Below are 55,605 nucleotides of genomic sequence, written 5' to 3' on the forward strand. Positions count from 1 at the left end.
GGAACGTGGCGGTCGTCGGGGCTGGTGCCACCGTGCTCGGCGATCTTGGACTTGCCGGCGGTGTAGACCGTGCCGTTGGTGCCGGCGAAGAGGTCGGGCACGCGGGTGTCATCGGCATCCGCACCGAAGTACCTGACGGCGTCCGCGCCCGCGTACACCTGGCCGGTGTCCACGCCCGACGCGGTGAACGGCTTCGGGTTGCCATTGATGTCGGTGCCGGTTCCGCTGGCCTCCAGCAGCTTTCGCTTCGCGAAGGCGGTGGCCTCGGGCGAACGGTCGGCCAGCCACCAGAGGATGGCGGCGTCGTCGATGGAGTGCGCGATCAGCTTCGGCGTCTCGGGGTGGGTGGCCGCCCACTCCTTGTTCACCGCATCGATGATCGGCTTGTCGTCGACCCGGGTCAGCGCGTTCGGATCGATCGGCGACTGCCCGTGCTTGGCGGTCAGCACGATGGTGGTGGTGCCGGTCAGGCCCGCCCGGTCCAGGGCGGTGACGAAACGGCCGATCTGCTGGTCCACGAAATCCAGCGAAGCCGACAGCAGCGCACCGGGTTTCCCATCGGCAGAGTAGCCCTTGGACGCGGGCAGCTTCTGGGTGACCGATACCGCCTGGAAGTTCATGCCGAACACCGCGGGCACACCGACCTGCTGGGCGCCGGAGTGGTCCTTGCCGTTGATCTCGTTGACGACCGCGTCGGCCTTGTAGGTGTCGTAACGCCTGGTCTGGTCCGAGTCCTTGGTCCAGGCATCACCTTTCGGCGACTTGCTGTCGATCTCCGGGGTGAACAGGTCATCGATCGAGCGGCCGCCCTTGCCGTTCATGATCTGGTACGCCGGGTGCTTGTCCGACCAGGCGGTGCGCTGCCCGGCGTCGTGCACCACCGAGAAGACGGTGTTCACCTTCAGATAGTCGGACGGCGAAATCGGCTTGCAGGTAGCCGGATCCACCGGCAGCTTGGCCGGATCCAGCACCGAGTTCGGATCTCCGGTCATGGCCGCGATGCCGTCCGGCAGACCGGTCAGACCCTGGCCGCCGTCGAGCTCATCGGTGTTCTTGTCGATTTCCTCGGTCAGCGGGACCTGCGCACCCTTCTTCGCGGTGGCGCAGTCCTTGGTGCCGGCGGGGAGCAGGTCCCGGGCCCAGGTGTCGTCGTAGTAGACGCCGGTGGTCTTGGGGCTGCCGCCGGTGATCATCGCCATGGTGCCCGGGAAGGAGTCGGCCGGCGCCAGGACCTGCGCGCCGGTGTACTGCGCGCCGCGCGCGACCAGCTTGGCCAGCGCCGAATCCTGGTGCGCCGCCACATAACCGGCGAGATCCGACTGGTGCATGCCGTCGATCGACAGCAGCAGCACATGCTGATCGTGCGCCGCCGAATCCCCGCTGCTCCCGCACCCGGCGGCCGCCAGCCCGAGCATCCCGCAGGCCGCGACCGCCGCCAGCCGGTAGCCCAGTCCCCGCACCTGACTCATTTCCGTCTCCTCACCTCCGGCCACCCGGACGGGTGCGCCGAGATCCCGACAGAGTCGCGGGTGCGGGTAACGGCCGGGCGTCGCCGTGGTGATGGACGCGCGAACTTACCGCGTCAGGCGGAGCGGCAAGGTCTTGAGGCCGTTGTTCAGATTCGAACGGATCCGGCGGGATTCGCCGGTCTGCTCCATTGCCGGGAAGCGGGCCAGCAGCTCCTCGAAGAACACCCGGCCCTCCAGCCGGGCCAGGTGTACGCCCAGGCAGAAGTGCTGAGCCAGCCCGAAGGACAGGTGCGGGTTGGGATTTCGGCGGATGTCGAAGCGCTGTGCGTCGTCGAAGACGTCCTCGTCCCGATTGGCCGAGGTGTACCACATGGCCACCTTGTCCCCGGCCTTGATGGGGACCCCGCGGATCTCGGTGTCGGCGGTGGCGGTGCGCCGGAAGTAGTGCAGCGGGTTGGCGTATCGCAGGATCTCCTCCACCGCACCGGGAATCAGCGCCGGATCCGCGCGCAGTGCCGCGAGTTGCCCGGGATGCCGCAGCAGCAGTTCCAGACCCGAGGACAGCATGGTCTTGGTGGTGTCGTTGCCCGCGGTCACCAGCTGGGTGAAGAAGCTGCCGAACTCCAGGTCCGACATGGGTTTTCCACCGTAGGACCCGCCCAGGATCAGCGAGGTCAGATCCGCCTGCGGCGGCTCGGCCCGCCGCGCCATGGCGAACTGGATGGCGTAGATGGCCATATTGGTGAGCTCTGCCGTCACGTCGAAATCGCCGACCAGGTCCGGATCCTGCTGGCTGGTGGACTGTTCGGCCCAGCGCCGGATGCTCGGCCAGTCCGCGACCGGAATCCCGAACAGACCGCCCACCACCTGGCTGGGCAGCACGCCCGCCACGTCGTGCACGAATTCGACATCGCCGTCGACGCTTTCGAGCAGGTTCCGGGTCAGCTCCCGGACCCGGTCCTCCAGCTCGCCGATGACCCGCGCCTTGAAGTGCTCGGCCAGCGGCCTGCGGTAGTCGGTGTGCCGCGGCGGATCCATCATGAGCAGCATGTTGCGGGTCTGCTCGAGGCGTTCGGGCGGCTGATTCTCCAGGATCACGCCCTCCCGCTCGGCGGAGAACAGTTCCGGATTGCGGGCCACGTGCGCCACATCCGCGTGTTTGAGGATCGCCCAGTAGCCGGGTTCGCCCGGCATCTCCTGCCAGTGCACCGGGTCCGTGCGCCGCAGATCGGCGAAGATCTCGTGGATCGGCCCGGACACATAGAGCTCCGGATCGTAGATGTCCATGACCGTGCCCACGGCCCACCTCGGTATTCGCTTGCGGGTATGCGTCTTTCGCTTCGGACGCTAACGCCGCGCGCGAGCGGGCGACGCGGTTCCGCACCGCGATCCCATTCAGTGGACGCGCCACATGCGCCCCCGATGCCGGGTACCCGGACGGTGATGAACCACCATGGAGGACATGTCTGTTGCGATCGTGTTCGACATGGACGGTGTGCTCATCGACACCGAACCCATCTGGGAGGAGGTGCGGCGCGCGTACATCGAGGAGATGCGCGGGCGCTGGCTGCCCGACACCCAGGACCGGCTCATGGGAATGAGCACGGCCGAATGGTCGCGGTACCTGAGCGCGGATCTGCTCGACGGCCGCCGCACACCCGACGAGGTCGCCGAGGACGTCATCAACCGGATGGCCGCCCGCTACGGCGACCACCTGCCGCTCATGCCGGACGCGGTCGACACCGTGCGCCGGCTGGCCGGGATCTACACCCTCGGGCTGGCCAGCTCGTCGCCGCGCCGGCTGATCGACGTGGTGCTCGATCACATGGGCGTGACCGACCTGTTCGCCGCCACCGTGTCGACCGAGGAGGTGGCGCGCGGCAAGCCCGCGCCCGACGGCTACCTCGAGGCCGCCGCGCGGCTGGGCATCGACCCCGACGCGTGTGTGGCCATCGAGGATTCCAGCAACGGCCTGCGCGCCGCCCACGCCGCGGGCATGACGGTCATCGCCGTTCCGCATCCCAAGTACCCGCCCGCCATGGACGCCCTCGCGCTGGCGGCGTACGTCGCCGGCAGCTTGAAAGAGATCACCCCGGAGCTGATGACGGAATTCCGCTGACGACCTCGGCGTTCCGAACGAGCGGCAACCAGATGGCTGCCCCGGGTGACCCAATGGGAGGATCTTCCTTATGTCCGAGCAGACCGCCGCACCGCAGACCGCCACCACCGACCCGGCCGCCGAGCCGGTCAAGCTGTGGGCCGAGCGCACCGGCACCCGCGCCTACACCGGCCGCAACAACCGCGGTGGCGAGGTGCTCATCGCGTCCGCGGGCGTGCCGGGCGCGTTCACCCCGGGTGAGCTGCTGAAGATCGCGCTGGCGGGCTGCACCGGCCTGAGCGCCGACTTCACCCTCGCGCGCCGGCTGGGCGAGACGTTCGACGCCACCGTGCACGTCTCCGGCGACGCCGACCGCGAGAACGAGGTGTACCCGGAGCTCACCGAGGAGTTCGAGCTCGACCTCAGCGAACTCGACGCCGAAACCCGCGACCGCCTGCTGGTCGCCGCGCAGCGCGCCGTCGACAAGGTCTGCACGGTCGGCCGCACCCTCAAGGCGGGCACCACCGTCAACCTCACCTTCCGCGTCGACGAATGAGCGGTGAACCGGTCCGGCTCAGCGCCTGGGTCCACGGCCTGGTCCAGGGCGTCGGCTTCCGCTGGTGGACGCGCTCGCGCGCCCTGGAACTGGGCCTGACCGGCTATGCCCGCAATCACAGCGACGGCCGCGTGCACGTCGTGGCCGAAGGGCCCCGCGATCGCTGCGAAACCCTGCTCGACCTGCTACGTTCCGGTACGACACCGGGTCGGGTAAACCTGGTGGTGGAAGACTGGAGTGCCGCCGCGGGCGACATGACAGGATTCGAAGAACGCTAGCGAGCGGCGAGCCCACGGAGTCGACCAATGTCCACAGACCGTCCCGGTAGTCCGGAAAACCCGGACCGCCCCACCCCGGACCCCGCACACCCCGCCGAATCCCATACCGCCCCAGCCGATCCCGCCCACCCGGGCCACGAGCACTACCCGCTTCCCAGCGATCCGGACGACGAGACCGCGCCGCCCATCGGCCGCACCGACCCGACCGTCCGATTCACACCGGAGACCGCGCGAGGTTCGGACTCCGCACCTGGTTCGACCGGAGTACCCACACCAGGTCAACCACGCGGCCAGGAGCCAACTCTCGCGCTGCCCGCCGAATCCGGCGCAGGCGGTGCGGGCGGCAAGTCCGAACAATTCGGCGAGCCGGGCCCGGGTCGCCCGGGCGGCTACGAACCGACGCTCGCGCTGCCGAACGAATCCGGATCCGGTGAATCTCAGAGCGGCGCGGGCGGTTTCGGCGAGCCCGGTGCGGATCGATCGGCCGCGCATCAGCCGACGCTGCCGATGCCGGCCGATTTCGGGGCGGAGCACGGCGGCGAGCAGCACGCGCCGCATCATCTCGCGGGGGAATTCCATGGCGGGCCCGGAGCTTTCGGGCGGCCCGGGACCGGTGGCCCGACCGCCGCGCCGGGGCCGCTGCTGGGCAACGCCGGGTTTGTCCTGCCCGGGCCGGTGCTGGAGCCGGCGGAACCGGCTTTGCCCGCGACAGTGGACGAACCGGCCGCGCCGCGGCGACGTGGCAGCATCACCACGCAGGAGGCGGGGATCACCCAGCCGCGGCCGCCCACGGTCGCGGAGGCGCGGGCACGGGAGAAGGCCCGGAAGCGGGCCGAGGAGCAGGAGCGGGCCGAGGCGGAGGCCGCGGAAGCCAAGCAGCGCAAGAAGAAGCGACTACTCATCGGCGGTGCCGCCGTGGTCGGGATCGCGGCGCTGGTCGGCGGCGGGTACCTGGTGGCGGAGGCGTGGAACGGGCCCGAGGTGACCGCCTCTTGCACGGTGGTGGCCAACAAGGGTGAGAGCGTGCCCATCGGAGCGGGCCAGAGTGTCACCGCGACCCAGGACAATCAGGAGATCGTCGTTCCGGACAACTACTGTTCGGATGCGACGGACCACGGGGACAGCGGGATTCACCCGGGCTTCTTCTTCCTGGCGGGGCACTCGTATCGCTACTACTACGGCGGCACCGGCACCATCGGGCACGCGCCCAGCGGCGGTAGCACGACGGCGCCCAGCGGTGCGACGGTGAAGACGAAGAGCGGCAGCACGATTCAACGCGGCGGACTCGGCGCGAAGATCCACGGTGGAGGTTCCTAGTGCGGCGGGTACGCAGCGCTCCGCGGCCGGGCTGGCAGCGGATCATCGAGAGTCAGGGTCTGGTCTACGGCTCGCCGGGGCAATACCCGAACGGGCAACCCCGGCCCTACTGGGACGAGTCGGTGCACTACGAGTTCGACATGGACGAGATCCTGGCCATGGAGGCGCAGGTCGAGGTGCTGCACTCCATGTGCCTGCACGCCGTCGAACAGGTGGTGCTGACCGAGCGATTCGCCGATTTCGGTCTGCCGCAATGGAGTTGGGAACCCATCACCAAGTCCTGGCACCGCTCCGATCCGCACATCTACGGCCGCTTCGACATGCGCTACGACGGCCGCGGCCCGGCGAAACTGCTGGAGTACAACGCCGATACGCCCACCTCCCTGCTGGAGGCGGCAATCGTGCAGTGGCACTGGCTCACCGACACCCACCCGGACGACGACCAGTGGAATTCGCTGCACGAGAAGCTGGTCGAGCGCTGGGGTGAGATGCGCGAGACGCTGCCGGGCCCGCAGCTGCACTTCAGCTGGTCGGGCGCGGACTCCTCCGGCGAGGACAATGTCACCACCGCCTACATGCAGGAGACCGCCGCCGAGGCCGGATTCGACACCGTCGCCCTGCCCATCGAGGACGTCGGATTCGACACGGAGCTGCACCGTTTCGTGGATCTGGCCGAGGCTCCCATCGAGGCCATCTTCAAGCTCTACCCGTGGGAATGGGCCCTCGACGACGATTTCGGCCGCCGCGTGGTGGAGTCCCTGCCGGAAACCATGTGGATCGAACCGCTCTGGAAGTCCCTGCTGTCCAACAAGGCGATCCTGGCGGTGCTGTGGGAGATGTACCCCGGCCACCCCAACCTGCTGCCCGCCTACCTCGACGACCCGCACGAACTGACCGAGTACATCCGCAAGCCGAAGCTGGGCCGCGAGGGCGCGAACATGACCATCGTCGGGGCTGGCATGGAAACCGCCACCGGGGGCGTCTACGGCGCCGAGGGGTACGTCTATCAATTGCTGGACCCGCTCCCCGAATTCGACGGCATGCGACCGGTGCTGGGTGCTTGGATCGTGGGCGACACCTCCGCGGGACTGGGTATCCGCGAGACCGTCGGCCTGATCACCGACGACAGCTCCACCTTCGTCCCGCACCGCATTCCGCAGTAGCCACCACACACCGCAGTAGCCACCGCCCGATTCACCCCGACCCGGAGGATCCCGATGACCACCGCTCTCGCACTCGAAGCCGGGTACTGGCACTCCCTGGGACGCGGCGTCGGCGCGATCCTGTGCTACGCCCTGCTGGGCCTGGTACTGCTGCTCATCGGCTTCCAGGCCGTGGACTGGACCACCCCGGGCCCCCTGCGCGCCATGGTGGCGCGCGGGCTGCCGAACGCCGTGATCATCAGCTCCGCGGCCATGCTCAGCACGGCGTTCATCGTGGTGCTGGCCATCTACGCGCAGGCGGGCAAGCTCGCCGAGGGCCTGATCGCCACCACGATCTACGGACTGGTCGGCATCGTGGCCCAGGTGATCGCGATGCGCAGCCTGGAATTCGTGCTCGGCATCGATATCGGTGCGGTGCTGAAGAATCCGGAGTTCAGCACCGAGTCCGTGGTGGTGTCCGCCGCGCACATCGCCATCGGCCTGGTGGTGGCGGTCGCGATCCTCTGAGGCCCGGCTAGCTGTACTGCGGCAGCCGGTCGGCGGCACGCCCGGCCGCCGCCCGCAGCCACATGGCCAGCCAGATCATGCCGGCGCCCACGAACACATGGCCCACCCGGACGATCGGCGCGGGCAGCAGGAACGTCAGCGACAGCGCCGTCAGTCCGGCGGCATAGCACGTCGACCGCGACGGTTCGCGTGCTCTGCATGCTGCGCGACCCGGGCCGCGGCACAGGCCCGCAACCCGCCGCCGACCTGACCAAACGGGAATCGGAGATCCTGCGCCTACTGGCGACCGGCGCGTCCAACCGGGAGATCGCTCGTCGCCCTGTATGTCAGCGAGGGCACGGTGAAGAACCACGTCTCGAACATCCTGACGCGGCTGGGTGTCCGGGATCGGACCCAGGCCGCGATCTACCCGCTCGACCACGACCTGGCATAGCGGCGGTCAGCGCACCCGGCTGTACTTGATGAAGGCCACGCCGTCCTCGAAGACGCGGCTGGTGAGCACCCGGAACCGGGCGGGTTCGGGCAGGTGACCGGCGGTGCCGAAGAGCGGGCGGCCGTGGCCCAGCACCATCGGGTAGAGCTTCAGGAACACCTGGTCGATCTCGGGCAGCAGGGTCTGGGCGAGCTCGCCGCCGCCGCACAGCCAGATGCCGAGCCCCTTCTCACGCTTGAGCTCGCGCACCCGCTCGATCGGGTTCCCGGCGATCAACTCCACATCGGGGGCGGGATTCTCCGGCAGCGTGGTGGACACCACGAACTGCCGCAGATGGGCGTACGGGCTGGAAGTGCCGGTCCGGACGCCGAAATCGTGCGTCTTGCGGCCCATGATCACGGTGTCGAAGTTCTGGCAGGTTTTGTCGACGCCCAGCACCTGACGAACCTTGGTCGGCAGGGTCTCTGGATACTGCGCGATGATCGCGGGCCCATGGTCGCCCCCGACCGGGAAGAAGTCGACCGAGCCCGCATCGGTGGCGATGAATCCGTCGATGGTGGCCGCGACGTAGTAGGTCAGTTTGCGCATTGTTTCCTCCAGCCGGCACAACACATGCCGCTAGTGAAAAAGGTAGCGCCTCGACAGACGGGATAGGGAGGCTCGGCCACACTGGAATGACCTTGAAGCGAAGAATACCCGCTGGTCTCAGCCGCGCGGGCGGGGTTGGCAACGGGGGCAGGAGAAAGACGAACGGTTCATGAACTTCTCCCGGCGCATGATCGCACCACAGCGCCGGCACGGCTCATCCTCGCGCCCATAGGCATTGAGCGACCGCTCGAAGTACCCGGACTGGCCATTGACGTTCACGTAGAGGGCGTCGAAGGAGGTGCCCCCGGCCCGCAGCGCCTCGTCCATGACGTTCCGCGTCTCGCCGAGCAGCGTGTGCAGCGCGGGCCCGGTCAGCTTGGACGCCGAGCGCTCACCGTGGATCTCGGCCCGCCACAGCGCCTCGTCGGCATAGATATTGCCGACACCGGACACCACGGTCTGATCCAGCAGCAGCCGCTTGATCTCGGACTGCTTGCCGCGCAGGGTCTTCACCACGGCATCGGCGTCGAAGAGCGGATCCAGCGGATCGCGCGCGATGTGCGCGGCGGACTCGGGCACCCAGGTACCGTCCACCTCGACCAGATCCGAGAGCATCCAGCCGCCGAAGGTGCGCTGGTCCACGAACCGCAGTTCGTTCCCGTCGTCGAGGGCGGCGATGATGTGCGCGTGCTTCTCCAGCGGCGCGGTCGCGGGCCGCACCAGCATCTGCCCGGACATGCCCAGATGCACGACCAGAGACGTGTCGGGCTCATCGAAGGTGAGCCACAGGAATTTCCCCCGCCGCTGCGCGTTCTCGACACGCAGACCGGTCAGTCGGGCGGCGAGATCGTCCCCGCCCAGCATGTGCCGGCGCACCGAACGCGGATGCTTGACCGTCACCCGGTCCAGGACGCGGCCCACCACATGCTCGGTGAGCCCGCGCCGGACGACTTCGACCTCGGGAAGTTCGGGCATCTAGCTCTTCGAGCCGTCGGCCGAACCCTCGGGCGCGTTCTCGGCGTTCAACGCCTTGTAGGCCGCGCCCGCGGCCTTCTGTTCCGCTTCCTTCTTGGAGCGGCCCACCCCCTGGCCATAACCCTGACCACCGATCACCGCGGTGGCGGTGAACTCCTTGTCGTGGTCGGGCCCGGTGGAGGTGATCTCGTAACTGGGCACGCCGATGCCGCGCTCGGCCGTCAGCTCCTGCAGGCTGGTCTTCCAGTCGAGCCCGGCCCCCATGCGGGGACCACGCTCGAGCAGTTCGGCGAACAGCCGCAGCACGACGGTGCGTGCCACATCGATGCCGTGCTGCAGGTGCACCGCACCCAGCAGCGACTCCATGCCGTCGGCCAGGATGCTCGGCTTGTCGCGGCCACCGGTGAGCTCCTCGCCCTTACCGAGCAGGAGATGGCGGCCGAGACCGCCCTCACCGAGACAGCGGGCCACCTCGGCCAGCGCGTGCATGTTCACCACGCTCGCGCGCAGCTTCGCCAGCTCACCCTCGGACTTGTCCGGGTGCTCCAGATAGAGGCGCTCGGTAATGCTCAGGCCGAGCACCGAATCGCCCAGGAACTCCAGGCGCTCGTTGGTCGGCAAGCCACCGTTCTCGTAGGCGTACGACCGGTGCGTCAGCGCTAGGCGCAGAAGCTCCGGTTGTACGTCCACGCCGAGTGCCTCGAGCAGACTGGCATGGTCGGCTGCATCACCTACGGCGGGAATATCCGCCGCATCCTTGCTGGCGGTCACGGTCGGCTGAAGCGAATCAGATCGCGGAGGTGACCTGACGGCCCTTGTAGGTGCCGCAGCTCGGGCACGCGATGTGCGGCAGGGTCTTCTGGCCGCAGGCGCGGTTCGGGCAGGTGATCAGGGTCGGCGCGGCGGCCTTCCACTGGCTGCGACGCGCGTGGGTGTTGGCACGGGACATCCGGCGCTTCGGAACGGCCACGACTAGCTCTCCTCTGTCTTACTTGCGGCACCGTTGTGTCCCGCAAGGGTGGAATCGGTTGATGGGTCCGACACGGTCTCCGCGTCGGTGGACTCAGCGTTGCTGTGTTCTTTGTCAGAGAACTTGGCGAGTCCGGCCCAGCGAGGGTCAAGTATCTCATGACCGTGGCCGGAACCCGCAATCGCCATCTTGACGCCGCATTCGGGGCACAATCCGGCGCAGTCCGGCTCACACAGCGGCTGCAGCGGCAGCTCCAGGCCGGCGGCGTCGATGATCACCGGTTCCAGGTCGATGAAATCGTCGACCAGGCGCGGGATCTCGTCTTCCTCGGTGGTCTGCTCGGTGGCGCTGTCCGGGTAGGCGAACAGCTCGGTGAGCTGCAATTCGATCTCGTCGGTGAACGATTCGAGGCAGCGCGAGCATTCGCCCTCGATGGGAGCGGACACCGTGCCGGTGACGAGCACGCCCTCGGAGACCGACTGCAGCGTGAGATCCAGCTCGACCTGCGCACCGGCCGGGATGCCGACCAGATCGAGGCCGATCTTCTCGGCGGTCGTCAGCGTGCGCTGCAGCTCGCGCATGGAACCGGGGGCACGTCCGAGACTGCGTACGTCCAGCACGAAGCCCGCGTCGATCGTCTTGTGACGATGACGCGAACCATGACCGGAATCGGCGGACATCTCTGAACTCACTCACGCTAGGTGTGGGATGGGCAACCACCCAACAATACCGAAGTGCCCGCTCGCGACCCAAATGGGACGAAAGCGGGCGATCCAACCGGAAATTCAGCGGCGGAACTCGGAAGCGTAGTCGGGGACGGAGCTGCCCGGGCGGACCTGGTGGCGGCCGCGGCCGAGAATGCGCAGCGTGTTGTGCAGGGTTTCCTCGAAGTCGGCGAGCTTGCCGTCGACGTAGTCGTCGCATTCCTGCCGGAGGCGGTCGGAGTCGGCCTGGGCGGTGTCGATGAGCCGGGCAGATTCGGCATGGGCGGCGCGGACCACCTCGGTCTGCGAGACCAGACGGTCCTGCTCGGCCTTGCCCTCGGCGACCGAGCGGTCGTAGGAGGCCTGTCCGGCGACGGCCAGGCGGTCGGCCTCGGCGCGGGCCCGGCCGGTGAGGGTGTCGTATTCCTTCTGACCGTCGGCGACGGTGCGCTCGGCCTCCTCCTCCGCCGAGCCGACCAGGTGCTCGGCGTGGGCGCGGGCCTCGGCGACCATGCGATCGGCGTGCGCCTTGGCGTCGGCGAGGATGCGGTCGGCCTCGTCGCGCGCGGAGGTGACCGTGTGGTGCGCTTGCTCGTTGGCGGTCTTGACCGTGGTCTCGGCGCCGGTGCGGGCGTCGGTGACGATCTTGTCGCGGTGATCGAGCACGTCCTGGGCGTCGTCGAGTTCGCCGGGCAGGGCCTCGCGGACATCATCCAGAAGTTCCAGCACCTCACCGCGCGGCACGATGCAGTTGCGGGTCGGCGGGATGCCACGGGCCTCTTCGATGATGGCCACCAGTTCGTCGAGCGCTTCGAATACCCGGTACATGTGCTACCCCACTCTCCTGCCAGGACTCACGGCGAGACTCTCCGCTTCCGCCAGTCTGCCAATCTCAGCGCTGTCAACAAGGTCCGACACGGCGTGTCGCTGGTTTTCCGGAACATGGCCTGTTTCACAGACCACAAAAACAAGTGGAGGAATCCACTCCACTTGGTGTTACCGTGGAAGGGCGAGAACGTGTCGGCCACTGGCTGGCCCGGAAGAACTCCGGACCGCCCGGCCGACACCGATGTGTTCGGATGGGGAAGACGATGGCTGTCCACGAGATTCCGGAACGGGCGACGATGCCCGTGACCGGGCTGGTGAACACCTATACCTACGGCACGGAGGCCCTGGCCTACGGCACGGAGGCCCTCGCCCACGGCACCGAAGCCCTGCACGCGACGGGCTCGCGCTGGCTGGGCCGGCTCGGGGTATGGCTCCGCGGCGACGCGGTCTTCGCGCAGTTGATTCGCTTCGCTCTGGTGGGCGGCCTCAGCAATGTCGGCTACATCCTGCTGTTCCTCGCGCTCTACGGCGGCGGCCCGCAGCTGGCCAATCTGGCCGGCTCCATCGTGAGCACCGCGCTGGCAAACGAGATGCACCGGCGGCTCACCTTCCAGGCGGCCGACCGGGTGCGCTGGTACACAGCGCAATTGGAGGGCGGCGCGCTCGCGCTGGCCGGACTGGCCATCACCTCGGGTGGGCTGGCCATTCTCGAGGTCACCGAGCCGGGCATCGGCGGTCTCACCGAAGCCATTGCGGTGCTGGGCATCACCGCCGCAGTCGGCACCATGCGCTTCCTCACCCTCCGGCTCTGGGTGTTCTGAGCCCCCACCCGCTCGGTGTTCTCCGCGTGTGCGGGAACCCTTTTCGGCCTGTCGGCGTCCAAGACAGCATCGACGACGAAAGGGGTTCCGACATGGACCGTTGGCGCGGATGCCTTGGGGGACGGCGGGATACGGCCGGGCCGCGACCACAGCGGCCGACGGGGCGGGTCCGCGGGTCGTGCGTGCGGCACCGGCGCCCGCAGCCGCCCCGCCGGGAGGGCGAGTGACCACCCGGATCACGGCTGCCGCCGCGGCGATGGGTGCCACGGCCGAGACGATCGCCACCAGCGCCGAGGGGACGGCCGGGAGTGCCGGACGGCGGTGCGGGACAAGCGGATCCCGGCAGGCGCTGCTCGAGGGGTGCGGCGCACAACGGAGCCTCGAGCAGCAGCGGGGGCACGGGCAGCAGCGGAGCCTCGCGCAACAGCGCAGACGTGGACAGCACGGGCTCACGTCGGCCCTGGACCGGCGGGATCAGCATCGGCAGTTGATCCGAGCCGTGCTGCCGGACATGGCGGCGGGCACCGTGGTGAGTCACCAGTCGGCGGCCGTGCTCTACGGCACCACGCTGTGGCGCACTCCCCTGGACCGCGTGTGCGTCACCCGCAACCGGCGTGGCGGCGGCCGGACCAGGCCCTGTACGAAAGTCCATGGTTCGCCGGTGGATTCGGCGGCGGAGCTCGACGGGCTGCTGGTCACCACCCCGGCGCGGACGGTGGTGGACCTGGCCCTGACCCTGCCGTTCGACGCGGCCGTCGTGGCGGGCGACGCGCTGGCAGGCATGTTCGGGCTGGGAGCGGCCGAACTGGGTGAGGAGCTCGCCCGGGCCAAGGGCCGTTACGGGATCGGCCAGGCGAAGCAGGTGATCGCGATGCTCGACGGCCGCAGTCAGAGCATCGGCGAGTCCCTCAGCCGCACCATGATCCAGCAGCACGCGCTACCGCTGCCCCGATCGCAGGGCAATGTGCTGACCCCGGACGGCCGGTTCGTCGGCCGGGTCGACTTCTACTACGAATCCGCCGGTGTCCTCTGCGAATTCGACGGGCCCACCGAGTACGGCCGGCTGTTGCGGCCGGGTCAGGACCTCGCGGCCGCCGTGCAGCGCGAGCGGACCCGCGAAACCTATCTGCGCGCCCTCGGTTTCGACGTGGTCCGCTGGACCTGGGACGACCTGGTCAGGGGCCGGCCGGCCCGGCACCTGCGGTCCGCCCTGGCCACCCGCCGGCGCCGCCCGGACGGCCGGATCGAGCCGGCCCCGGCGCCCGAACCGCGCGGCCTGGCGATCCGCGCACTGTGACACCGCGATCCGCGCACTCTGAACCGGGCCGGATTCCGCAGCGGCGGAAGGGGTTGCGCCCCTGCGGTGGCGATCAGGCCCGGCGTTCGGCGATGCGAGCGAGCAGGCGCTTGTGGACGATCGGCGGGAGCAGGTCGGCGACGTCACCACCGTAGGCGGCGACCTCCTTGACCAGAGAGCTGGAGACGAAGCCGTAGGCCGGGTTGGTGGCGATGAAGTAGGTGTCGACACCGGTGAGCTTGCGGTTCATCTGGGCCATCTGGAGCTCGTAGCCGAAGTCGGTGGCATCGCGCAGGCCCTTGACGATGGCGGTGATGCCCTGCTGCTTGGCGAAGTCGACCAGCAGGCCGCGCCAGGATTCCACCCGCACATTGGGCAGGTGGGCGGTAACCTCGCGGATCAGGTCCATCCGCTCCTCGACGGTGAACATGCCCTGTTTGTTGGGGTTCACCACGACGGTCACGACAACCTCGTCGAATTGCCCGGCGGCGCGGGCGATCACGTCGAGATGTCCATTGGTCACGGGGTCGAACGACCCGGGGCACAGTGCTCCAGCCATGGCCGAACGTTACCCCATGTCGGCGAGGCTGCCGCGGCCCGGCCCAGCCTCCGCTGCCCGGTTATGCCTGGTCAGCTATGGTTCTGCAACCTAGCAATTGCTTGCTCTCCGTTCGCGTACTGTTCGGTTTGCTCGCGTTGATCGTTTCCTGACCCGATTGCGAAGCTGCATCGGCAATCTCGCTCGATGAAGGAAGTACACGCATATGGCAAGGGCATCGTTGGGTCGGAAGATCGCAGTCACCGTGGCTGCGACAGTGAGCGCGTTCAGCGGCCTGGTGGGCGCGTCCGCGTCGGCCGATCCGGGGAACGGCCAAGGGGCGGCGCCGGAACACATCTTCTACATCATGATGGAGAACCAGGGAGACGACGACATCCTCGGCAACACCGCCGACGCGCCGTTCATCAATCAGCTGGCCGGCAACAACGGCGTGTCCACCGGTTTCCACGGTGTGACCCACCCCAGTCTGCCGAACTATCTCTCCATGTTCTCGGGCGATTTCCAGGGCATCTGGGACGACTGCAAGGCCGGCGCCGACTCCACCTGCGCCCCCGAGGAATTCGTGCCGAACTCCGGCGACGGCACCTCCGGCGCCGCGCTGACCCCGGCGCAGATCGCCAGCGCGACCGCCAAGCCGCACCTGTTCGCCGGCAAGAACCTGGTCGACGAGCTCGAGGGCAAGGGCAAGTCCTGGAAGGCCTACATGGGCGGCATGCCGTCGGCCGGCTTCCAGGGCGAGTTCGCGCCGGGTGATGTCAACGGCACCACGGTCAAGCTGTACGCCCAGAAGCACAACCCGTTCATGTACTTCTCGGACGTCAACTCGCCCGGCAACGCCCGCCTGCAGAAGGTCGTGCCGTTCGAGAACAACTTCGACGCCGACCTGAAGAGCGGCAACGTGCCGGCCTTCACCTGGATCAGCCCCGACCAGTGCTCGGACATGCACGGCCTCTCCCACGCGGCCGCGACGCTGATCAACAAGCCGACCTGCGAGGAGCCGGCTTCCGGTGTGGCGCACGGCCCGATCCACCTGGGTGACGACTATCTGAAGGACACCGTCACCAAGATCACGAACTCGGATGTCTGGAAGAAGACCCGCTCCAGCATCGTGATCGCCTGGGACGAGAACGACTACTCCGGCTTCTCCGGCGGCCCGGGCAGCCCGGTCGGCGCCAACGGCACCGTGCTCGGTGGCGGCGACGCCCCGCTGCTGGTGATCAACTCCGACAAGGTGCACAAGGAGCAGGGCGAGCAGGGCAAGCCCAAGCCCCACCACAAGACGTCCACCGACCTCGCCGACCACTACTCGGTGCTGTCGGCCATCGAGCAGATGTGGGACCTGGGCTGCCTGGCCAACACCTGCCAGTACAAGGCTCCCGAATCGCTGCGAGACCTGTTCCAGAACTGACGTTCTCGGACATTCCTGACGATGCCCGCTGTGTCGCACACGGCGGGCATCGCCGTATCCGCCGCTCCCGCTTCCAATCTCGCGGCGGGCCGAGCCTCAGAGTTCGAGCGCGGCCGCCGCGCCGAAGGTGCGGACCAGGGCCGGGTCGTTGAACGCGGTGATGCGCCCGATCCTGGCCCCGATCAGCGTCAGGACGTGGATCCCGTAGGCCTCGTAGTGGTGGTCGTCGACGCGTTTGTGAACGATGAAGGCGGGCTGGCCATTCGCGCGGGTCGGCGTGAAACGCCACAGGCCCGGCCGCAGGATACGGCTGCGCAGGAACCCGAGGACTGCCTCGCGGCCGGTGAACCACGTTGGCGTGGGTGGCATTTCCATCTCCACGTCGGCACGCAGGAGTTCGAGCAGCGCGGCATGGTCGGCGCGGGTGAACGCGTCGACATAGCCGTCGAGCAGCCGCCGCTGGGCGAGTTCGTCCGGCTCGGCCAGGTCCGCCTCCACCGGCCCGGCCTGCGCCAATCGGCTCCGCGCCCGCCGCAGCGCACTGTCCACGGCGGTCGGCGTGGTGTCCAGCATGGCGGCGACCTCCGCGGTCCGGAAGGCCAGCACGTCGCGCAGCGTCAGCACCGCGCGCTGCCGGGCGGGCAACAGTTGCAGTGCCGCAATGAAGGCCAGCCGCACCCCCGTCCGCCCGGCCACGATGGCGGCCGGATCGTCGAGCCCGAACAACGAGTCCGGCGCGGGCTGCAACCACGCCACCCCGGGCTCCCGGGCCGCCATCGCCACCCGGTGATCGTCCTCCGGCGCACCCAGCCCCGACGGCAATGGCCGGCGCGAGCGCCCTTCCAGCGCGGTCAGGCAGGCCATGGTGGCGATCTTGTACAGCCAGTGCCGCAGCGACGACCGGCCCTCGAACCCGCCGAACCCCCGCCAGGCCCGCAGGTAGGTCTCCTGCACCAGGTCCTCGGCATCGTGCACCGACCCCAGCATGCGATAGCAGTGCGCGAGCAGCTCCGGCCGGAATCGCTGTGTGAGAGCTGTGAATTCGCGCTCGCTCGGCGGTGCGGTGACCGCGGGCTGTTCGGTGTCGGAGGGCATGGCCGCTACTCCCGGAGGTGCGCTGGTCGTCATGGTCGCGACCCCTCAGCCGATCTGCTTCAGCCCGGCGCCGCTCACCAAGTATTCCGCCGCACTGCCGGGATCATCGGCGAGTTCGACCACCGCCTTGCCGACCTGTTCGGGCGTGAGCACCGGCCCCATGTCGGCGAGATAGGTCTCCACGTCGATACCCTGCCGGGCGGCATACCCCTCGACCGCCTTCGCACCGAGCCCGGTGGCCGGTGTCAGCCTGGGCAGCAGGGCCACGAACCGAATGCCGAGCCCCGCGCGGTCCGATTCCTCGGCGGCGTACGTCCGGATGAATCGGATGGTGGACTTGGCTCCCGCGTATCCGCCGCTGAGCGGTGACCCCGCCAGCGCGGCCCCGCTCGACATCGCGATCACCGCGCTCCCCGGAGGCAGCGGCTCCCGCAGGGCGGCCCCGATCCAGACGAACGCCTGCTTGGTATCGGTCTCCCAGTTGCGGCTGAAGGTCTCCCAGGTCTGCTCGTGCACGGGGGCCAGGGGCGGAGTGGCCCCGGCATTGAGCACCAGCAATTCCGGCCGGTACCCGCGAATCACCTGCTGCGCCACGGCTTCTTCGGTCGCGTCGGCCGCCACCGGCACGAATCGGTCCCCGAGCTCCGCGCGAACGTCCTGCAAGGCCTGCTCGTCCCGCGCCACGCCGATCACCCGCGCGCCCGACGCGACGAGCGAGGCGGCGATCGCCCGCCCGAATCCCCGGCTCGCACCGGTGACCACGGCGGTCCGTATCGAATCCGACATCACGTACTCCCTACTCCGGTCTGTTCCTGTCGGTATTCAGACCGGCGGGAGCCGGGAAATCCGTCGGGTGTCAGCCCTCGAATTCAGCGAGATCGATGCGCGTCTCGCCGTAGGTGCGGGACTTCAGCGGTGCGTAGCCGTCGGGCCAGGACACCTCGGGCGAGCGAGTGGAGCGTTCGACGACGATGAGGGCGTCGTCGTGGAGCCAGCCGTTGGCGGCGAGGGCGCGCAGGTCGGCCTGCACGTCGGCGACGTCGAGGTCGTAGGGCGGGTCGGAGAAGACCAGGTCGTAGCGTTCCGACGGCGCACCGGACAGGACGCTGGTGACCGAGTTCTGGCGCAGCTCCGCGCCCGGCAGCCCGAGGTCGCCGATATTGCCGCGAATGATGGCGGCGGCCTTGCGGTCCGATTCGATGAGCAGCGCGTGCGAGGCGCCGCGGGACAGCGCTTCCAGGGCCAGCGCCCCCGAGCCCGCGTAGAGGTCGAGGACGTGCAGGCCGTCGAAATCCATGCGGGCGTGCAGGAGGCTGAACAGCGCCTCGCGCACCCGATCGGAGGTGGGGCGGGTACCCGCCGGGGGGACGCGCAGGCGTCGGCCCCCGGCGGTACCCGCCACGATGCGGGTCATTCGGCGGCGGCCTCGGTAACACTCACGTCGACGAGCAGGTCGCCGCCCTCCACCTGCTGCACCTTGGCGATCGCCACCCGGCGGACCACGCCGGCGCGCGGGGCGGTGATGGCGGCCTCCATCTTCATGGCCTCGATGGTGCCGATGGTGTCGCCCGCCGCGACCGAATCGCCTTCGGAGACGGCCAGGGTCACCACGCCGGCGAAGGGCGCCGCGATGTGGCCGGCATTGGTCTTGTCGGCCTTCTCGGCGGCGGGGATCTCGCTGGCGATGGAGCGGTCGCGCACCGTGATGGGGCGCAGCTGCCCGTTGAGGATGCACATGACCGTGCGCATGCCGCGCTCGTCGGGCTCGGAGATGGCCTCCAGGCCGATGAGCAGGGTGACGCCCTTGTCGAGCTGGACGTGATGTTCTTCGTCGTGGCGCAGGCCGTAGAAGAACTGGTTGGCCGACAGCCCGGTGGTGTCGCCGAACTTCTCGCGGTGGGCGACGAATTCGGCGGTGGGACCGGGGAACAGCAGGCGGTTGAGGGTGGCCCGGCGCTCGGCCGAGGTCCCGTTCAGCCCGGCCTCGTCGGCCGCGGCCAGCTGGGTTTCCGGCTTGGCGGGCCCGCGGCCGGCGAGGGCGCGGCTGCGGAAGGGCTCGGGCCAGCCGCCGGCCGGGGTGCCGAGTTCGCCGCGCAGGAAGCCGATGACCGAGTCCGGGATGTCGTAGCGGCCCGGGTCGGCGGCGAAGTCCTCGACGTCGACGCCGGTGCCGACCAGCGCCAGCGCCAGGTCGCCGACCACCTTGGAGGACGGGGTGACCTTGACCAGCCGGCCCAGCATCCGGTCGGCCGCGGCGTATTTGGCCTCGACCTGCTCGAACTGGTCGCCCAGGCCGAGCGCGATGGCCTGCTGGCGCAGGTTCGACAGCTGGCCGCCGGGAATCTCGTGGTGGTACACGCGGCCGGTCGGCCCCGGCAGCCCGGATTCGAAGGGCGCGTACACCTTTCGCAGCGCCTCCCAGTACGGCTCCAGATCGCACACGTTCTGCAGGTTCAGCCCGGTGTCGTGGGGCGAATTCGCCGCTGCCGCAACGATGGCCGAGAGCGCGGGCTGAGACGTGGTGCCCGCCATGGGCGCCGACGCGCCGTCGACGGCGTCCGCACCGGCCTGCCAGGCCGCCAGGTAGGTGGCCAGCTGGCCGCCCGGGGTGTCGTGGGTGTGCACGTGCACGGGCAGGTCGAACTCCCGGCGCAGCGCGGTGACCAGGGTGTGCGCGGCGGGCGCGCGCAGCAGTCCGGCCATGTCCTTGATGCCGATGACGTGCGCCCCGGCCTCGACGATCTGCTCGGCGAGCTTGAGGTAGTAGTCGAGGGTGTAGAGGTCCTCGCTCGGGTTCGACAGGTCGCCGGTGTAGCTGAGCGCGACTTCGGCCAGGGCCGTGCCGGTTTCGCGGACGGCGTCGATGGCCGGGCGCATCTGGTCGACATTGTTGAGCGCGTCGAAGATGCGGAAGATGTCGATGCCGGTGGCGGTGGCCTCGGAAACGAAAGCGCGCGTGACCTTTTCGGGGTACGGCGTGTAGCCGACGGTATTGCGGCCGCGCAGCAGCATCTGCAGGTTGATGTTCGGCACCGCCTCGCGCAGCGCCGCGAGCCGCTCCCACGGGTCCTCGTAGAGGAAGCGCAGTGCCACGTCGTAGGTTGCGCCGCCCCAGCATTCGATGGACAGCAGCTCGGGCGTCATGCGCGCCACGTGCCCGGCCACATCGAGCAGGCCGTTGGTGCGGACCCGGGTGGCCAGCAGCGACTGGTGCGCGTCGCGGAAGGTGGTGTCGGTGACGGCCACCCCCTCGCGGTTGCGCAGCCACTGCGCGAAGCCCTCCGGTCCCAGCTCGAGCAGCCGCTGCCGGGAGCCGGGCGGGGGCGGCACGGTCATGTCGAGGGCGGGCAGCTTGTCGTGCGGGTACACCTTGGTCGGCCGCGAGCCGTGCGGCTTGTTCACGGTGACGTCGGCCAGGTACTGCAGGATCTTGGTGCCGCGGTCGGCCGAGCTCTTGAGGGTGAGCAGCTGCGGCCGCTCATCGATGAACGAGGTGGTCACCCGGCCCGCGCGGAAGTCCGGATCGTCCAGCACCGCGAGCAGGAACGGGATGTTGGTCGTCACGCCGCGGATGCGGAATTCGGCGACCGCGCGCCGGGCGCGCGCCACCGCGGTGGCGAAATCGCGCCCGCGGCAGGTGAGCTTGACCAGCATGGAATCGAAGTAGGCCCCGACCTCCGCGCCGACATTCGCGCCGCCGTCCAGGCGCACGCCCGCGCCGCCGGGCGAGCGGTAGCCGGTGATGCGGCCGGTGTCGGGCCGGAAGCCGTTGGCCGGGTCCTCGGTGGTGATGCGGCACTGCAGCGCCGCGCCGCGGATCTGGATGCCGTCCTGGCTCAGGCCCAGATCCGCCAGGGTCTCCCCGGCGGCGATGCGCAGCTGCGACTGCACCAGGTCGACATCGGTGATCTCCTCGGTCACCGTGTGCTCCACCTGGATTCGCGGGTTCATCTCGATGAACACGTGATTGCCGCGCTCGTCGAGCAGGAATTCCACGGTGCCCGCGCAGGAGTAACCGATCTGGCGGGCGAAGGCCACCGCGTCGGCGCAAATGCGGTCGCGGAGTTCGGGATCCAGATTCGGGGCGGGGGCGAGCTCGATCACCTTCTGGTGGCGGCGCTGCAGCGAGCAGTCGCGCTCGAAGAGGTGGATGACATTGCCCTGCTGGTCGGCCAGGATCTGCACCTCGATGTGGCGGGGGTTGACCACCGCCTGCTCGAGGAACACGGTCGCGTCGCCGAAGGCGGATTCGGCCTCGCGCGCGGCGGCCTCGATGGATTCGCGCAGCTGGGCCGGATCGGTGACCCGCCGCATGCCGCGCCCGCCGCCGCCGGCCACGGCCTTGACGAACAGCGGGAACTCCATGGACTCCGCGGCGGTCATGAGCGCGTCCACATCGGCGGACGGTTCGCTCGAGCGCAGCACCGGCAGTCCGGCGGCCTTGGCGGCGGCGATGGCGCGCGCCTTGTTACCGGTCAGTTCGAGGACCTGCGCGGACGGGCCGATGAAGGTGATGCCCTCGCGGGCGCAGGCGGCGGCCAGGTCCGGGTTCTCCGACAGGAAGCCGTAGCCCGGGTAGATGGCGTCCGCACCGGCGCTCTTGGCGGCCTTGATGATCTCCTCGATCGACAGGTACGCCCGCACGGGGTGGCCGGGCTCACCGATCTGGTAGGCCTCGTCGGCCTTGAGCCGGTGCACGGAGTTGCGGTCCTCGTACGGGAAAACCGCGACGGTACCGATGCCGAGTTCGTAGGCCGCGCGGAAGGCGCGAATGGCGATCTCGCCGCGGTTGGCGACCAGGACTTTGGAGAACATGGGTAGAAGGTACCTGCCCGGGGATACGGATCGGGCATCGAAGTCCCGTTCGGTGCAATCTTCACAGGACGGACCTCCCGCTTGCGAATTTGTGTTAATCACCGCGATACATCCCTGCCGGTGAGGGTTGCGGCGCTCCGACCACGGAATTCGCCGTCATGCTAAGGATTGCGCCCCGCGGCCCGCCGCGGCGCGGGCGCGCGCCGAGACATCCCGGTGCCCGGATTGCCGCGCGATCGTGTCCGAGACCACACCGCCGGCCGCCAAAGCCGCGCGAGAAGACTTGCGCGCCGGTAACATCCGGCGCGAGGAGGGGACGGTGAGATCGTTCGCGTCGCGCGCGCCGCTGCTGTGCGGTGTCGCGGTCGTGCTCGCCGCCGCGACCGGCTGTACCACCAGCGTTTCCGGGCAACCGGTGCGGCAGCAGACCGATCCGGCCGGCCTCGAGGTCGGCAACTATCAGATCACGCCGCGTGTGGTGGGAAATGCCAAGACCGACAAGCAATCCCGCATCCGCGAGTCACAGCGGCTGTCGGACTACGTGGCACTGCCGTTCGAGGCCGACCGGGACTACGCCTACGAGTGCTCCAACGACGTCCGCCCGCACATCGTCACCAATCACAAGGGCCTGGGCGACATCCTCATCAACGACACCTTCGACGAGGTCGCCCACGATCTGCGCGGCGGCTGGGTCGATACCTGGTGCACCGGATCCGATTCCGACGACACGCACCGCAGGCTGAGCATCGCGGTGCTGGAGCTGCCGGACGCCGGGCGCGCCGCGTCCGCCGGCCCCGCGCTCGAACACGACGACTTCACCTACAACATCGACAACCGCGCCGTCACCCTGCCGAAATACCCTGACAGCAAGGCGCATTGGCGGCCGAACGTGGCCTCGATCGGCTCCTGGACCGTGCACGACCGCTACGTGGTGTTCATCAAGGTGGTCGACGAGCTGGCCGCCGCACCGGATCTGGCCGACCTGACCGCCCGTACCGAACGGATGCTGGACGTGGCGCTACCGCTGCTGGACCGGTTCCAGCCCACACCCGCGGACCGGTTCGAGCACCTGCCGCTCGATCCGGACGGCATTCTCGGCCGCACCCTGCCGACGAATCCCGAAGAGCCCATGCGGCCGGATCCGGACGGGGTGTACACGGGCCGCGGCGCGCTGCAGAGCCTGACCGACAACGACCTCGATTTCCTCACGGTCGGCGACATCGACCTGGTCGGCTACGGCGACGCGCTGGTGTTCCACAGCCGGACCGGGACGGCGGCCCGCGCGCTGTGGGACCGGTGGAATCCGTCCACGGACACCTCCGGCGATCGCCGGAGCATCGCTCCGCCGCCGGGTTTCCCCGGCGACATCGGCTGTTTCGCGGTGCTGGACCACGGAAATGTGGTCGCCAGCCAGTGCAACTTCCACGTGGACCGGTACACCGTGCAGGTCGGCGCCATGAACGTGCCGGAGCTGTATCAGAAGACCTCGGCCGAGTACGTGCTGGTGACGAGCAGGTGACGGCGTGAGGCGAATCCGCGAATTCCGCAGGCCGCGAACGGCTTTGGTGGTCGTGACGGTGGTGACGGCAGTCCTGGCGTTCGGCATCGCGGTGGCGTCGTCGACGGTTCCGGGTCGACCGATCCCCGGCATGACACCGGCCGACTTCTCGAAACTCATTGTCGGACCGTATCCTTCGGCCCCGATCGAGTACGCCCCGACGTACTCGGTCGCCACCGACGCGTACCAGATCGAGTCGCGCCGCATGATGACCTATCTGGTCGGACCGGACGAAATCGATCCCGATGTCACGTATCTGGGCGGAGCCCGGGTGCTGGACACTTCCGACGCGAACTTCGACGACACCGACGGGCCCTTCCCCAAGGCCTGGCAGGCGGTCGCTCAGCACAATCGCATGATCGCGGGCGCGTATATCTGGCGCAACAACAACAGCGTCCGGGCGCGCAAGCACATCACGCTGGCGGTCATGCGGTTTCCGACCGAGCAGGCCGCCCGGGCCGCGATCGACGGGTTCGCCGATGCGCTGGCCGCCCCTGGGCTGCACCCGATTCCGATCGACGGCGTCGACGCGCGGGCCTCGTCGATCACCGATGCCAAGGGCCAGGTCTTCGCGGTGCACGGCGTGTACGGGATCGTCGGCCACGCCGTGATCCCGCAGGCCGATCCGGCCGCGCTGGGGGTGCGACTGCGGGCCATGGTGCAGGCGCAGCTCGCCCGGATGGCCGATCTGACACCGACGCCGCTGGAGGACCTCCCCGATCTGCCGATCAACCCCGACAACATCCTGGGATTGACGCTGCCGAACAAGTACGACACCTCCGACGCCGACCAGTTCGGATGGAATTACGGCGGTGTCTACACCCCGGCGGGCGCCCTGCACTACGAACGCGACGGCGCCGCCGCCCGCACGGCATTCGCCGCGGCCGGAGTGGATCTGGTCGCCCGCAATGCCGCGACCGTCTACCGCACCCGGGACCTGGCGGCCGCCTTCGGTTTACAGGCCGCGCTGACCACCCTGGGCCGCGACGACGACGAATTCCCCAATCCGCCCGGCATCACCGACGCACACTGCATCCAGCTCGATGAACCCGAGCCGATTCGCCAGTACACCTACCTCTGCGCGGTCGTGTACGGCCGGTACGTCGCGGTGATCGGGGCGGAGGCGCGGTTCAGCGGCGGCGCACCGGCCTCGTTCCCGCAACGGGTGTCGGCGCAGTATTCGATGCTGGCCAAGAGCGGACGGTCATGACCACCGCGCGCGCCGGCACCCTGCCCGGCCGCCTGGCCCTGCTGGCATTGGCGGCCGTCCTCGCGGCGTCGTGCGGCTCGGACCATCGCGATCCCGCGACACCCGTCTCGAAGGCCGCGATCGTCGAGGCCTCCCAGCTGGATCCGGGCAACTACCCGGTCGTACCGCGCACGATCACCAGTCAGAAGCCCGACATCACGGTGGGCGATCTGCTGCAGGAGTCGATCCGGATGGCCGAGCACGTGCCGCTGGCGCTGGATATCGACAACCGCCTGGTGTTCAACAATTCCGCACGCGCGATCACGGCGGACTACCCGCCGATCAGCATCGACAATTTCAATGACAAAGCGCCGGGCCTGATCTCGGGCTGGGAGTCGGGCGGGCGGCATCGGTCCGACACCACGCTCGGGCTGAACGTGGACATCACGGTGCTGCGGTTCGCGAAGCCCGAGCAGGCCACGGCGGCCGGGAATTTCCTTGCCGGACTGGCCAGTCCGGATTATCCGGACAAGGGGCCGCTACAGATTCCCGGGTACCCCACCGCCAAGGCGGCGCTGACCTCGCTCGAATGGGTGAAGGCCACCTACGCGCGGGACGACTACCTCTACTGGCTCTACATCGAGGACGACCTCACGGTGCCCGACGGTCCGGGGACTCTGCTGGACACGGCGAAACTGGTGCTGGACAAGACGATCGAGGCCATGCGGGACTACCGGCCCACCCCGCTGGATCAGCTCGCCGGGCTGGCCGCCGATCCCGAGGATCTGCTCGGCCGCACCCTGCCGCCGGGCAAGGGCCAGATCTGGGCGACCGAGGGACTGTACAGTCCGCACGCCGCCCTGACCCTCGACGATCGGCCGGCGGCCACCCGGCGCGCCTTCGACGAGGCCGGGGTGGACCTGGTGGCACACGCTCTCTCCGGCGTCTACCGGGCCCGGGACGCGGCCGGCGCGCAGCGGCTCACCGGCGCCTTCGTGGACGAGCTGGGCGACCGGTACCAGCCCATCGACCCGCCGCCCGGCCTGGCGACCGCCCGGTGCCTGCAGCTGAAGGACGAGAAGAACGCCGCCGGAGCGAAATTCATGTGCTATCTGCCCTACGACCACTTTGTCGCCGAGGTGTTCGCCGACCAGTCCCAGGATCTGCGCCAACGACTTTCGGCACAGTACGAGCTACTGGCCTACGGGCACATCTGATGCCGGGCCGGGCGTGACGATCGTTGCTACATTCGTAAGGTCGGGATCCCGGCAGTGCTGAGGGAGGATGTCCATGCCGTTGCGGCCGGGCACGATCGTGGGCGGCCACCGGGTGATCCGAGTGCTCGGCAGTGGCGGCATGGGCACCGTGTATCTGGTGCAGGATCCGATGTTCCCGCGGCGGCTGGACGCGCTGAAGGTGCTCAGCGCCGATCTGTCCCACGACGAGCACTACCGGGCGCGGTTCGAGCGCGAGGCGAATCTCGCGGCGGAACTGGATCATCCGAATATCGTCACGGTCTACGCGCGCGGCGAGGAGGACGGCCGGCTGTGGATCGCCATGCAGTACGTGCCCGGCACCGACGCCGCCGTGGAATTGAAGAAGAACCCCGCCGGGATGGCGCCGCAGCGGGCACTGCGCATCATCACCGAGGTCGGCAAGGCCCTCGACCACGCGCACCGGCGCGGGCTGCTGCACCGGGATGTGAAGCCCGCGAACTTCCTGCTCGCGCCGGGTGAACCGGACGCCGAGCCCGGCGGCGAGGAGCGGGTGCTGCTCACCGATTTCGGTGTGGCCAAATCGATTACCGACGGCCGCGAGCTCACCGCCACCGACGGCCTGATGGCGACGCTGGCCTACGCGCCGCCCGAACGCCTGGTCGCCGGGCCGCTCGACCATCGCGGCGACATCTACAGCCTGGGCTGCGCGTTCGTGAAGCTGCTCACCGGCCGCACCCCGTTCCCGGTGACATCCCTGGCCCAGGCCACCCTGGGTCACCTCCAGGAGCCGCCGCCCGCGCTGAGCCGGCTGCGCCCGGATCTGCCGCCGGCGTTGGACGCGGTCATCGCCAAGGTGCTGGCCAAGGATCCGGACCACCGCTACGCCACCTGCCACGATTTCACCCATGACGCGGCGCTGGCACTGCAGGGCCGGACGCCGTCCGCCGCACCGGTCGTCCCCGAGCCGCGCCGACGGCGCCGGCTCGCTCCGGCCATCGCGGCAATCGTTGTGCTGCTCGGCATTTCGGGTGTCACCGCCTTCCTGGCCGCCAACCACGAGTCCGGCGGCTCGACCGGCGCGACCACCACCGTGCACACCGATGCGCTGGATCAGGTTCGCTCCGCCCACCCCACCTTCCAGAACAAGACCGCCGCCGCGTTCAACTTCGGCGACGGCAGCCTCTCCGCCGACCTGGACACCAGCGATCAGGCGAAGTTCCTGGTGGACATCGGCTTTCGCTACAGCACCGACTACCGCGCCCAGCCCGGCGAGGCGTCGCCGCGCCCACTGTCCCCCTCCGACGTCTCGGTCCCCGACGTCGATATCGTGATCGTCGTGCGTACCGACCGGCAGGCGGGCAACGGCGGCCTGCGCGGCCTGCCCAGCAGCTTCCTCTCCTCCAGCCTCTCCCACGCCAGGCTGGTGATCGTCGACGATCCCGCCACCGTCCAGTCCTTCCAGACCTGGACCGACCGCTCCCCCGACGTCCTGGTCCAGAAGGTCGTGCCCGCGATCGTGAAGGTGCTCTGACCGTGCCCGGTCGACGTCCTCCGCGTCGAGAGTTGTTGTGGCGCTTGATGGGCGGCCCGGCGCACTTGCGCCAGCGCGGTTGGCCGGACCCGCCGGTCCTGTTACGCTGCGGCCCGGACAGGAGGTCGAGGTGATCGGAAAGCAGTGGGGGGTCCGGTGCCTGCCGGTCGTGGCCGTGCTGGCGCTGGCGGGATGCGGATCGTCCCCGGCAACCCAAATCAGTCCCGCCGCAACGACTTCCGCGCATTCGAACCGGGATCTGTGCACGCGGATGATCGACTTCTTCCACAACACGCTCGGCGTTCCCGAGGTGCAGGTGGCCGAACTCAGCCAGGGCACGATCGACGCTTCGATCGACACCACCGGATCCTGCTACCTGAACCTGCAGCGCCGTGCCCCCTACGTGGCGTGGCTGACGGTCCGCAATATGCGCAAGCCGGACCACACCGACCCGATCGGCGCCCGCTACCAGCGCCTGGACGGTTTCGGTGAGGACGTCTGGCGCACCCCGGACGACAGCTACCTGACCCGGGTCGGCACCTGGGAAGGGATGCTGGCGATCGATGACAAGATCGCCGCGACGAGCTCGGTCCCACTGAAGATGACGGACCAGAAGGTCCAGGACACCATTCAATTCCTCATCGCGACCACCCGCGACATGCAATAGCGCCCGCCCCTCCGGAATCCGCCGTCCCTAGGCTGGCGTCATGACCGAGCAACCGCGACTGCGCTATCGACTGATCACCGGTCCCGACGACGCGACCTTCTGCGAGCGGATCAGCGCACTGCTGGACGAGGGGTATCGATTGCACGGATCACCGGCGGTGACATTCAACGGCACCGCGGTCATCGCCGCGCAGGCGGTGGTGTGGGGCGATGACTGACGGGCTCGAGCCCGTCGCCGATGCGGCGGGCGGCCGCGGACAATTCCGTGAGGTAGTGGCGGCGTTCGGTGCGGGTGACGTCCTCGCGCAGGGGGCCGATCTGTAATTCCATGACCGCGTGGCCGCCGCCGTCGAAAACCGGGGCACTCATGTAACTGAGCGGCAGTGTCGCGTCGCTGTCGAAGGTCTGCTGGTCGTAGGCACTGCCGCCGAAGGTCGCCAGCTGTGCCAGCACCTTGCCCTGCAGCTCCGTGTTTCCCGGATGTTCGGCGAGGTGGTCGGCGACCTCGGAGAGCACCCGGACTCCCGGGAGGCTGTCGCGTTCCAACCGCCAGGCACAGTAGCCTGCGGTGCGCAGGGTATCGAGGACGGCGCGATATTCGTCACGTCGCTCGGCCCCGCGGGTGTCGATCCAATCCCGTTGGCGCGCCGCTCCGGTGTGGGCGATGATCGCGGCCCCGGCCGGCGCGAGCAGCGGAATCCGTACGCCGGACTCCATTCCCACGGTGAGGCGGTCGCGGGTGACGGCGACGAACTTCAGATGGCCGCCGCTGAGCGCGGTCAGCGCCGCACCACAGTCGACGCGATCGGCCAGCCGCGCCAATTCCCGGTCCAGCCAGGCGCGATCGCGCTGCCCCAGCGCGGCGCGCGCCCCGACCGCGGCGAGCCGCTCGCCGAGTTCATAGCGCAGATCGGGCCGCCGGCGCACCCAGCCACCTTCGGCGAGCGCGGCCAGGATCGCTCCGGTGGTGGAGCGGTTCAGGTCCAGGCTGTCGGCGATCTCGGCGGAGGTGAGCGAGTCGTCCTGGGCGGCCAGCAGTTCCACGATGGAGATCACGCGCTGGGTGGGCGGTGAGCTCTCGGTCTTGCCAGTGGGCACGCGGGTCTCCTAGCCTGAGCCGCGGCACAAATAGCCGTACGGCTGAATACGAATAATTGCACCGAGGAGCAGGCATGGCAACCACCGGGGTGAAGGGTTGATCGCGGATTTCGCCGACCACTGGCTGCTGTACTGCTCCATCCCGCTCGTCGCCGCCCTCATCGGCTGGGTGACCAAGATCGTCGCCGTGCAGATGCTGATGTATCCGCTCGAATTCAAGGGCATCCCACCGTGGCTGGGCTGGCAGGGTGTCATTCCACGCTCCGCGCCGCGCATGGCGACCATCGCGGTGGATCTCATGTTCGGCAAGCTCATCGATCCGCAGGACATCATCGCCCGCATCGATGTCGCCGAGCTGACCACGCGGCTGCGCGAACCCCTCGACGCCGGTGTCGATTACATGGTCCGCGCCATGATGATGAAGCATCAGCCCCGGCTCTGGGTGAACATGCCCGACGCCGCCCAGCGTGCCATCATCGAACGCGCGCAACGGGATCTGCCGCAGCTGATCGAGGACATCGTCTACGACCTGCGCACCAATATCGACCAGGTGATGGATCTGCGCGGCATGGCCATCAGCGCGCTGGTGGACGACAAGTCGCTGCTGGTGGAGATGGTACGCCGGGTGGGCCGCAACGAGCTGCGCTTCATCGTGCGCTCGGGCCTGATCTTCGGCACGGTGCTGGGCTTCGTGCAGATGATCACCTGGGCGCTCACCCACTCCCCGCTGCTCATGCCCGCTTTCGGCGGTTTCACCGGATTGATCACCGACTGGCTGGCGCTGCAGATGATCTTCCGTCCGATCCGCCCGGTCGGTATCGGACCGTTCAAGTGGCAGGGCCTGTTCCACAAGCGCCGGGAGCAGGTCTGCACCGACTACGGCGATCTCATCGCCACCGAGATCCTCACCCCCGCACGCATTCTCGAGGCGGTCCTCAATGGCGAGCGTGCCGACCGGTTGGCCTCCCTACTGAGCCGGCACGTCAGCGAGTTCCTCGAACTACAGACCGGCCCGGCCCGGCCGCTCATGATGATGGTCGCCCGCGACAGCTACACCGCCCTGGAACGCGACGCGGTCACCTTCGTGCTCGATCACGTCAAGGCCGCCGCGCACTCCGGTTTCGATCAGCACGCCATCGAGGCCCTGGATGTGCGCAACCTCGTCATCGAGAAGACGAAGCAACTCACCGACGACGAGTACGAGGGCCTGCTGCGCCCGGCATTCAAACAGGACGAATGGAAGCTGGTGGCCATCGGCGCGGTGCTCGGGTTCCTGGTCGGCGAACTCCAGGTTCACCTGATTCTGGGGTGAGCCCGCTGATTTCGGCGTACATTCCGGACCTCGTTCCCCGGCGGCAGCGTCGGGTTGGTCGTACGATGGGGACTCGCGCGCAAAACCGCTCGTAGCATCGAATTCGCATGCTACGCAGGCCGTCCGCCATGGCGAAGTGCCACGCAGGGTCGGCGAAGTTGCGGCGAGTCTCCTCAAATTGCGATGTTTGCGAAGCCGAATCGGTACCATCCTGCACGTGCGCAAGATGTATGCGGGCGCCCGACTACGGCGGTTGCGCGAGGAACGGCGGATGACCCAGGCGGCCTTGGCCAAATCCCTGGACCTGTCCCCCAGCTACCTCAACCAGCTCGAACGTGATCAGCGACCGCTCACCATTCCCGTGCTGCTGAAACTGAATTCCACCTTCGACCTCGATGTGCAGTTCTTCGCCGCGGACTCCGACGCGCGACTGGTCTCGGACCTGCACGAGATCCTGGTGGAGGCCGCGGGCGGCAATGCCGCGCCGGTGGCCGAGGTCGAGGACCTGGCCACCCGCATGCCCGAGGTCGCGAAAATCGTTGTGGCCATGCACCGCCGACTACGTGCCGCGACCGACCAGTTGGATCTCTTGTCCTCCAAGGTGGCCACCCCTACCGGCGCACCCGGCGTCCCCATGCCCTACGAGGACGTGCGCGACTTCTTCTACGATCACCACAACCACATCGCCCAGCTGGATCTCGCGGCCGAGCGGTTGTTCGAGGAGAGCGGGCTCACCATCGGCTCCCTCGACCGGCAGCTGGCCCGGGTCGCGGAGGAACGCGCCGGGGTCACCGTCCTGGTCCGCGGCGACGGCGCCGATCCGAACATCCCCAAACGCCACTACGAGCCCGAGACCCGCACCCTCACCCTGGCCCGGCGGCTGCGGCCCGGGCAGCGCGCCTTCCAGATCGCCACCACCCTGGCCTTCCTGCTGCACGGCGGCCTGCTCGACGAGGTTCTCGACGAAAGTCCCGCGCTCACCGGCGAATCCCGCACCCTGGCCCGGATCGGGCTGGCCAACTACTTCGCCGGCGCGCTCGTCCTGCCGTACAGCAAGTTCCTGCGCTCGGCCGAGGAGCTGCACTACGACATCGACCTGCTGAGCCTGCGCTTCGAGGTCGGCTTCGAGACCGTCTGCCATCGGCTCAGCACCCTGCAGCGGCAGGGCCAGCGCGGGGTGCCGTTCTTCCTGATCCGCACCGATCGCGCGGGCAATATCTCGAAACGCCAGTCCGCCACCGCCTTCCACTTCTCCCGGGTGGGTGGCAGCTGCCCGCTGTGGGTGGTGCACGAGGCGTTCAATCATCCCGGCCGCATGCTGTCCCAGATCGCCGCCATGCCCGACGGGCGGCGCTACCTGTGGGTGGCCCGCACCACCGCGCCCACCCCGACCGGATTCGGCACGGCCGGAAAGGAATTCGCCATCGGGCTGGGCTGCGACATCGAATACGCCGACCGGCTGGTGTATTCGCGCAGCCTGGAGCTGGACGATCCGGCCGCGGCCGCGCCCATCGGCGCGGGCTGCAAGGTGTGCGAGCGCCCCGGCTGCGCCCAGCGCGCCTTCCCACAGATCGGGCGGCCGCTGGCGATCAGCGAGCACACCAGTTCGGATCTGCCGTATCCCCGTCTGCCCCGCTGAGATTCCCACACACCGCGCCGAGCGCCCGCCCGGCTACCGCCGAGTTCCCCGGTAGCACCGCGCCTTCCGATGCCCCCGGCGGGCAGGTGTCCGTCGCGCACCAACACGAAGACGTGCTGCCGCAACCGATGTCGTGCGCTCCGTGCTCACCTCCCCGGCACTCGTCACCGGCCGCACCGGCGACGACATCACCGAGATCATCGTCTGCGGAACCCAGGGATATCACCTGCTGAATTTGATCGACGGCGATTTCGAAGGACGGCTTTTCGTGCACATCCTCTTCGACGGCGACACCGGCAATCTCGCCATGGCGCGATACCAGCTGCGGGCAATTCTCGCCGAATTTGCCGAGGACGATCATGGACAGTGAACTCGTCCTCGAACTACAGCGCCTGGAACAGCAACGCGGCATGCTCGGCAGCTCCAAGGCGCTGGATCTCCAGGTCGCCGCGGCCGGCAATACCGAGGTGGTCAGAGCCAAGATGCGGACCATCGATCAGCTGGGCATCAAAGAGGACATCGAGGACATCCTCATCACGCTCAGCGGCCAGTACCACGTCATCCGGCCGATGACCGGCCGTAAATCCAAGGGCCTGTTCCCCTATCTCGCCCTGGACCGCGGCCGCGCCAACCTGGCCATGGCCCGCCACCGCCTCGAGGGCATCGAGGAGGACCTCGAAGTGTGAGAATCCACCCGGCAGCATCCCTGTTCGCCCGTACGGACGGCATCGCCGAATTCCGTACGGGCGAACGTGTCTGTACCCGTGCCGAGCCGTCGATCTTGAATCCCCATGACGGGTCACCGATTTGCAATCGATCGGGCGCGCACCCAGCGGCTACCCGGTAGTGTGAACGCCGTCGAACAATCGGTCATCCGGCCGTCTCCGGACCCCGTGTTCGCATTCGTTCAGCCGATGCCAGACGGCGCTGTCCCGCATCGTGGACCCCGGCTGCTCTTCCTCGCCTCGCGTCCGACCCGACCTGTGAAAGGACGAAAGGAACCGCCCCCATGATCACCCAGGCAGATCTGCCCGCAGGACTTCAACTGCGGACGGCCGGCGGCCCTCGAGGCAGCTGCGTCCAGGTCGGCTACTGGCCCGGCCGCGGCATCGTGGTCGCGCACAGCAAGGAAGGCAGCAACGGCGCGGTGCTGCTCTTCACTGTCCGGGAGTGGGAAGCCTTCATCCAGGGCGTGAAGGCCGACGAATTCCCCGCCGCCGGCTGACTTTCCGGACGCCCGCACCCACCCGTCCGCCATCATTACCCGAGACCGGCCGGTCCCGCGGAATGCGACGGCGGGGGTGGGAACGGGTTAGGTTCGGTGGCTGTGGCGTTCGAATACCGGGTTGGCGACATCCTCGAGCTGTCCTGTCCGTTCACCGCGGCGCGGGTAACCGAGGTGACGGCGAACGATGTCTTCGTCGAATGGCCGTGGTGGGCCGTGGATCCGGCGAGCGACGGAGTGCGGTGGAACGGCGTGGTGGCGGTGGCGGCCGGGCCGGACACGCCCGGATGGGAACGGGAAGTGTTCCGGATCCAGCCCGCCGCCGGGGAACTCGCTGCCGAGGCCGACTGCCGCATCGGGATTCCGCCGACCGTCGTCCACGTCGTCGCCGTGCGGCACTTCGATCCGCCGCGCGTGACGGGGTGGCTGCCGCGGCCGCGGCGGGAGGTCGCCTACCTGCGCGCGGGACAGTCCTTCGATCCGGAGCTCGACGATCAGGGCGCCGCGTTCGACCCCGAGGACGACATCCCCCGGCGCGTCGAACTACGGTTCCGCCCATACGCCTTCCTGGAGATCGGCGACGAAGTCGCCGACGCCGGCGGGCGCGCGTGGCGCTTCGGCGGACCCTGGACCTGGCAGCCGTTCGACGGGGCCGAACCCGGCCGCCCCACCTGGCCGCTGCTGCTGCTCACCCGCGACGGCGACAGCGATGACGCGGCCGCGGTCGACGTCACCGAGGCCACGCTCACGGGTTCGCACGACGAAGAACTCGCCCGGTGGAACGAACTGGCGCAGCTGACCCCGGAGCCCACGGACGGCTGAGCCGTCAGGACTTGGCTAGATACTCCAGGCGTTCGCCGTCCACGGCCGCGCGCATCATGCTCGCCAGGCCGGGATGGTTCCGCAGGCCCGGATCGGACTCGACGATCTCGCGCGCCAGCTGCTGTGCGGCCGTGATGACTTCGAGGTCGTCGAGCAGCGACAGCAGGCGCAGGCTACGGGCCGTGCCCGACTGCGCCGAGCCCAGCACATCGCCCTCGCGGCGCTGCCGCAGATCCAGCACCGCCAGTTCGAAGCCGTCGGTGGTGCCCGCGACCGCCTCCAACCGGGCCATGGCCGTGCCCATCGGATTGGTCTCGGTGATGAGCAGGCACAGGCCCGCATGCTTGCCCCGGCCGACGCGGCCGCGCAGCTGATGCAGCTGGCTCACGCCGAAACGATCCGCGTCCACGATCACCATGACCGTGGCATTCGGGACGTCGACACCGACCTCGACCACCGTGGTGCACACCAGCACATCGATCTCGGCGTCATTGAAGGCCCGCATGACGCGATCCTTCTCATCGGCCGGCAGCCGACCGTGCAACAGGCCCACCCGCAGGTCCTTGAAGGCCCCGGAGCCGAGCATCTCGTACATGTCGACCGCCGAGTGGGTGGTGGGCCCCTCCTTCTCCTCCTCGGCTTTCGACTTGCGGCCCTTGCCCTTTCCGTTCTCCTCCTCGTCGCCGATGCGCGAGCACACCACATAGGCCTGACGCCCCTGCGCCACCTCCTCGCCGATGCGCTCCCACGCCCGATCCACCCACGCCGGTTTCATCTTGGCGGGAACGACTTTCGAGGTGATCGGGGAGCGGCCGCGCGGAAGCTGGGTCAGCACCGAGGTTTCCAGATCGCCCAGCGTGGTCATGGCGATGGTGCGCGGAATCGGGGTGGCCGTCATGACCAGCAGGTGCGGGCTGGCGGCGTCCTTGGCCTTGGCGCGCAGGGCATCCCGCTGCTCCACGCCGAAGCGATGCTGCTCGTCGACCACCACCATGCCCAGATCGAAGAACTCCACATTGTCCTGGATCAGGGCGTGCGTGCCGATCACCAGGCCCGCCTCGCCGGTGACCGCGTCCAGCAGGGCCGCCTTCTTCTGGCCCGCCGACATCGAGCCGGTCACCAGCACCACCTTGGTGGCCTGGTCGGCCGCGCCCAGCTCCCCCGCGTTGCCGAGATCGCCGAGCATCTTCGTCAAGGACCGATAGTGTTGCGCCGCAAGAACTTCCGTCGGCGCGAGCAGCGCGCACTGCTGGCCGTTGTCCACCACCTGCAGCATGGCGTGCAGGGCCACGATGGTCTTGCCCGAACCCACCTCGCCCTGGAGCAGCCGGTGCATGGGATGGCTGCGCGACAGGTCGGCGGAGATCTCGTCGATGACCGTGCGCTGCCCCTCGGTCAGCTCGAACGGCAGCCGCTTGTCGAAGGCGGCCGCGATGCCGTCGGTGCGCGGCGGGCACGACTTGGCCGCCCGGCCCTCCACCTGATGGCGGCGCTCGGCCAGCACCAGCTGCAGGGCCATCGCCTCGTCGAAACGCAAACGGCCGCGGGCGGCTTCGATATCGGCCTTGTGCTCGGGTAGGTGGATCAGGCGCAGCGCGTCGGAGACCGGCAACAGCGCGTGCTCGGTCCGCAACGCTTCCGGCAGCGGATCGTCGATGGGGTCGAGCTGGTCGAGCACCTGGCGGATGCAGCGCAGCAGATCCCAGCTCTGCACCTTGGCGGTCGACGGGTACACCGGGATGAATTCGCGCTCGAAGAACGAGACATCCACTCCCCCCGCACCTTTCGCACTCTGCGCCAGGCCGCGCAAAGCACCGCCGCCGCGCACGGTGGTGAGGCTCTCGATCGACCCGTCACCCTTTTCCGGCAGGATCAGATAGTCCGGGTGCGAGAGGTTCCAGCGGTCGGGCCGCCACCAGTGCACGGTGCCCGACATCATCGCCCGCACACCCTCTTTCACCAGATAACGCACCTTGTCGCCATTGAAGAAGGTGATCTCCACCGGGCGCGGGCCGCCGGTGTCCAGAGTCACCTTGAGCAGGCTGCCACGCCGATTCTTCATGGGCCGCAGCTCGGTCTTGGTGACCCGGCCCATCACCGTGATGTGCTGGCCCTCCTCGGGCGCCTCCTCGGTGAGCGGCTGCCCCTGGGTGGCGTAGCGCAGCGGATAGTGCCGCAGCAGGTCCTCCACCGTCTGCATGTCGAAGTGCTCCTGCAGCCCCTCGGCCGCCTTGACCCCGAGCACGTGGTCGAGCCGATCCGCCAGTGTCGCCATCTATTCCACCCCGATCTGCACCAGGTCACCGGCCTGCCCGCCCGGGTACACCACCACTTCCACACCCGGGAAACCCGCGGCCACATGCCCGGCCAGATCAGCGGAAAGCCATTCCGGCGCATCGCATCCGGTGAGCATGGTCACCAATTCCCCGCCCAGCCCGAGCATCCGGTCCAGCAGCGTGCGCCCCGCCGCCCGCACATCCGGATCGATCACCACCACATCGTGGCCCACCAGGCCGAGCCCGTCCCCCGCCTCGCACATCCCCACCATGGTCAGCGCCCGCTCCGGCGCCATTCGCAAAGCCCCCCACCGTGTCCCGGCCGCCGCCTCCGACATGGCGAAGGCGTCGTCCGCCGCGGCCCGCCCCGTATCGTGCATGGCCAGCGCCGCCAGCCCCTGCACCATCGACCCGCACGGCAGCATCAGCACCTCCCGCTGCCCGTCCCGCGCCGCCACGCTCACCGCCACCAGCTCGTGCGCGGGCAGCGCCCCGTTCGGCAGCACCAGTACCTCCCGCTGCCGGACCGCGCGAATCGCTTCGAGGAGCACATCCGCCGTCACATCGCCCTCCAGCACCACGGCACCCGCGTCCTCGAACAGCCGCACCGCGCCCGCCCCGGCCGCCACCGCCAGAATCGCCCGATCCGTCCCGCCGGAGAGATGGGTGGACACCGTCAGCGTCTCGATACGAATCCCGCTCAGCGCCCCCGTCTCGAGCCCGGCCTCGACCGCCGCCCCCGCATCGGCGCAGTGCACGTGCGCCGACCAGGTCTGCGACCCGTCACCCACGACGACCACCGAATCCCCCAGCGCGCCGAGCCGATCCCGCAGGGCGGCGATCCGCTCCTCGTCGGTCCCGCGCACCAGGAACATGACCTCGTAGTGCGGCGCGGCCACCGCCGCCCGGCCGAACGAGCCGGTCACAACCGAATTCGCCACCGCGACAACCGGATTCGACACTGCTCCCGCAGCTGTCCCCGGCCCTGCGCCCGGAGCTTCCGTGTCGAGCTCGCCCGTGGCGCTCACCCCGTGTTGTTCCGGTGCGCCGCGCCGGTAAGCCGGTCGCGTCGGCGCACTCCCACCGGCCGCCGCCACCAATTCGTCGAGCAGTACCAGCAATCCGCGCGCCCCGGCGTCCACCACCCCGGCCTCGCGCAGCACCCCCAGTTGGGTGGGCGTCTCCCCCAACGCCTTGGCCGCTCCATCGGCCGCTGCCAGCGCCACCGCGACCAGATCCCGCTCCGAACAGTCGGCGGCCCGCTCGGCAGCCCGCTCCAGCACCGTGAGCATGGTCCCCTCGACCGGCGAACTCAGCGCCTCCCGTACCAGCCGCGCGGCCTGCCGTAACGCCACCCGCAGCGCCTGCTCCGTCAGCGGCCCCGCGGCCACCGCGTCCGCTATCCCGCGTAGCACCTGGGACAGGATGATCCCCGAGTTGCCCCGCGCTCCGATGGTCGCCGCTCTGGCCATGGCCGTGGCAACCGCCCGAGCGGACAGCTCCGGCTCGTTCGTGCGCACCTCTGGCTCGTTCGTGCGCACTGCCTCGGCACCGCTGACGGCTGCCCGCATGGTGCTGAGCAGATTGGTGCCGGTGTCGGAGTCGGCGACGGGGAAGACATTGAGAGCGTTGATCTCGTCCCGGTGGCGTTCCAGGGCGCTCAGGGCGAGCCGGCCCCACCTCAGCAGGGCGGTTCCATCCAGGCCCTCGTGACCGTCGAACGCGTCCGCTACCCCGGGCACCGTCACCGTCCTCTCGCGTCGTGGAATCCCGGCCGCCAGCCTAGTCGGGGCAACCGACACCACGCCGCCACCTGGCATTCGTCCGCCGCATACGGAACCGTGCCCGGGGGGCTGATTGGACACGCCCGGGCGGGGTTGGCTACTCTTGTGCGGTTGCCTCACGCAGGCACGGTCCTGCTCTCTCAGGTATCGGCCCGCGTTCACCAGCGATTTGCTGGTAGGTACGTCCAAGACATTAGGCTTTCGGACACGCTGTACACCGTGCAGCGCGTCCCACTATGACATGAAGGAGCTCGCGACTATGGCTGCCGTCTGTGACGTCTGCGCCAAGGGCCCCGGCTTCGGTAAGTCGGTTTCGCACTCGCACCGGCGCACCAACCGTCGCTGGAACCCGAACATCCAGACCGTGCGCGCCCAGGTTGCCCCTGGCAACACCCGCCGCATGAACGTCTGCACCTCCTGCCTGAAGGCGGGCAAGGTCGTTCGCGGCTGAATCAGCTTTTCCACAGAAGCCCCGGCACCCAGAATTGGGTGATCCGGGGCTTTTGTCTGCAGTGGGAGGATGCATGAGCGAATGGCGGGTGGTCCCGCTCGGGGCCGAGCACGCCCACAGCCTCGGCGCCTGCCACGTCGCCTGCTGGCGTGAGGCATATCAGGGCCTGATCCCCCAGCACGTGCTGGACGCCTTCGATGTGGATCAGCGCGCCGCCGCCTGGGACCGGGTTCGGGTGAAGCATCCGGGGCAGGTGTGGGTCGCCGTCGTCGACGACATCGTCGTCGGATTCGCGGCCGCCGGCCCCGCGGCCGAGGAGAACTCACCCACGCCACGGGAACTCAATGCCATGTACGTGCGTGCCGCCTACTACGGCACCGGCCTCGCCGACGAGCTGATGCGCACGGTGCTGCCGGGCGACGCCGACACCTCACTCTGGGTGTTCGAAGAGAACCCCCGCGCGCAGGCCTTCTACAAAAAGTACGGCTTCGAACTCGACGGGGAACGCCGAGTCGAAGCCTTCAGTCCCGCAATGCAGGTACGGATGGTGCGCCGGGCGCCGCGCGACGAGGACCGGCGCCCGACGCCCGGGATCACGCCGCGCCGTTGATGCAGTCCACCTGCTGGCTGATCGACTGCAGCACGCATGCCAGGCGCGAGGTCACGTTCGACGACAGGCCGCTCACGCTGTTGGTGTCGAGCAGGCTGCCGACCGGGGTGACGGTGGTGGTCGTCGCGTCGGGGACGTACGGGTCCAGCGTCAACGGCTCGGCGTTCGCGGCGGCCGGGGCCGCGGCCAGCGCGGCACCCGCGGCCAGCGCGACGAAAACACCACGGGCAGTCTTCTTCTGCATACACATGCTCCTGAATCAGGTAACGGATCAGCGCTACGGCAGACGCCAGTCCACCGGCGCGGCCCCTAGGGTACCCAGCAATTCGTTGGTTCGGGAGAAAGGCCGAGAACCGAAGAATCCTCGCGAAGCCGACAGCGGTGAGGGGTGGGCGGATTCGATGTACGGAGCGCTGCCCAGCATGGGCTTCAATGTCGAGGCGTCGCGGCCCCACAGAATCGCCACCAGCGGCTGGTCCCGGGCCACCAGCGCGCGAATTGCCTGCTCGGTCACCGCTTCCCAGCCCTTGCCGCGATGCGAGGCCGGCTGGCCCGGCTGCACGGTCAGCACTCGGTTCAGCATCAGCACCCCCTGATCGCACCACGGCGACAGATCACCGTTGGACGGCGTCGGGAAGCCGAGATCCTTGGAGTATTCCGAGTAGATGTTCGACAGGCTGCGCGGAATGGGCGAAACATCCGGGGCCACCGAGAAACTCAGCCCCACCGGATGCCCCGGCGTCGGATACGGATCCTGGCCGACGATGAGGACCCGCACCTTGTCGAACGGTCGCTGGAAGGCCCGCAGCACGTTCTCCCCCTTCGGGAGATAGCCACGCCCCTCGGCATTTTCGGTTCGCAGGAATTCACCCATCGCGGCAATGCGGTCGGTCACCGGCTCGAGGGCCTCGGCCCAGCCCGTATCGATGACTTCCGACAGTGGTTTCGCACCCATGTCGGGAAAACTTATCGTGTCGAGTTTCATCGCGGTACCGGACCCGGCTATGCGAAGGATTCCCAACCGGCCGGTCCGGACCGGAGGGTGCCGTCGACGGTGACGCCCGCGCCGGCGCGGACCTGTCCGATGCGCACCCAGCCCTCCGGTACATCGCCCGAATCGGCGAAAGTCGCTGCGAATGCGTGGTCTTCGCCGCCCGTCAGAATCCAGTCGAGGGGGTTGACGCCCAGCGCCTTCCCCACCGCCGCCAGTCCAGGATCGGTCAGCGTCGCCGCCGCCAGATCGATGGCCACGCCGGAGGATTCGGCGATATGCCCGAGATCGGCGAGCAGCCCGTCCGACACATCGGTCAGCGCGGTGATCTCCGCAGTGTCCGGTAGCTCCAGCACCGCCTCGTACGGCGGCCGCGGAACCCGGTGCGCGGCAACCACGTCCGCGAACTCGGCGACGTCGGCCCCGGCCGTCAGCACCGCCAGCCCCGCGGCCGACCAGCCCAGCCGCCCGGCCACCGCCGCCACATCGCCCGGCCGCGCCCCCGACAGCTTGATGGGCGCGCGGCGCGGATCGCCGAACGCCGTCACCGAAATGATCAGCAGCGGGCTGCGCACCATGTCGCCGCCCGCGATGGAGGCCCCGGCCCGCCCCGCCTCGGCCCACAGGCCGTCCGCCAGCGCGCGCACGAATTCGACCGGGGTGTCCGACGGGCAGCCCAGGCCCACCACGAAGGCGCTGGGCACGGCGCCCATGGCAACCACGTCCGCGGCGTTCTGGGCAATGGCCTTGCGGCCGATATCGTGCGCGCTCGACCAGTCGGTGCGGAAGTGCCGGTCCTGCACCAGCATGTCGGTGGTCACCACGAACCGGCCCTCGGGCGCGGCGATCACCGCCGCGTCGTCGCCCGGACCGAGCAGCACCCCCGGCGTCTGCGTCCGCCCCTGGTTGACCAGCGCGATGAGCCCGAATTCCCCGAGCTCGCCCACGGTGCGGGCGGCCGGAACGGACCGCGGCCTGCTGCTGGCGGTGATGGCGGTCTCCTTCGGGACGAGTGTGATGCGGACGCCTGACCGCTCGACGGTACCCTCGAACCCGCAATCGACGACCAGCAGCCGGGACGCGTGCCCGGCACGCCACGATCGGGGACCGACGACCGGATGAGCAACGACACCCGCGGCACCGAACCGGACACCACGCCGGAGCGCACCGACGCGACCGAAGCCGACGCGGCCAAGGCCGCCGACGCCACGGCGGCGGAGACCGCAGACGCCGCGAAGTCGGAGGACTCGGACGCCGCCCAGTCGAAGGACTCGGACGCCGCCCAGTCGAAGGATTCCGACGCCGTTGAAGCGGCTGCCGCGAGCCAGGACTCGGACGAGGACTATGAGGTCCGCCGCTCGCCGGCTCTCATCGCCACCGCCGTCGCCCTCCCGGTCGCGCTGGTCGTCGGACTGCTCGTCATGGGTGTGCTGGCCAATCGTCATCACAGCCGCGAGCCGCTGGTCCTGGGCGCCGTGCCCGCGCCCACCGCGTCCGGGCCGGAGTGCACCGCCCTGATGCCCGCGCTGCCCGACAAGATCGGCGATTACACCACCTCCGAGCTGGTGCAGCCCGCGCCGCCCGCCACGCACGCCTGGCAGCTGCCGGACGGCGGCGACCCCATCGTGGTGCGTTGCGGCCTGGATCGGCCGCTGGAATTCGTCAAGTCCTCGAGCATGAATCAGATCCAGACCAGCAAAGCGGTCAATGGGGACTCGGGCGTCAACTGGTTCGAGGTGCGTGACCAGACCAGCGGTGTCAGCTCCGGCACCTACTGGGCGGTGGACCGTGGCATCTATATCGCGCTGACCATGCCCGACAATGCCGGACCCGCTCCGCTGCAGGACATTTCGGCGGCCATCCAGCAGACGATCCCGCAGAAGCCGATCGACCCGAACCCGATCCCGAACTGACGGCGGCCGGTCCGGCAGATATATCTGCCGGTGCTCGCTCTATCCGTCAGAGCTTGCGGAGCGTGGCCTTCCCAGCCGTGAGGTCGATCTCCACGCCCTCGTCCCCGTCGCCCGGGTTCTCCCGGTGCATCAGCACCGACTGCCGCTGCTCCATCTCGTGCCGCTTGGCCGAGTTGAATGCCGCGTCGAACTGCTCCAGGCCGATGGCCGCCGCGCTGCGGTCGCCATCCTCGGCCCGCATCCACGGCAGCGCGGTGCGCCCCGTCACCCTGCGGTAGGCCACATCGGCGAAGGCCACCGCGATGATCAGCAGGGCCAGGCCGGGAATCGTCAGAGCCACGATCACCTGATCGAGGCTACGCCCGGCCCGAGGCGGACGCCGTCGCCCGCAGGTCGCATCCGAACGGCCGGTCCCTCATCCGAATTGATGAACCGGGCCCCCGGAGACGGCGGTCAGCGCAGGCCGGTGCCGCGCGCGCGAGCCGTCTCGATGAGGGTGCTCACCAGCGTCCGGTTGTCGATGCCGGTGGCCTCCCACATGCGCGGATACATGGAGATGGCGGTGAACCCGGGCATGGTGTTGATCTCGTTGATGACCGGACCGTCGGCGGTCACGAAGAAGTCGACGCGGGCCAGGCCCTGGCAGTCCAGCGCCCGGAAGGCCTGCACCGCCAGCTCCCGGATCTGCTGGGACACATCGTCGTTCAGCTTGGCGGGGACGTCGAACTCGCAGACGTCGTCGAGGTACTTGGTGTCGAAATCGTAGAAGGCGGGCGCCTCGGCGTCGTCCTCGGGCATCCGGATCTCGGCCACCACACTGGCTTCCACCCGGCCGTCCGGGAATTCCAGTACGCCGCACTCGACTTCGCGGCCGACGATGCCGGCCTCCACGATCACCTTCGGGTCGTGGCGGCGCGCGGCTTCGATGGCGGCGTCGAGCTCGTCCCAGCTGTCCACCTTGGTGATGCCGATGGACGACCCGCCGCGGGCGGGCTTCACGAAGACCGGCAGCGCCAGGCGGGCCCGGTCCGCGTCGGCGACCGTCGCCACGCCGGGCCGCAGCACCACCTGCACACCGATCGGAAGACCTTCGGCCGCAAGGAGTTTCTTGGTGAACTCCTTGTCCATCCCGGCCGCGCTGGCCAGCACGCCCGGACCCACGTAGGGCAGCTCGGCCAGCTCCAGCAGACCCTGCAGGGTGCCGTCCTCTCCGAAGGCGCCGTGCAGCACCGGGAACACCACGTCCACCGCGCCCAGCACGGTGTCGGCGCCGTCCAGCGGCACCAGTGCGCCGCCGCGCGAGGGATCGGCGGTCAGCGCCAGCGCGGTGCCCTGTTCGTCGACCGCGGGTAGCGCCCGATCCTGCGCGGACAGCGCCCGCGGATCCGCGTCGCCGAGCACCCAGGTGCCGTCGCGCGTGATGCCGATCGGAACCGCCTCGTACCGTTCCGGATCGAGGCTCGCCAGCACGGTGCGTGCCGAGACACACGACACCCCGTGCTCGTTGCTGCGGCCGCCGAACACCACCGCCACCCTGGTCCTGTTGGTCATGCCCCGAACCGTACCCGGTCGAATATGGCGGCAGTGTTACACGGTCGTCCCGACCAGGGACGGGTCATTCCGATTTCAGGCGGCGACCCTGCAGCTGCCCGACCGCCTCGGCCGCCGACAGCCCCTCGTGGCACACCTGGTGCACGGCATTGGTGAGCGGCATCTCCACCCCGTGCGCCGCGGCCAGCGCCCGCACCGATGTGCAGGACTTCACACCCTCCACGACCTGGCCATGAGTGGCATCCAGCGCGGTCTCCATGGTGCCGCCCGCACCCAGCGCGTGCCCGAAGGAGCGATTGCGCGACAGCGGCGAGGTGCAGGTGGCCACCAGATCGCCGACGCCCGCCAGCCCCGCGAAGGTGACCGGCTCCGCGCCCACGGCCACCCCGAGCCGGATGATCTCGGCCAGCCCGCGGGTGATGAGGGTGGCGATCGAGTTGTCACCCAACCCCATCCCCGAGGCGATGCCGCAGGCCAGCGCGATCACGTTCTTGCAGGCGCCGCCGATCTCGCAGCCGATCACATCGGAATTGGTGTACGGCCGGAAATAGCCGGTGGCACAGGCGTGCTGGACCGCCTCGGCCCGCGCCACGTCCGAGCAGGCCACCACGGTCGCGGCGGGCTGGCCGGCCGCGATCTCGTGCGACAGGTTCGGGCCCGACAGCACCGCGATCCGGCTCGGATCCGCGCCGCTGACCTCCGCGACGACCTGGCTCATGCGCAGCAGGGTGCCGGTCTCGATGCCCTTGGCCAGGCTCAGCAGCGTGGCATCGGCCGGGATGAGGTCCTTCCAGGCCGCGAGATTGGTCCGCAGCGACTGCGAGGGCACCGCCAGCACCACGATGTCGGCACCGTCCAGCGCGACTGCGGGATCATCGGTCGCGGCCAGGGGCGGCAACGCCACATCGGGCAGATACCAGGGATTGCGATGCTCGGTGGCAAGCACTTTGGCCACCTCCGGCCGTCGAGCCCACATGGTGGTCTCGGTTCCCGCCTCCGCCAACACCTTCGCGAACGCGGTCCCCCACGACCCCGCGCCCAACACCGCTGCCCTTGCCATCTGCTCAATATATGCGTGTGTGATCGGGGCCATGCCGTTGTGGCATCTCCTGGAATTCGACGCCGCTCACACGGCCGTCATCTTGGAGTGGGAGGATTCGGGCATGCGCGCGGCCGGAGCGGAGCGGAGGGCACAGTGAACACAGCCGTGCACGCGGTCATCGCGGTCAAGAGTCTCGGACTCGCCAAGAGTCGGCTGTCCGACGGGTTGCCCGCGCATCAGCGGCCACGCCTGGTGCTGGCCATGCTGTCGGACACGGTGACCGCCGCGGCCGCCGCCCGCGGGGTGGCCTCGGTGACGGTGGTGACCCCGGATCCGGTAGTCGCCGATCTGGTGCGCGACCTGGGTGCGACGGTCCATCCCGAACCCGCCGCGATCCCGCCCCACACCAGCGGACTGAACGCCGCCCTGGCCGCGGGCGCGGCCGCGGTGCGAAAGGCCCACGGCCCGGTCGATCTGCTTGCCCTGCAAGCGGATCTGCCCGCGCTGCGCCCGGCCGAACTCTGCGACATGCTGGCGAGCACCGGGCATCAGCGCTCGGTGGTCGCCGATCACGAGGGCAGCGGCACCGTCGCCCTGCTGGTGCGCGGCGGATCCGCCGCGCTGAACCCGCTTTTCGGTCCGGACTCCGCCCGCCGTCACGTCGCCGGCGGCGCGGTGGAGTTGCTGGGCAATTGGCCCGGGCTGCGGCAGGACGTCGACACCGCCGCGGATCTCGAGCGCGCCGCCGCGCTCGGGGTCGGAACGGCCACCGGCGCGCTGCTGCGTGAAATCGGCGTGTCGCAGCCGTGTCGAGGAATCGAAGATATGCACCGAGCCGGGTCCTCACTGTGCTGACGCGGCGTGATCTGCGCTGCAATGGACGGTGTCAGTTCGGCACCCCACCCGCGACATAAGGAATGATCGTGAGAGTGAGCGATACGGATACCGTCAAGCAATCGCCGCTACTACCGGCGGCGCCGCCCGCGGCAACCCCATTGCCCACCGCCATAGTGCCGCTCCCGGCGGACCGCTACGTCAATCGGGAACTCAGCTGGCTCGATTTCAACGCCCGCGTCCTCGCCCTCGCCGAGGACCATTCCCAGCCGCTGCTCGAGCGCGCCAAATTCCTCGCCATTTTCGCCTCGAATCTGGACGAGTTCTACATGGTCCGGGTGGCCGGTCTGAAGCGCCGCGCGGAAACCGGACTGTCGGTGCGGTCCGCCGACGGCCTGTCCCCCACCGAGCAGCTCGAGATGATCGCCGTCCGCACCCAGGAGATCGGCGAGCGCCACGCCCGCGTCTTCCTGGACCAGGTGCTGCCCGCACTGACCGCCGAGGGCATCGCCATCATCCGCTGGGCCGATCTGGAGGACACCGAGCGGCAGCGCCTGTCCGGATATTTCCAGGATCAGGTCTTCCCCGTGCTGACCCCGCTGGCGGTCGACCCGGCCCACCCGTTCCCCTACATCAGTGGCCTGAGCCTGAATCTCGCCGTGACGGTGAAGGATTCGATCACCGGCGGTGAGCACTTCGCCCGGGTCAAGGTGCCCGACAATGTGGATCGCTTCGTCCGGGTCCGCCGGGTCGCGGTCGGCAATAACTCCCCGGGCCGCGATTCCGCTGCGGCACAAGGCTCTTCCATGGCCGCCTTCCTCCCCATGGAGGAGCTGATCGCCGCGCACCTGGATCAGCTTTTCCCGGGAATGGAAGTGGTGGAACAGCATTCGTTCCGGATCACCCGCAATGCCGACCTGGAGGTCGAGGAGGACCGCGACGAGGACCTGCTGCAGGCCCTGGAGCGCGAACTCGCCCGCCGCCGCTTCGGATCCCCGGTGCGGCTGGAAGTCTCCGACGACATGACCGAGCACATGCTCGATCTGCTGCTGCGCGAACTCGACGTGGACCCGGCCGACGTCATCCAGGTGCCCGGCCTGCTCGACCTGTCCTGCCTGTGGCAGGTCTACGGCGTGGACCGCCCCAACCTCAAGGACGCCCCCTACGTCCCGGCCACCCCGCCCGCATTCGGCGAACGCGAAACGCCCCGAAACGTTTTCGCCGCCCTGCGGGAGAGCGACGTGCTGGTGCACCACCCCTACGACTCCTTCTCCACCAGCGTGCAGCGGTTCATCGAGCAGGCCGCCGCCGACCCGCAGGTGCTGGCCATCAAGCAGACCCTGTACCGCACCTCGGGTGACTCCCCCATCGTCAACGCGCTCATCGACGCCGCCGAGGCGGGCAAGCAGGTGGTCGCGCTGGTCGAGATCAAGGCCCGCTTCGACGAGCAGGCCAATATCAAATGGGCGCGGGCGCTGGAGCAGGCCGGCGTGCACGTGGTCTACGGCCTGGTCGGGCTCAAGACCCACTGCAAGACCTGCCTGGTGGTGCGGCGCGAGGGTGCCACCATCCGTCGCTACTGCCACATCGGCACCGGTAATTACAATCCCAAGACCGCACGCCTGTACGAGGACGTCGGATTGCTCACGGCCGCACCGGAGATCGGCGCGGACCTCACCGACCTGTTCAACTCGCTGACCGGGTACTCGCGAAAGGCGAACTACCGCAACCTGCTGGTCGCCCCGACCGGCGTGCGCGCGGGCATCATCGAACGCATCGAGCGTGAGGTCGAGCTGGCCGCGCAAGGCGAACCGGCGCGAATCCGGCTGAAGGCCAACGCCATCGTCGACGAGCAGATCATCGACGCCCTCTACCGCGCCTCCCAGGCCGGGGTGCCGGTGGACATCGTGGTGCGCGGCATCTGCGGGCTGCGGCCCGGGGTCGCGGGTATGAGCGAGAACATCCGGGTGCGCTCGATTCTCGGCCGCTTCCTGGAACATTCGCGTGTTCTGCACTTCCAGGCGCAGGACGAGTACTGGATCGGCAGCGCCGACATGATGCACCGCAATCTGGACCGCCGCGTGGAAGTGCTGGCGCAGGTGAAGGATCCGAAGCTGACCGAGCAGCTGGGCCAGGTGTTCGACTCCGCGCTGCACCCGGCCACCCGCTGCTGGGTGCTGCAGGAAGACGGCAGCTGGACCGCCCAGCCCGGCCCCGACGTCCCGGGCGATCAGATCCGCGATCACCAGGAGCACCTGATGCGGCTGCGACGTCCGGTGCACCAGTGAGCCCGGCCCACTTCGATCCTGCCGCCGATTTCGCCGATCCCCGCGTCGCCGCCAATATTCTGGCGGCGGGCGCGGTGCTGTGGCGTCCGGCGGCGGATGGCGCGCTCGAGATCGCCCTGGTGCACCGGCCCAAATACGACGACTGGTCGCTGCCCAAGGGGAAGTTGGATCCCGGTGAGACGCCGGTGGTCACGGCCGTGCGCGAGGTGGCCGAGGAAACGGGCCTGAATTCGCGCCTGGGCCGCTATCTGGGCCACGTGACGTATCCGGTGACCGGGCATCGCAAGCTCAAGCGAGTGGACTACTGGGCCGCCCGGGTCCTGGACGGGGAGTTCGAATCCAATCTGGAGGTCGACGCCCTGGACTGGCGCCGTCTCGACACCGTGATGGACGCCCTGTCCTATCCCATGGACCGCAGCATCGTCCGGAACTTCCTGCGCCAGCCCGCCGAAACCGCCACCCTGCTGCTGGTGCGGCACGCGAAGGCCGGTCGCAGCGACCGTTTCGCCGGTGACGACGATCTGCGCCCGCTCGAAAAGGCCGGTCGCGCACAGGCTCGCGCCCTGGAGCCGAACCTGCTCGCGTTCGGCGCGGCCGAAATCCTCTCCGCCCCACCGGACCGCTGTGTCCAAACTGTGACCCCGCTGGCGGAAAAGCTGGGCGTGGACGTGGAACTCGAACCGCTGTTCTCCGAATCCGGTTATGCGGCAGCACCCGATGCCGCCCGCAAACGCGCCCGCGACCTGGTCTCCGCCGACACCGTGCGGGTGATCTGCAGTCAGGGCAAGGTGATTCCGGATCTGCTGGAGTGGTGGGCCGCCGACGACGGCATCAGCCTGCCACCGGCCCGCAACCGCAAGGGCAGCGTCTGGGTGCTGTCCTTCCACGACGGCCGTCTGATCGCGGCCGACCATCTCGACCGCGCTCTCACTCCGGCCGATCTCCCCCGGGGCTGACGGCTTTCCGGCCCGTCGGCGGGCGTTTTTCCCCGCCGGCCGACGGCCCGGCCCCGGCGAGAATCCTTGGAACGCCGACGTACCGGCCCCTGTCCGGCCGAATCCATCCGGCGCACTGCCGATTTCCGCCGGGCGTACCGCCGATTCCAGCCGGGCAGACTGCCGATTCCAGCCCCCATCGAACCCCCATCCCAGCCCCCACATACATGCGAGACGGCCCGGCGATGCCGGGCCGTCTCGCGTGTTGTCCTGCTCGAAAACCCCCGTCAGCGACGGGTTGTGGCCTCGCTACCGGCGAGCGGTGCGCTTGGCCGCGGTCTTCTTGGCGGGAGCCTTCTTGGCCGTCTTCTTGGCGGTGGCCTTCGAAGCGGTGGCCTTGGTGGCCTTCTTGGCGACCGTGGTCTTCTTGGCAGCAGTGGCCTTGGCCGGGGTCTTCTTCGCGACCGTCTTCTTCGCCACCGTCTTCTTGGCCGTGGCCTTCTTGGCGGGCGCCTTCGAGGCGGCCTTCTTGGCCGTGGTCTTCGCCGGCGCCTTGGTGGCGGCCTTCTTGGCCGTCTTCTTGGCGGTGGTCTTCTTGGCGGTGGTCTTACCCGAAACCGGGGCGGCCACACCGCGCTTCACGGCCGGGCCGCTCGAAGCGATCTTCTGCTTGCCGGCAATGATCGCCTTGAACTGAGCGCCGGGACGGAACGCCGGCACCGAAGTCGGCTTCACCTTGACGGTTTCGCCGGTGCGCGGGTTACGAGCGACCCGGGCGGCCCGCTTACGCTGTTCGAAGACACCGAATCCGGTGATGGTGACGCTCTGACCTTTGTTCACAGCACGCACGATCGTGTCGACCATCTGCTCGACTGCAGCAGTAGCGGTGCGCCTGTCAGTACCCAACTTCTCGGTCAGAACATCGATCAGTTCCGCCTTGTTCATTGAATCCTCCGCAGACTAATGGCCCGTCGTCGGACCGACTAGGTACCACGGTAAACCCTTTCCGGGCAAGAGTCTATGTGCCACGCGGAAATACATGACGCATGGCACACGCTCAGCTACCTGGTTTGAGGGGGTTCAGCTAACGCCCATCAATGATTACGTCTGCGAAATACGGGCCGGAATGGTGGCGGGTTTCCAAGTCGGCCTTGCGTTTTCGAACCGGTCGATCTCATCACTGTGCCGCAGAGTGAGCCCGATGTCGTCCAGCCCTTCCAGCAGGCGCCACCGGGTGTAGTCGTCAATATCGAACGGCAACACGACCGTTCCGGCCGACACGGTTCGCGCCTCGAGGTCCACCGCCAATTCCAAACCCGGCTGTTCCTCGAGCAACTTCCAGAGCAATTCCACATCGCTCTGCGCCATCCGGGCCGTCAGAAGCCCGTCCTTGCCCGCGTTCCCGCGGAAGATGTCGGCGAAGCGAGACGAGATCACCACCCGGAACCCGTAGTCCTTCAAGGCCCAAACAGCGTGCTCACGTGACGATCCGGTACCAAAATCCGGACCAGCGACCAGCACACTACCCCGGTTGAAGGGCTCAGTGTTCAGAATGAAGTTCGGATCCGTCCGCCACGCCGCGAACAGGCCGTCCTCGAAACCCGTTCGGGTAACGCGCTTCAGATACACCGCCGGAATGATCTGGTCGGTGTCGACATTGGATCGGCGCAACGGAACGCCGATCCCCTTGTGGACCTTGAAGGCTTCCATCGGTGATTCTCCTGAGTCTGTGGGGGGCAGCGGAATCTGGGCCGCTACCGGAATGTGATCAGTTCAGATCCGCAGGTGAGGACAGGGTTCCGCGCACCGCGGTGGCCGCGGCGACCAGCGGCGAGACCAGGTGCGTGCGACCGCCCTTGCCCTGTCGCCCTTCGAAGTTCCGGTTCGAGGTGGCGGCGCAGCGCTGACCGGGGGAAAGCTGATCCGGGTTCATGCCCAGGCACATCGAGCAACCGGGCTGGCGCCATTCCGCGCCCGCGGCGGTGAAAATCTCGCCCAGACCCTCTTTTTCCGCCTGCAGCCGCACCCGCATCGAGCCCGGCACGATCAGCATGCGTACACCGTCCGCGACCTTTCGGCCCGTCAGAATGTCTGCGACCGCACGCAAATCCTCGATCCGGCCATTGGTGCACGAACCCACGAAAACCGTGTCCACGGTGACATCCCGCAGCGGAGTACCCGGCCGCAGGTCCATGTACTGCAGCGCCTTCTCGGCGGCCGCGCGCTCGTTCTCGTCGACGATCTGCTCCGGATCCGGCACCGAGTCGCCCAGCGGCGCACCCTGTCCCGGGTTGGTGCCCCAGGTGACGAAGGGGGTCAGCGCGGAGGCGTCGATGTGGACCTCCGCGTCGAAAACCGCGCCCTCATCGGTCTTCAGGGCGTCCCAGGCGGCCACGGCGGCCTCCCAGTCCGCGCCCTCGGGCGCGTGCGGGCGGCCCTTCAGGAACTCGTAGGTGACCTCGTCGGGCGCGACCATGCCCGCGCGGGCGCCGGCCTCGATCGACATGTTGCACATGGTCATCCGGGCCTCCATGGACATGCCGCGCACCGCCTCGCCGCGGTACTCCAGCACGTAGCCCTGGCCGCCACCGGTGCCGATCTGCGCGATGACCGCCAGGATCACGTCCTTGGAGGTGACGCCCGCGGGCAGCTGCCCGTCGATATTGATGGCCATGGTCTTGAACGGGCGCAGCGACAAAGTCTGCGTCGCCAGCACGTGTTCCACTTCCGAGGTGCCGATGCCCATCGCCAGCGCGCCGAACGCACCGTGGGTGGAGGTGTGCGAATCACCGCACACCACCGTGGTTCCCGGCTGGGTCAGGCCCAGCTGCGGGCCCACCACGTGGACGATGCCCTGATCGAGATCGCCCATCGAGTGCAGGCGCACACCGAATTCCTCGCAGTTCTTGCGCAGCGTCTCGACCTGCAGGCGCGACACCGGATCCGCGATCGGCTTGTCGATGTCGATGGTCGGGACGTTGTGGTCCTCGGTGGCGATGGTGAGATCCGGGCGGCGCACCGGGCGACCCGCGGCGCGCAGTCCGTCGAATGCCTGCGGGCTGGTGACCTCGTGCACCAGGTGCAGGTCGATGTAGATGAGGTCGGGTTCGCGATTCGCGCCCTCGCCCGCGCCGCGGACGACGACGTGCTGGTCCCAGACCTTCTCCGCCAGAGTGCGTGGCCGGTCGGCCATAACTGCTCACCTCTCGATTGACATACCCACGCCCGGTGGTGTGCGCGGTGGCTGGCGTCCGAGCTGGGAGCGGCTGGTTTGCATTTCCCAACATGCGAGACGCTAATATCGTTCTATGAGACAGCATAGCGGTATCGGGGTTCTGGACAAAGCGATGGCCGTCCTGCACGCCGTAGCCGAGCAACCCTGCGGCCTCAACGAGCTCTGTGCCCGCACCGGACTGCCCCGCGCCACCGCGCACCGCCTGGCCGTGGGCCTGGAAACCCACCGCATGCTGGCCCGTGACAGCCAGGGTCTGTGGCGGCCCGGCCCGGCCCTGTCGGAGCTGGCGACAACCGCCAGCGACCCGCTCCTCGACGCCGCCGCCACCATCCTGCCGCGCCTGCGCGAGATCACCGGCGAGAGCGTGCAGCTCTACCGGCGCGACGGCAATGCCCGCGTCTGCGTGGCCGCCATGGAACCCGCCGCGGGCCTGCGCGACACCGTGCCGATCGGGGCGCGCCTGCCGCTCACCGCGGGCTCGGCCGCCAAAGTGCTACTGGCCTGGGCCGATCCCGAGATGCAGCGCACGGTCCTGCCCGAGGCCGTCTTCGGCGAGCGGGCCCTGGCCGAGGTGCGCCGCCGCGGCTGGGCGCAGAGCGCGGCCGAGCGCGCGGCCGGCGTGGCCAGTGTGTCCGCGCCCGTGCGCGACGCCGCGGGCGGCGTGGTCGCGGCCGTCTCGGTATCCGGACCCATCGACCGCATGGGCCGCCGGCCGGGCGCCCGCTGGGCCGCCGATCTGGTGGCCGCCGCCGACGCCCTCCACAAGCGCCTCTGAGGGACTTTGCGGGCCCGGGGCAACCCTGGAGGTGGCCACTGCCGTCACGACAGCCCCACGGGTCGCTCAGCCACCTGCCCGCAGTTGCCCGACTTCCCGACCGCAGCCCGCGCCGGATTCCGGCGGGGGCTGCGCTGGTTTCCGGGTCACGGATGTGCCGTTTCCAGGGCCGGATCGGCTGCTCCGGCTGTGCGCCAGGTGGCAGGAAATGGCCACTGTGACTGCGCTCATACGCCGTAAATTACAGTCGGCCCATGGGAGTTAATCAACGCGCGCAGATCGTGATGTCCGACCAGGAGATCACCGAATTCATCGAGCGCAGCCGCATCGCCACCATGGCGACGCTGGGCGCCACGGGCGCACCGCATCTGGTCGCCATGTGGTACGCGGTGATCGACGGCGAGATCTGGTTCGAGACCAAGGCCAAGGCCCAGAAGACGGTGAATCTGCGCCGCGATCCGCGCATCACCGTGATGCTCGAGGCCGGCGACACCTACGACCAGCTGCGCGGCATTTCCATCGAGGGCCGCGCGGAGGTCGTCGACGACCCCGAGGCGCTGTTCAAGGTGGGAATCAGCGTCTGGGAGCGCTACACCGGGCCGTACAGCGACGAGGCCAAGCCGTTCGTGGAGGCCATGCTGAACAAGCGGGTGGCCGTGCGCGTGGTGCCCGAGCGCACCCGCAGCTGGGATCACCGCAAACTCGGCCTGCCCGCCATGCCGCTGGGCGGCAGCACCGCTGGTCAGCAACCATAGGTACGGCTGGTCGGCAGCCATGGAGGCCGCTGGCCGGCAACCGTGGTCATACAGAAAAGCGAAGGCCCCCAGCCGTTCGGCTGGGGGCCTTCGCTTTGTAGTCCCGACGGGATTTGAACCCGCGCTACCGCCTTGAGAGGGCGGCGTCCTAGGCCGCTAGACGACGGGACCAGGATGAGATTTCGGCGGATTTTGTGATCCGCCGAAGCTTCTCGAATTCGAGAGCCGGAGCTCTCGCAGCTGGGGTACCAGGACTCGAACCTAGAATGGCTGAACCAGAATCAGCTGTGTTGCCAATTACACCATACCCCATTGACCTGGGCTTTCGGGTTCCTCCCGGGGGAAGCTCCCGACCGCTTTCCGGCCGAGAAGAAGATTAGCAGCATCCCCCGGCAGATACACAAACCGGCTGGTCAGGGGCCGGTTTGTGCATCATTTCGGATTACCCGCGGGCCTTCGCGGAACCGATCTCGGGCGATCCCGGCGAGCTCAGGCGATCCCGGCGAGCGCGGACCGCATGCGGTCCATGGTGAGCTCGCGGCCCAGCAGTTCCAGCGACTCGAACAGCGGCGGGCTGATGTGGGATCCGGTCACGGCCACGCGCACGGGCGCGAAGGCCTTGTTCGGCTTGAGGCCCAGTTCGTCGATGAGAGCGGCTTTGAGCGCCTCTTCCAGGGGCGTGACGGTCCATTCCGAAACACCTTCGAGGGCTTTCACCGCCGCCTGCAGCACCGGAGCGGCATCGGGGCCCAGATTCTTTTTCTCCGCGGCGGGGTCGATGGCGAACTCTTCGGGCTTGATGAAGAGGAACTTCAGCAGATCCCAGGCTTCGCCGAGCACCTTGATCCGGGTCTGCACCAGATCGGCCGCAGTTTCGAACAGCTTCTCGTCGATCTCGGCACCGATATGGCCGTGTCCGGTAAGGAACTCGCGCAGCCGGTGAGCAAAATCACCGGGGGTCAGCCTCCGAATATGTTCGGCGTTCAGCGCATCGGCCTTCTTCTGGTCGAATCGAGCCGGATTCGAATTCACCTTCGAGATATCGAAGGCTGCCACCATCTCGGTCATCGAGAACAGGTCATGATCATCGGCGATGCTCCAGCCGAGCAGTGCCAGATAATTCAGCAAACCCTCGGGAATGAACCCGCGGTCGCGGTGATGGAAGAGATTCGACTCCGGATCACGCTTGGACAACTTCTTGTTGCCCTGGCCCATCACGAAGGGCAGGTGACCGAACTCCGGGGTGAACTCCGCGACGCCGATTCGTTTCAGCGACTCGTAGAGCGCGAGCTGCCGCGGAGTGGAGGACAGCAGATCCTCGCCGCGCAAAACGTGGGTGATCTTCATCATCGCGTCGTCGACCGGGTTGACCAGCGTATAGAGCGGATCGCCATTACCGCGGGTGAGCGCGAAGTCGGGGACCACGCCCGCACGGAAGGTGGTCTCGCCGCGCACCAGGTCGTGCCAGGTGAGGTCCTGGTCGGGCATGCGCAGCCGGACCACGGCCGGGCGGCCCTCGGCCTTGTAGGCGGCGATCTGCTCGGGGGTCAGGTCGCGGTCGAAGTTGTCGTAGCCGAGCTTGGGATCGCGGCCGGCCGCCTTGTGCCGGGCCTCGACTTCGTCAGGGGTGGCGAAGGATTCGTAGGCCTCCCCCGCTGCCAGCAGTCGCTGCACCACATCGAGATGAATGTCACGCCGCTGCGACTGCCGGTATGGGCCGTAGGGGCCGCCGACCTCGGGGCCCTCGTCCCAGGTGAGGCCGAGCCAGCGCAGGGCGTCGAGGATGGCGTTGTAGGACTCCTCGGAATCGCGTGCGGCGTCGGTGTCTTCGATGCGGAAGACGAAGGTGCCGCCGTGGTGGCGCGCGTAGGCCCAGTTGAACAGCGCGGTACGGACCAGACCCACATGCGGTGTGCCGGTGGGTGACGGGCAGAAACGAACCCGGACGTCAGTCATGGCTCTCTTTCGTTCAGCGTTTGGCGGCAACGGGATTGGACAGGGTGCCGATGCCGGAGACGGTCACCGAC

At 68.7% G+C, this 55,605-nt stretch carries 58 protein-coding genes, 2 tRNA genes and 1 pseudogene (2 of these 61 cut by a window edge); 32 read left to right on the forward strand and 29 right to left on the reverse strand.

Features of this window, described 5'->3' with window-relative positions:
• A protein-coding gene (locus ACWEQQ_RS09450; protein ID WP_452347893.1) for an alkaline phosphatase family protein crosses the window boundary here: on the reverse strand, positions 1-1,469 show its 5' portion. It extends 154 nt beyond the left edge of the window; 1,469 of the gene's 1,623 nt are visible here — the first part of the coding sequence; the start codon lies at positions 1,467-1,469; the stop codon falls past the left edge of the window.
• Between the two features lie 105 nt (positions 1,470-1,574).
• Positions 1,575-2,768, reverse strand: a complete 1,194-nt coding sequence (locus tag ACWEQQ_RS09455) for a cytochrome P450 (protein ID WP_452344047.1) — start codon at positions 2,766-2,768, stop codon at positions 1,575-1,577.
• A 163-nt stretch (positions 2,769-2,931) separates the two neighbouring features.
• Between ACWEQQ_RS09455 and ACWEQQ_RS09460 the strand changes: the two genes are divergently transcribed.
• From ACWEQQ_RS09460 to ACWEQQ_RS09495, 8 genes and pseudogenes are all read left to right on the forward strand, one after another.
• Complete coding sequence (locus ACWEQQ_RS09460) at positions 2,932-3,588, forward strand: HAD family hydrolase (RefSeq protein WP_452347894.1); 657 nt, start codon at positions 2,932-2,934, stop codon at positions 3,586-3,588.
• Between the two features lie 70 nt (positions 3,589-3,658).
• The gene (locus tag ACWEQQ_RS09465) at positions 3,659-4,123 is read left to right on the forward strand and encodes an OsmC family protein (protein ID WP_452344045.1); all 465 of its coding nucleotides are present in this window, start codon (positions 3,659-3,661) and stop codon (positions 4,121-4,123) included.
• Positions 4,120-4,401 carry an acylphosphatase gene (locus tag ACWEQQ_RS09470; protein WP_364613721.1) on the forward strand — a complete coding sequence of 94 codons (282 nt, stop codon included), beginning with the start codon at positions 4,120-4,122 and terminating at the stop codon, positions 4,399-4,401. The genes ACWEQQ_RS09465 and ACWEQQ_RS09470 overlap by 4 nt, the downstream gene beginning before the upstream one ends.
• A gap of 27 nt (positions 4,402-4,428) precedes the next feature.
• Entirely contained in the window at positions 4,429-5,718 is a 1,290-nt protein-coding gene (locus ACWEQQ_RS09475; protein ID WP_452347895.1) for a hypothetical protein, read from the forward strand.
• Entirely contained in the window at positions 5,718-6,881 is a 1,164-nt protein-coding gene (locus ACWEQQ_RS09480; RefSeq protein ID WP_452347896.1) for a glutathionylspermidine synthase family protein, read from the forward strand. The genes ACWEQQ_RS09475 and ACWEQQ_RS09480 overlap by 1 nt, the downstream gene beginning before the upstream one ends.
• Before the next feature lie 54 nt (positions 6,882-6,935).
• Positions 6,936-7,388, forward strand: coding sequence for a DUF350 domain-containing protein (locus ACWEQQ_RS09485; RefSeq protein WP_452344043.1), 453 nt, complete (start codon positions 6,936-6,938; stop codon positions 7,386-7,388).
• A gap of 198 nt (positions 7,389-7,586) precedes the next feature.
• A pseudogene (locus ACWEQQ_RS09490) lies at positions 7,587-7,673 on the forward strand (hypothetical protein); the annotation flags it as partial.
• Between the two features lie 55 nt (positions 7,674-7,728).
• Positions 7,729-7,821, forward strand: a complete 93-nt coding sequence (locus ACWEQQ_RS09495) for a hypothetical protein (RefSeq protein WP_452347897.1) — start codon at positions 7,729-7,731, stop codon at positions 7,819-7,821.
• 6 nt (positions 7,822-7,827) lie between these two features.
• On the opposite strand, the gene ACWEQQ_RS09500 is transcribed toward ACWEQQ_RS09495, so the two are convergent.
• From ACWEQQ_RS09500 to ACWEQQ_RS09525, 6 genes are all read right to left on the reverse strand, one after another.
• A complete protein-coding gene (locus tag ACWEQQ_RS09500) occupies positions 7,828-8,409 on the reverse strand; it encodes a dihydrofolate reductase family protein (protein ID WP_452344040.1) in 582 nt (193 codons plus the stop codon).
• 117 nt (positions 8,410-8,526) lie between these two features.
• Complete coding sequence (gene mutM, locus ACWEQQ_RS09505) at positions 8,527-9,384, reverse strand: bifunctional DNA-formamidopyrimidine glycosylase/DNA-(apurinic or apyrimidinic site) lyase (RefSeq protein ID WP_452347898.1); 858 nt, start codon at positions 9,382-9,384, stop codon at positions 8,527-8,529.
• Complete coding sequence (gene rnc, locus ACWEQQ_RS09510) at positions 9,385-10,155, reverse strand: ribonuclease III (protein WP_354837808.1); 771 nt, start codon at positions 10,153-10,155, stop codon at positions 9,385-9,387.
• A gap of 16 nt (positions 10,156-10,171) precedes the next feature.
• Positions 10,172-10,354, reverse strand: a complete 183-nt coding sequence (rpmF, locus tag ACWEQQ_RS09515; RefSeq protein WP_040859971.1) for a 50S ribosomal protein L32 — start codon at positions 10,352-10,354, stop codon at positions 10,172-10,174.
• Between the two features lie 2 nt (positions 10,355-10,356).
• Entirely contained in the window at positions 10,357-11,034 is a 678-nt protein-coding gene (locus tag ACWEQQ_RS09520; RefSeq protein WP_452347899.1) for a YceD family protein, read from the reverse strand.
• Positions 11,035-11,139: 105 nt separating this feature from the next.
• Positions 11,140-11,886: a DivIVA domain-containing protein gene (locus ACWEQQ_RS09525; RefSeq protein ID WP_379386782.1), complete on the reverse strand. Its 747-nt coding sequence runs from the start codon at positions 11,884-11,886 to the stop codon at positions 11,140-11,142.
• 263 nt (positions 11,887-12,149) lie between these two features.
• Between ACWEQQ_RS09525 and ACWEQQ_RS09530 the strand changes: the two genes are divergently transcribed.
• Positions 12,150-12,707, forward strand: a complete 558-nt coding sequence (locus ACWEQQ_RS09530) for a GtrA family protein (RefSeq protein WP_354837815.1) — start codon at positions 12,150-12,152, stop codon at positions 12,705-12,707.
• A gap of 223 nt (positions 12,708-12,930) precedes the next feature.
• Positions 12,931-14,004, forward strand: a complete 1,074-nt coding sequence (locus ACWEQQ_RS09535; RefSeq protein WP_452347900.1) for a hypothetical protein — start codon at positions 12,931-12,933, stop codon at positions 14,002-14,004.
• 73 nt (positions 14,005-14,077) lie between these two features.
• Here the strand turns inward: ACWEQQ_RS09535 and coaD are convergent, their stop codons facing one another.
• Positions 14,078-14,563, reverse strand: a complete 486-nt coding sequence (gene coaD / locus ACWEQQ_RS09540) for a pantetheine-phosphate adenylyltransferase (RefSeq protein WP_379386787.1) — start codon at positions 14,561-14,563, stop codon at positions 14,078-14,080.
• Between the two features lie 244 nt (positions 14,564-14,807).
• Between coaD and ACWEQQ_RS09545 the strand changes: the two genes are divergently transcribed.
• A complete protein-coding gene (locus ACWEQQ_RS09545; RefSeq protein ID WP_452347901.1) occupies positions 14,808-15,971 on the forward strand; it encodes an alkaline phosphatase family protein in 1,164 nt (387 codons plus the stop codon).
• Positions 15,972-16,067: 96 nt separating this feature from the next.
• On the opposite strand, the gene ACWEQQ_RS09550 is transcribed toward ACWEQQ_RS09545, so the two are convergent.
• The 4 genes from ACWEQQ_RS09550 to ACWEQQ_RS09565 all read right to left on the reverse strand — a co-directional run bounded on the left by ACWEQQ_RS09550 (position 16,068) and on the right by ACWEQQ_RS09565 (position 21,881).
• Positions 16,068-17,099, reverse strand: a complete 1,032-nt coding sequence (locus ACWEQQ_RS09550) for a sigma-70 family RNA polymerase sigma factor (protein ID WP_452347902.1) — start codon at positions 17,097-17,099, stop codon at positions 16,068-16,070.
• A gap of 12 nt (positions 17,100-17,111) precedes the next feature.
• The gene (locus ACWEQQ_RS09555) at positions 17,112-17,852 is read right to left on the reverse strand and encodes an SDR family oxidoreductase (RefSeq protein WP_452344033.1); all 741 of its coding nucleotides are present in this window, start codon (positions 17,850-17,852) and stop codon (positions 17,112-17,114) included.
• 70 nt (positions 17,853-17,922) lie between these two features.
• On the reverse strand, positions 17,923-18,480 hold the full coding sequence (gene rsmD / locus ACWEQQ_RS09560) for a 16S rRNA (guanine(966)-N(2))-methyltransferase RsmD (RefSeq protein WP_452347903.1): 558 nt from the start codon (positions 18,478-18,480) through the stop codon (positions 17,923-17,925).
• A complete protein-coding gene (locus ACWEQQ_RS09565) occupies positions 18,477-21,881 on the reverse strand; it encodes a pyruvate carboxylase (RefSeq protein WP_452347904.1) in 3,405 nt (1,134 codons plus the stop codon). The genes rsmD and ACWEQQ_RS09565 overlap by 4 nt, the downstream gene beginning before the upstream one ends.
• A 319-nt stretch (positions 21,882-22,200) precedes the next feature.
• Here ACWEQQ_RS09565 and ACWEQQ_RS09570 point away from each other — a divergent pair, with 319 nt between their 5' ends.
• The 6 genes from ACWEQQ_RS09570 (at position 22,201) to ACWEQQ_RS09595 (ending at position 28,260) form a co-directional block, all read left to right on the forward strand.
• Positions 22,201-23,400, forward strand: a complete 1,200-nt coding sequence (locus ACWEQQ_RS09570; protein WP_452347905.1) for a DUF7373 family lipoprotein — start codon at positions 22,201-22,203, stop codon at positions 23,398-23,400.
• Between the two features lie 4 nt (positions 23,401-23,404).
• The gene (locus ACWEQQ_RS09575; protein WP_452347906.1) at positions 23,405-24,649 is read left to right on the forward strand and encodes a DUF7373 family lipoprotein; all 1,245 of its coding nucleotides are present in this window, start codon (positions 23,405-23,407) and stop codon (positions 24,647-24,649) included.
• Positions 24,646-25,845, forward strand: a complete 1,200-nt coding sequence (locus ACWEQQ_RS09580; protein WP_452347907.1) for a DUF7373 family lipoprotein — start codon at positions 24,646-24,648, stop codon at positions 25,843-25,845. Before ACWEQQ_RS09575 ends, ACWEQQ_RS09580 begins: the two co-directional genes overlap by 4 nt.
• A gap of 73 nt (positions 25,846-25,918) precedes the next feature.
• On the forward strand, positions 25,919-27,376 hold the full coding sequence (locus ACWEQQ_RS09585) for a serine/threonine-protein kinase (RefSeq protein ID WP_452347908.1): 1,458 nt from the start codon (positions 25,919-25,921) through the stop codon (positions 27,374-27,376).
• 130 nt (positions 27,377-27,506) lie between these two features.
• On the forward strand, positions 27,507-28,043 hold the full coding sequence (locus tag ACWEQQ_RS09590) for a hypothetical protein (protein WP_452347909.1): 537 nt from the start codon (positions 27,507-27,509) through the stop codon (positions 28,041-28,043).
• Positions 28,044-28,083: 40 nt separating this feature from the next.
• A complete protein-coding gene (locus ACWEQQ_RS09595) occupies positions 28,084-28,260 on the forward strand; it encodes a DUF1737 domain-containing protein (protein ID WP_452344026.1) in 177 nt (58 codons plus the stop codon).
• On the opposite strand, the gene ACWEQQ_RS09600 is transcribed toward ACWEQQ_RS09595, so the two are convergent.
• Positions 28,223-29,140 carry a helix-turn-helix domain-containing protein gene (locus ACWEQQ_RS09600; protein ID WP_452344025.1) on the reverse strand — a complete coding sequence of 306 codons (918 nt, stop codon included), beginning with the start codon at positions 29,138-29,140 and terminating at the stop codon, positions 28,223-28,225. The genes ACWEQQ_RS09595 and ACWEQQ_RS09600 overlap by 38 nt on opposite strands.
• 97 nt (positions 29,141-29,237) lie before the next feature.
• Between ACWEQQ_RS09600 and ACWEQQ_RS09605 the strand changes: the two genes are divergently transcribed.
• The 6 genes from ACWEQQ_RS09605 (at position 29,238) to ACWEQQ_RS09630 (ending at position 34,138) form a co-directional block, all read left to right on the forward strand.
• Positions 29,238-30,452 carry a DUF445 domain-containing protein gene (locus ACWEQQ_RS09605; protein ID WP_452347910.1) on the forward strand — a complete coding sequence of 405 codons (1,215 nt, stop codon included), beginning with the start codon at positions 29,238-29,240 and terminating at the stop codon, positions 30,450-30,452.
• Positions 30,453-30,669: 217 nt separating this feature from the next.
• The gene (locus ACWEQQ_RS09610; RefSeq protein WP_379386811.1) at positions 30,670-32,091 is read left to right on the forward strand and encodes a short-chain fatty acyl-CoA regulator family protein; all 1,422 of its coding nucleotides are present in this window, start codon (positions 30,670-30,672) and stop codon (positions 32,089-32,091) included.
• A gap of 142 nt (positions 32,092-32,233) precedes the next feature.
• A complete protein-coding gene (locus ACWEQQ_RS09615; RefSeq protein WP_452347911.1) occupies positions 32,234-32,461 on the forward strand; it encodes a hypothetical protein in 228 nt (75 codons plus the stop codon).
• The gene (locus ACWEQQ_RS09620) at positions 32,451-32,777 is read left to right on the forward strand and encodes a hypothetical protein (protein WP_452347912.1); all 327 of its coding nucleotides are present in this window, start codon (positions 32,451-32,453) and stop codon (positions 32,775-32,777) included. The genes ACWEQQ_RS09615 and ACWEQQ_RS09620 overlap by 11 nt, the downstream gene beginning before the upstream one ends.
• 323 nt (positions 32,778-33,100) lie before the next feature.
• Complete coding sequence (locus tag ACWEQQ_RS09625; protein ID WP_452344020.1) at positions 33,101-33,316, forward strand: DUF397 domain-containing protein; 216 nt, start codon at positions 33,101-33,103, stop codon at positions 33,314-33,316.
• A 102-nt stretch (positions 33,317-33,418) separates the two neighbouring features.
• Entirely contained in the window at positions 33,419-34,138 is a 720-nt protein-coding gene (locus tag ACWEQQ_RS09630; RefSeq protein WP_452347913.1) for a hypothetical protein, read from the forward strand.
• Between the two features lie 4 nt (positions 34,139-34,142).
• Here the strand turns inward: ACWEQQ_RS09630 and recG are convergent, their stop codons facing one another.
• Both recG and ACWEQQ_RS09640 read right to left on the reverse strand, forming a co-directional pair.
• The gene (gene recG, locus ACWEQQ_RS09635) at positions 34,143-36,413 is read right to left on the reverse strand and encodes an ATP-dependent DNA helicase RecG (protein WP_452347914.1); all 2,271 of its coding nucleotides are present in this window, start codon (positions 36,411-36,413) and stop codon (positions 34,143-34,145) included.
• Positions 36,414-38,156: a DAK2 domain-containing protein gene (locus tag ACWEQQ_RS09640; RefSeq protein ID WP_452347915.1), complete on the reverse strand. Its 1,743-nt coding sequence runs from the start codon at positions 38,154-38,156 to the stop codon at positions 36,414-36,416.
• A 301-nt stretch (positions 38,157-38,457) separates the two neighbouring features.
• Here ACWEQQ_RS09640 and rpmB point away from each other — a divergent pair, with 301 nt between their 5' ends.
• On the forward strand, positions 38,458-38,649 hold the full coding sequence (gene rpmB / locus ACWEQQ_RS09645; protein ID WP_011210730.1) for a 50S ribosomal protein L28: 192 nt from the start codon (positions 38,458-38,460) through the stop codon (positions 38,647-38,649).
• A gap of 73 nt (positions 38,650-38,722) precedes the next feature.
• Positions 38,723-39,259, forward strand: coding sequence for an N-acetyltransferase family protein (locus ACWEQQ_RS09650; RefSeq protein ID WP_452347916.1), 537 nt, complete (start codon positions 38,723-38,725; stop codon positions 39,257-39,259).
• On the opposite strand, the gene ACWEQQ_RS09655 is transcribed toward ACWEQQ_RS09650, so the two are convergent.
• The 3 genes from ACWEQQ_RS09655 to ACWEQQ_RS09665 are packed head-to-tail and all read right to left on the reverse strand — an operon-like array spanning position 39,243 to position 41,197.
• On the reverse strand, positions 39,243-39,503 hold the full coding sequence (locus tag ACWEQQ_RS09655) for a hypothetical protein (RefSeq protein WP_452344015.1): 261 nt from the start codon (positions 39,501-39,503) through the stop codon (positions 39,243-39,245). The two genes, ACWEQQ_RS09650 and ACWEQQ_RS09655, sit on opposite strands and share 17 nt — an antisense overlap.
• Before the next feature lie 33 nt (positions 39,504-39,536).
• Complete coding sequence (locus ACWEQQ_RS09660; protein WP_452347917.1) at positions 39,537-40,214, reverse strand: uracil-DNA glycosylase; 678 nt, start codon at positions 40,212-40,214, stop codon at positions 39,537-39,539.
• Positions 40,215-40,261: 47 nt separating this feature from the next.
• Entirely contained in the window at positions 40,262-41,197 is a 936-nt protein-coding gene (locus ACWEQQ_RS09665) for a thiamine-phosphate kinase (RefSeq protein WP_452347918.1), read from the reverse strand.
• A 171-nt stretch (positions 41,198-41,368) separates the two neighbouring features.
• Between ACWEQQ_RS09665 and ACWEQQ_RS09670 the strand changes: the two genes are divergently transcribed.
• On the forward strand, positions 41,369-42,163 hold the full coding sequence (locus ACWEQQ_RS09670; protein ID WP_452347919.1) for a DUF3515 domain-containing protein: 795 nt from the start codon (positions 41,369-41,371) through the stop codon (positions 42,161-42,163).
• Between the two features lie 46 nt (positions 42,164-42,209).
• Here the strand turns inward: ACWEQQ_RS09670 and ACWEQQ_RS09675 are convergent, their stop codons facing one another.
• From ACWEQQ_RS09675 to ACWEQQ_RS09685, 3 genes are all read right to left on the reverse strand, one after another.
• Positions 42,210-42,509, reverse strand: coding sequence for a DUF6191 domain-containing protein (locus tag ACWEQQ_RS09675; RefSeq protein ID WP_354837870.1), 300 nt, complete (start codon positions 42,507-42,509; stop codon positions 42,210-42,212).
• 107 nt (positions 42,510-42,616) lie between these two features.
• The gene (locus ACWEQQ_RS09680) at positions 42,617-43,714 is read right to left on the reverse strand and encodes a D-alanine--D-alanine ligase family protein (protein WP_452347920.1); all 1,098 of its coding nucleotides are present in this window, start codon (positions 43,712-43,714) and stop codon (positions 42,617-42,619) included.
• A gap of 64 nt (positions 43,715-43,778) precedes the next feature.
• A complete protein-coding gene (locus ACWEQQ_RS09685) occupies positions 43,779-44,756 on the reverse strand; it encodes an NAD(P)H-dependent glycerol-3-phosphate dehydrogenase (protein ID WP_452344055.1) in 978 nt (325 codons plus the stop codon).
• On the opposite strand from ACWEQQ_RS09685, the gene ACWEQQ_RS09690 reads away from it, so the two are divergent.
• The 4 genes from ACWEQQ_RS09690 (at position 44,650) to ACWEQQ_RS09705 (ending at position 48,834) form a co-directional block, all read left to right on the forward strand.
• Entirely contained in the window at positions 44,650-44,913 is a 264-nt protein-coding gene (locus tag ACWEQQ_RS09690; protein WP_452347958.1) for a hypothetical protein, read from the forward strand. The genes ACWEQQ_RS09685 and ACWEQQ_RS09690 overlap by 107 nt on opposite strands.
• Positions 44,910-45,611 carry a 2-phospho-L-lactate guanylyltransferase gene (gene cofC / locus ACWEQQ_RS09695; protein ID WP_452347921.1) on the forward strand — a complete coding sequence of 234 codons (702 nt, stop codon included), beginning with the start codon at positions 44,910-44,912 and terminating at the stop codon, positions 45,609-45,611. Before ACWEQQ_RS09690 ends, cofC begins: the two co-directional genes overlap by 4 nt.
• Before the next feature lie 62 nt (positions 45,612-45,673).
• A complete protein-coding gene (locus tag ACWEQQ_RS09700) occupies positions 45,674-47,878 on the forward strand; it encodes an RNA degradosome polyphosphate kinase (protein ID WP_452347922.1) in 2,205 nt (734 codons plus the stop codon).
• The gene (locus ACWEQQ_RS09705; RefSeq protein WP_452344009.1) at positions 47,875-48,834 is read left to right on the forward strand and encodes an NUDIX hydrolase; all 960 of its coding nucleotides are present in this window, start codon (positions 47,875-47,877) and stop codon (positions 48,832-48,834) included. Before ACWEQQ_RS09700 ends, ACWEQQ_RS09705 begins: the two co-directional genes overlap by 4 nt.
• A 288-nt stretch (positions 48,835-49,122) precedes the next feature.
• Here the strand turns inward: ACWEQQ_RS09705 and ACWEQQ_RS09710 are convergent, their stop codons facing one another.
• From ACWEQQ_RS09710 to leuC, 3 genes are all read right to left on the reverse strand, one after another.
• Positions 49,123-49,758 carry an HU family DNA-binding protein gene (locus ACWEQQ_RS09710; protein ID WP_379402801.1) on the reverse strand — a complete coding sequence of 212 codons (636 nt, stop codon included), beginning with the start codon at positions 49,756-49,758 and terminating at the stop codon, positions 49,123-49,125.
• A gap of 156 nt (positions 49,759-49,914) precedes the next feature.
• Positions 49,915-50,523, reverse strand: a complete 609-nt coding sequence (gene leuD, locus ACWEQQ_RS09715) for a 3-isopropylmalate dehydratase small subunit (RefSeq protein WP_354837884.1) — start codon at positions 50,521-50,523, stop codon at positions 49,915-49,917.
• A gap of 58 nt (positions 50,524-50,581) precedes the next feature.
• Positions 50,582-52,006 carry a 3-isopropylmalate dehydratase large subunit gene (leuC, locus tag ACWEQQ_RS09720; protein WP_452344007.1) on the reverse strand — a complete coding sequence of 475 codons (1,425 nt, stop codon included), beginning with the start codon at positions 52,004-52,006 and terminating at the stop codon, positions 50,582-50,584.
• A 115-nt stretch (positions 52,007-52,121) separates the two neighbouring features.
• Here leuC and ACWEQQ_RS09725 point away from each other — a divergent pair, with 115 nt between their 5' ends.
• On the forward strand, positions 52,122-52,823 hold the full coding sequence (locus ACWEQQ_RS09725; protein WP_364613585.1) for an IclR family transcriptional regulator: 702 nt from the start codon (positions 52,122-52,124) through the stop codon (positions 52,821-52,823).
• 254 nt (positions 52,824-53,077) lie between these two features.
• Positions 53,078-53,578, forward strand: a complete 501-nt coding sequence (locus ACWEQQ_RS09730; RefSeq protein WP_379402804.1) for a pyridoxamine 5'-phosphate oxidase family protein — start codon at positions 53,078-53,080, stop codon at positions 53,576-53,578.
• 98 nt (positions 53,579-53,676) lie between these two features.
• Here ACWEQQ_RS09730 and ACWEQQ_RS09735 read toward each other — a convergent pair.
• The 4 genes from ACWEQQ_RS09735 to ACWEQQ_RS09750 all read right to left on the reverse strand — a co-directional run.
• Positions 53,677-53,749, reverse strand: a tRNA-Glu gene (locus ACWEQQ_RS09735).
• A gap of 69 nt (positions 53,750-53,818) precedes the next feature.
• Positions 53,819-53,890, reverse strand: a tRNA-Gln gene (locus ACWEQQ_RS09740).
• A 177-nt stretch (positions 53,891-54,067) separates the two neighbouring features.
• Positions 54,068-55,534, reverse strand: coding sequence for a glutamate--tRNA ligase (gene gltX, locus ACWEQQ_RS09745; protein ID WP_452347923.1), 1,467 nt, complete (start codon positions 55,532-55,534; stop codon positions 54,068-54,070).
• A gap of 13 nt (positions 55,535-55,547) precedes the next feature.
• Positions 55,548-55,605, reverse strand: the 3' end of a protein-coding gene (locus ACWEQQ_RS09750) for a fumarylacetoacetate hydrolase family protein (protein ID WP_452344005.1). 716 nt of this gene lie beyond the right edge of the window; the window shows 58 of its 774 coding nt (coding positions 717-774); its start codon lies beyond the right edge, outside the window — the gene reads right to left on this strand; its stop codon occupies positions 55,548-55,550.

It is taken from the genome of Nocardia sp. NPDC004123 (genome assembly GCF_053603795.1).

Excerpts from the sequence above, each read along its gene's own strand:
- ACWEQQ_RS09585 (WP_452347908.1), top strand. The coding sequence starts at position 25,919 with ATGCCGTTGCGGCCGGGCACGATCGTGGGCGGCCACCGGGTGATCCGA.
- ACWEQQ_RS09530 (WP_354837815.1), top strand. The coding sequence starts at position 12,150 with ATGGCTGTCCACGAGATTCCGGAACGGGCGACGATGCCCGTGACCGGG.
- ACWEQQ_RS09725 (WP_364613585.1), top strand. The coding sequence starts at position 52,122 with ATGAGACAGCATAGCGGTATCGGGGTTCTGGACAAAGCGATGGCCGTC.
- ACWEQQ_RS09710 (WP_379402801.1), bottom strand. The coding sequence starts at position 49,758 with ATGAACAAGGCGGAACTGATCGATGTTCTGACCGAGAAGTTGGGTACT.
- mutM (WP_452347898.1), bottom strand. The coding sequence starts at position 9,384 with ATGCCCGAACTTCCCGAGGTCGAAGTCGTCCGGCGCGGGCTCACCGAG.
- ACWEQQ_RS09670 (WP_452347919.1), top strand. The coding sequence starts at position 41,369 with ATGAGCAACGACACCCGCGGCACCGAACCGGACACCACGCCGGAGCGC.
- recG (WP_452347914.1), bottom strand. The coding sequence starts at position 36,413 with ATGGCGACACTGGCGGATCGGCTCGACCACGTGCTCGGGGTCAAGGCG.
- ACWEQQ_RS09520 (WP_452347899.1), bottom strand. The coding sequence starts at position 11,034 with ATGTCCGCCGATTCCGGTCATGGTTCGCGTCATCGTCACAAGACGATC.
- ACWEQQ_RS09655 (WP_452344015.1), bottom strand. The coding sequence starts at position 39,503 with ATGCAGAAGAAGACTGCCCGTGGTGTTTTCGTCGCGCTGGCCGCGGGT.
- ACWEQQ_RS09730 (WP_379402804.1), top strand. The coding sequence starts at position 53,078 with ATGGGAGTTAATCAACGCGCGCAGATCGTGATGTCCGACCAGGAGATC.
- ACWEQQ_RS09625 (WP_452344020.1), top strand. The coding sequence starts at position 33,101 with ATGATCACCCAGGCAGATCTGCCCGCAGGACTTCAACTGCGGACGGCC.
- ACWEQQ_RS09555 (WP_452344033.1), bottom strand. The coding sequence starts at position 17,852 with ATGTCGGATTCGATACGGACCGCCGTGGTCACCGGTGCGAGCCGGGGA.
- ACWEQQ_RS09620 (WP_452347912.1), top strand. The coding sequence starts at position 32,451 with ATGGACAGTGAACTCGTCCTCGAACTACAGCGCCTGGAACAGCAACGC.
- ACWEQQ_RS09700 (WP_452347922.1), top strand. The coding sequence starts at position 45,674 with ATGATCGTGAGAGTGAGCGATACGGATACCGTCAAGCAATCGCCGCTA.
- ACWEQQ_RS09660 (WP_452347917.1), bottom strand. The coding sequence starts at position 40,214 with ATGGGTGCGAAACCACTGTCGGAAGTCATCGATACGGGCTGGGCCGAG.
- coaD (WP_379386787.1), bottom strand. The coding sequence starts at position 14,563 with ATGGCTGGAGCACTGTGCCCCGGGTCGTTCGACCCCGTGACCAATGGA.
- ACWEQQ_RS09680 (WP_452347920.1), bottom strand. The coding sequence starts at position 43,714 with ATGACCAACAGGACCAGGGTGGCGGTGGTGTTCGGCGGCCGCAGCAAC.
- rpmB (WP_011210730.1), top strand. The coding sequence starts at position 38,458 with ATGGCTGCCGTCTGTGACGTCTGCGCCAAGGGCCCCGGCTTCGGTAAG.
- ACWEQQ_RS09565 (WP_452347904.1), bottom strand. The coding sequence starts at position 21,881 with ATGTTCTCCAAAGTCCTGGTCGCCAACCGCGGCGAGATCGCCATTCGC.
- ACWEQQ_RS09580 (WP_452347907.1), top strand. The coding sequence starts at position 24,646 with ATGACCACCGCGCGCGCCGGCACCCTGCCCGGCCGCCTGGCCCTGCTG.
- gltX (WP_452347923.1), bottom strand. The coding sequence starts at position 55,534 with ATGACTGACGTCCGGGTTCGTTTCTGCCCGTCACCCACCGGCACACCG.
- ACWEQQ_RS09460 (WP_452347894.1), top strand. The coding sequence starts at position 2,932 with ATGTCTGTTGCGATCGTGTTCGACATGGACGGTGTGCTCATCGACACC.
- ACWEQQ_RS09500 (WP_452344040.1), bottom strand. The coding sequence starts at position 8,409 with ATGCGCAAACTGACCTACTACGTCGCGGCCACCATCGACGGATTCATC.
- leuD (WP_354837884.1), bottom strand. The coding sequence starts at position 50,523 with ATGGAAGCCTTCAAGGTCCACAAGGGGATCGGCGTTCCGTTGCGCCGA.
- ACWEQQ_RS09470 (WP_364613721.1), top strand. The coding sequence starts at position 4,120 with ATGAGCGGTGAACCGGTCCGGCTCAGCGCCTGGGTCCACGGCCTGGTC.
- ACWEQQ_RS09475 (WP_452347895.1), top strand. The coding sequence starts at position 4,429 with ATGTCCACAGACCGTCCCGGTAGTCCGGAAAACCCGGACCGCCCCACC.
- ACWEQQ_RS09465 (WP_452344045.1), top strand. The coding sequence starts at position 3,659 with ATGTCCGAGCAGACCGCCGCACCGCAGACCGCCACCACCGACCCGGCC.
- ACWEQQ_RS09550 (WP_452347902.1), bottom strand. The coding sequence starts at position 17,099 with ATGACGACCAGCGCACCTCCGGGAGTAGCGGCCATGCCCTCCGACACC.
- ACWEQQ_RS09595 (WP_452344026.1), top strand. The coding sequence starts at position 28,084 with ATGACCGAGCAACCGCGACTGCGCTATCGACTGATCACCGGTCCCGAC.
- ACWEQQ_RS09525 (WP_379386782.1), bottom strand. The coding sequence starts at position 11,886 with ATGTACCGGGTATTCGAAGCGCTCGACGAACTGGTGGCCATCATCGAA.
- rsmD (WP_452347903.1), bottom strand. The coding sequence starts at position 18,480 with ATGACCCGCATCGTGGCGGGTACCGCCGGGGGCCGACGCCTGCGCGTC.
- leuC (WP_452344007.1), bottom strand. The coding sequence starts at position 52,006 with ATGGCCGACCGGCCACGCACTCTGGCGGAGAAGGTCTGGGACCAGCAC.
- ACWEQQ_RS09485 (WP_452344043.1), top strand. The coding sequence starts at position 6,936 with ATGACCACCGCTCTCGCACTCGAAGCCGGGTACTGGCACTCCCTGGGA.
- ACWEQQ_RS09650 (WP_452347916.1), top strand. The coding sequence starts at position 38,723 with ATGAGCGAATGGCGGGTGGTCCCGCTCGGGGCCGAGCACGCCCACAGC.